The organism is Nitrincola lacisaponensis, assembly GCF_000691225.1.
Lineage (GTDB): Bacteria > Pseudomonadota > Gammaproteobacteria > Pseudomonadales > Balneatricaceae > Nitrincola > Nitrincola lacisaponensis.
On sequence record NZ_JMSZ01000010.1, the window covers coordinates 1 to 57,456 of the forward strand.

General features: G+C 53.1%; 51 protein-coding genes (1 of these 51 only partly in view). 28 read left to right on the forward strand and 23 right to left on the reverse strand.

The genetic code is table 11. From position 1 onward, the window contains the following. Positions 1 to 142 precede the first annotated feature (142 nt). On the reverse strand, positions 143 to 784 hold the full coding sequence (gene pyrE, locus ADINL_RS01760; protein WP_036543415.1) for an orotate phosphoribosyltransferase: 642 nt from the start codon (positions 782 to 784) through the stop codon (positions 143 to 145). A 165-nt stretch (positions 785 to 949) separates the two neighbouring features. Here pyrE and ADINL_RS01765 point away from each other — a divergent pair, with 165 nt between their 5' ends. Beyond that, complete coding sequence (locus tag ADINL_RS01765) at positions 950 to 1,723, forward strand: exodeoxyribonuclease III (protein WP_036543260.1); 774 nt, start codon at positions 950 to 952, stop codon at positions 1,721 to 1,723. Positions 1,724 to 1,781: 58 nt separating this feature from the next. Here ADINL_RS01765 and rph read toward each other — a convergent pair whose 3' ends face one another. Continuing rightward, a complete protein-coding gene (gene rph, locus ADINL_RS01770; RefSeq protein ID WP_051632474.1) occupies positions 1,782 to 2,555 on the reverse strand; it encodes a ribonuclease PH in 774 nt (257 codons plus the stop codon). A gap of 92 nt (positions 2,556 to 2,647) precedes the next feature. On the opposite strand from rph, the gene ADINL_RS01775 reads away from it, so the two are divergent. The 4 genes from ADINL_RS01775 to yfiB all read left to right on the forward strand — a co-directional run bounded on the left by ADINL_RS01775 (position 2,648) and on the right by yfiB (position 5,935). Beyond that, a complete protein-coding gene (locus tag ADINL_RS01775; RefSeq protein WP_036543262.1) occupies positions 2,648 to 3,508 on the forward strand; it encodes a YicC/YloC family endoribonuclease in 861 nt (286 codons plus the stop codon). A gap of 98 nt (positions 3,509 to 3,606) precedes the next feature. Further along, a complete protein-coding gene (yfiR, locus tag ADINL_RS01780) occupies positions 3,607 to 4,188 on the forward strand; it encodes a regulatory sequestration protein YfiR (RefSeq protein WP_051632475.1) in 582 nt (193 codons plus the stop codon). Beyond that, positions 4,185 to 5,423, forward strand: coding sequence for a diguanylate cyclase DgcN/YfiN (gene dgcN, locus ADINL_RS01785; protein WP_051632476.1), 1,239 nt, complete (start codon positions 4,185 to 4,187; stop codon positions 5,421 to 5,423). Before yfiR ends, dgcN begins: the two co-directional genes overlap by 4 nt. 32 nt (positions 5,424 to 5,455) lie before the next feature. Continuing rightward, positions 5,456 to 5,935 carry an outer membrane lipoprotein YfiB gene (gene yfiB, locus ADINL_RS01790; RefSeq protein ID WP_036543266.1) on the forward strand — a complete coding sequence of 160 codons (480 nt, stop codon included), beginning with the start codon at positions 5,456 to 5,458 and terminating at the stop codon, positions 5,933 to 5,935. Here yfiB and ADINL_RS01795 read toward each other — a convergent pair. From ADINL_RS01795 to ADINL_RS01815, 5 genes are all read right to left on the reverse strand, one after another. After that, complete coding sequence (locus tag ADINL_RS01795; RefSeq protein ID WP_204368183.1) at positions 5,913 to 6,962, reverse strand: ABC transporter ATP-binding protein; 1,050 nt, start codon at positions 6,960 to 6,962, stop codon at positions 5,913 to 5,915. The two genes, yfiB and ADINL_RS01795, sit on opposite strands and share 23 nt — an antisense overlap. Continuing rightward, on the reverse strand, positions 6,959 to 7,933 hold the full coding sequence (locus ADINL_RS01800; RefSeq protein WP_036543270.1) for an ABC transporter ATP-binding protein: 975 nt from the start codon (positions 7,931 to 7,933) through the stop codon (positions 6,959 to 6,961). The genes ADINL_RS01795 and ADINL_RS01800 overlap by 4 nt, the downstream gene beginning before the upstream one ends. A 1-nt stretch (position 7,934) precedes the next feature. After that, positions 7,935 to 8,888, reverse strand: coding sequence for an ABC transporter permease (locus ADINL_RS01805; protein WP_036543273.1), 954 nt, complete (start codon positions 8,886 to 8,888; stop codon positions 7,935 to 7,937). Between the two features lie 27 nt (positions 8,889 to 8,915). Then, positions 8,916 to 9,902, reverse strand: a complete 987-nt coding sequence (locus ADINL_RS01810) for an ABC transporter permease (RefSeq protein ID WP_036543277.1) — start codon at positions 9,900 to 9,902, stop codon at positions 8,916 to 8,918. A gap of 67 nt (positions 9,903 to 9,969) precedes the next feature. Next, entirely contained in the window at positions 9,970 to 11,553 is a 1,584-nt protein-coding gene (locus ADINL_RS01815; RefSeq protein ID WP_036543280.1) for an ABC transporter substrate-binding protein, read from the reverse strand. Positions 11,554 to 11,746: 193 nt separating this feature from the next. Between ADINL_RS01815 and gmk the strand changes: the two genes are divergently transcribed. The 4 genes from gmk (at position 11,747) to ADINL_RS01835 (ending at position 16,315) form a co-directional block, all read left to right on the forward strand. After that, on the forward strand, positions 11,747 to 12,364 hold the full coding sequence (gene gmk / locus ADINL_RS01820) for a guanylate kinase (protein WP_036543283.1): 618 nt from the start codon (positions 11,747 to 11,749) through the stop codon (positions 12,362 to 12,364). A 55-nt stretch (positions 12,365 to 12,419) separates the two neighbouring features. Then, a complete protein-coding gene (gene rpoZ, locus ADINL_RS01825) occupies positions 12,420 to 12,632 on the forward strand; it encodes a DNA-directed RNA polymerase subunit omega (protein ID WP_036543285.1) in 213 nt (70 codons plus the stop codon). Between the two features lie 84 nt (positions 12,633 to 12,716). Then, the gene (locus tag ADINL_RS01830) at positions 12,717 to 14,831 is read left to right on the forward strand and encodes a RelA/SpoT family protein (protein WP_036543290.1); all 2,115 of its coding nucleotides are present in this window, start codon (positions 12,717 to 12,719) and stop codon (positions 14,829 to 14,831) included. Positions 14,832 to 15,055: 224 nt separating this feature from the next. Further along, positions 15,056 to 16,315, forward strand: a complete 1,260-nt coding sequence (locus ADINL_RS01835) for an HDOD domain-containing protein (RefSeq protein ID WP_239644313.1) — start codon at positions 15,056 to 15,058, stop codon at positions 16,313 to 16,315. 25 nt (positions 16,316 to 16,340) lie between these two features. On the opposite strand, the gene ADINL_RS01840 is transcribed toward ADINL_RS01835, so the two are convergent. Beyond that, the gene (locus ADINL_RS01840) at positions 16,341 to 18,269 is read right to left on the reverse strand and encodes an ATP-binding cassette domain-containing protein (RefSeq protein WP_036543297.1); all 1,929 of its coding nucleotides are present in this window, start codon (positions 18,267 to 18,269) and stop codon (positions 16,341 to 16,343) included. A 19-nt stretch (positions 18,270 to 18,288) separates the two neighbouring features. Here ADINL_RS01840 and ADINL_RS01845 point away from each other — a divergent pair, with 19 nt between their 5' ends. After that, a complete protein-coding gene (locus tag ADINL_RS01845; protein ID WP_036543300.1) occupies positions 18,289 to 18,789 on the forward strand; it encodes a TIGR02444 family protein in 501 nt (166 codons plus the stop codon). Between the two features lie 92 nt (positions 18,790 to 18,881). Next, the gene (locus ADINL_RS01850; protein ID WP_036543302.1) at positions 18,882 to 19,586 is read left to right on the forward strand and encodes a BamJ family beta-barrel-assembly machinery protein; all 705 of its coding nucleotides are present in this window, start codon (positions 18,882 to 18,884) and stop codon (positions 19,584 to 19,586) included. A gap of 53 nt (positions 19,587 to 19,639) precedes the next feature. Here ADINL_RS01850 and ADINL_RS01855 read toward each other — a convergent pair whose 3' ends face one another. Beyond that, the gene (locus tag ADINL_RS01855) at positions 19,640 to 20,611 is read right to left on the reverse strand and encodes a WD40 repeat domain-containing protein (protein ID WP_036543306.1); all 972 of its coding nucleotides are present in this window, start codon (positions 20,609 to 20,611) and stop codon (positions 19,640 to 19,642) included. Next, positions 20,608 to 21,084 carry an Rsd/AlgQ family anti-sigma factor gene (locus ADINL_RS01860; protein WP_036543310.1) on the reverse strand — a complete coding sequence of 159 codons (477 nt, stop codon included), beginning with the start codon at positions 21,082 to 21,084 and terminating at the stop codon, positions 20,608 to 20,610. Before ADINL_RS01860 ends, ADINL_RS01855 begins: the two co-directional genes overlap by 4 nt. A 183-nt stretch (positions 21,085 to 21,267) precedes the next feature. Here ADINL_RS01860 and ADINL_RS01865 point away from each other — a divergent pair, with 183 nt between their 5' ends. Continuing rightward, positions 21,268 to 21,666 (forward strand): flagellar basal body-associated FliL family protein, encoded by a 399-nt coding sequence (locus ADINL_RS01865; protein WP_036543312.1) that lies wholly within the window; start codon positions 21,268 to 21,270, stop codon positions 21,664 to 21,666. Between the two features lie 8 nt (positions 21,667 to 21,674). Here the strand turns inward: ADINL_RS01865 and gshA are convergent, their stop codons facing one another. The 3 genes from gshA to pyk form a co-directional block, all read right to left on the reverse strand. Further along, complete coding sequence (gshA, locus tag ADINL_RS01870) at positions 21,675 to 23,240, reverse strand: glutamate--cysteine ligase (protein ID WP_036543314.1); 1,566 nt, start codon at positions 23,238 to 23,240, stop codon at positions 21,675 to 21,677. Between the two features lie 116 nt (positions 23,241 to 23,356). Beyond that, on the reverse strand, positions 23,357 to 25,516 hold the full coding sequence (locus tag ADINL_RS01875; RefSeq protein WP_051632478.1) for a Tex family protein: 2,160 nt from the start codon (positions 25,514 to 25,516) through the stop codon (positions 23,357 to 23,359). Positions 25,517 to 25,537: 21 nt separating this feature from the next. Beyond that, complete coding sequence (gene pyk, locus ADINL_RS01880) at positions 25,538 to 26,974, reverse strand: pyruvate kinase (protein ID WP_036543316.1); 1,437 nt, start codon at positions 26,972 to 26,974, stop codon at positions 25,538 to 25,540. 104 nt (positions 26,975 to 27,078) lie between these two features. Here pyk and ADINL_RS01885 point away from each other — a divergent pair, with 104 nt between their 5' ends. Continuing rightward, a complete protein-coding gene (locus ADINL_RS01885) occupies positions 27,079 to 29,352 on the forward strand; it encodes a PAS domain S-box protein (RefSeq protein ID WP_051632479.1) in 2,274 nt (757 codons plus the stop codon). A 26-nt stretch (positions 29,353 to 29,378) separates the two neighbouring features. Next, complete coding sequence (locus ADINL_RS01890; protein ID WP_036543318.1) at positions 29,379 to 30,746, forward strand: sigma-54-dependent transcriptional regulator; 1,368 nt, start codon at positions 29,379 to 29,381, stop codon at positions 30,744 to 30,746. Between the two features lie 66 nt (positions 30,747 to 30,812). On the opposite strand, the gene ADINL_RS01895 is transcribed toward ADINL_RS01890, so the two are convergent. Further along, complete coding sequence (locus tag ADINL_RS01895; RefSeq protein ID WP_036543320.1) at positions 30,813 to 32,408, reverse strand: methyl-accepting chemotaxis protein; 1,596 nt, start codon at positions 32,406 to 32,408, stop codon at positions 30,813 to 30,815. A gap of 375 nt (positions 32,409 to 32,783) precedes the next feature. Between ADINL_RS01895 and ADINL_RS01900 the strand changes: the two genes are divergently transcribed. The 3 genes from ADINL_RS01900 (at position 32,784) to ADINL_RS01910 (ending at position 36,536) form a co-directional block, all read left to right on the forward strand. Then, positions 32,784 to 33,236, forward strand: a complete 453-nt coding sequence (locus tag ADINL_RS01900) for a universal stress protein (RefSeq protein ID WP_036543322.1) — start codon at positions 32,784 to 32,786, stop codon at positions 33,234 to 33,236. A gap of 68 nt (positions 33,237 to 33,304) precedes the next feature. Continuing rightward, positions 33,305 to 34,291 carry a TAXI family TRAP transporter solute-binding subunit gene (locus tag ADINL_RS01905; RefSeq protein ID WP_036543324.1) on the forward strand — a complete coding sequence of 329 codons (987 nt, stop codon included), beginning with the start codon at positions 33,305 to 33,307 and terminating at the stop codon, positions 34,289 to 34,291. 85 nt (positions 34,292 to 34,376) lie between these two features. Then, entirely contained in the window at positions 34,377 to 36,536 is a 2,160-nt protein-coding gene (locus ADINL_RS01910) for a TRAP transporter permease (protein ID WP_036543325.1), read from the forward strand. Between the two features lie 103 nt (positions 36,537 to 36,639). On the opposite strand, the gene ilvA is transcribed toward ADINL_RS01910, so the two are convergent. Then, positions 36,640 to 38,157: a threonine ammonia-lyase, biosynthetic gene (ilvA, locus tag ADINL_RS01915; protein ID WP_036543328.1), complete on the reverse strand. Its 1,518-nt coding sequence runs from the start codon at positions 38,155 to 38,157 to the stop codon at positions 36,640 to 36,642. Between the two features lie 133 nt (positions 38,158 to 38,290). Between ilvA and rpiA the strand changes: the two genes are divergently transcribed. Further along, on the forward strand, positions 38,291 to 38,968 hold the full coding sequence (gene rpiA / locus ADINL_RS01920) for a ribose-5-phosphate isomerase RpiA (RefSeq protein ID WP_036543331.1): 678 nt from the start codon (positions 38,291 to 38,293) through the stop codon (positions 38,966 to 38,968). Here rpiA and ADINL_RS01925 read toward each other — a convergent pair whose 3' ends face one another. Both ADINL_RS01925 and ADINL_RS01930 read right to left on the reverse strand, forming a co-directional pair. Further along, positions 38,969 to 41,437, reverse strand: coding sequence for an ABC transporter permease (locus ADINL_RS01925; RefSeq protein ID WP_036543333.1), 2,469 nt, complete (start codon positions 41,435 to 41,437; stop codon positions 38,969 to 38,971). Continuing rightward, on the reverse strand, positions 41,434 to 42,129 hold the full coding sequence (locus ADINL_RS01930; RefSeq protein ID WP_036543335.1) for an ABC transporter ATP-binding protein: 696 nt from the start codon (positions 42,127 to 42,129) through the stop codon (positions 41,434 to 41,436). Before ADINL_RS01930 ends, ADINL_RS01925 begins: the two co-directional genes overlap by 4 nt. Here ADINL_RS01930 and ADINL_RS01935 point away from each other — a divergent pair. Further along, positions 42,128 to 42,727, forward strand: a complete 600-nt coding sequence (locus tag ADINL_RS01935) for an arylesterase (protein WP_036543336.1) — start codon at positions 42,128 to 42,130, stop codon at positions 42,725 to 42,727. The genes ADINL_RS01930 and ADINL_RS01935 overlap by 2 nt on opposite strands. Before the next feature lie 78 nt (positions 42,728 to 42,805). Beyond that, positions 42,806 to 43,282 carry a hypothetical protein gene (locus ADINL_RS01940; protein ID WP_036543338.1) on the forward strand — a complete coding sequence of 159 codons (477 nt, stop codon included), beginning with the start codon at positions 42,806 to 42,808 and terminating at the stop codon, positions 43,280 to 43,282. Here the strand turns inward: ADINL_RS01940 and trmB are convergent. The 3 genes from trmB to cysQ all read right to left on the reverse strand — a co-directional run bounded on the left by trmB (position 43,215) and on the right by cysQ (position 45,571). Next, complete coding sequence (trmB, locus tag ADINL_RS01945; RefSeq protein WP_051632480.1) at positions 43,215 to 43,925, reverse strand: tRNA (guanine(46)-N(7))-methyltransferase TrmB; 711 nt, start codon at positions 43,923 to 43,925, stop codon at positions 43,215 to 43,217. The genes ADINL_RS01940 and trmB overlap by 68 nt on opposite strands. Before the next feature lie 49 nt (positions 43,926 to 43,974). Continuing rightward, positions 43,975 to 44,559 (reverse strand): superoxide dismutase, encoded by a 585-nt coding sequence (locus tag ADINL_RS01950; protein ID WP_036543340.1) that lies wholly within the window; start codon positions 44,557 to 44,559, stop codon positions 43,975 to 43,977. A 193-nt stretch (positions 44,560 to 44,752) separates the two neighbouring features. Beyond that, positions 44,753 to 45,571, reverse strand: a complete 819-nt coding sequence (gene cysQ / locus ADINL_RS01955) for a 3'(2'),5'-bisphosphate nucleotidase CysQ (protein WP_036543342.1) — start codon at positions 45,569 to 45,571, stop codon at positions 44,753 to 44,755. Between the two features lie 91 nt (positions 45,572 to 45,662). On the opposite strand from cysQ, the gene yrfG reads away from it, so the two are divergent. Both yrfG and hslR read left to right on the forward strand, forming a co-directional pair. Then, positions 45,663 to 46,319, forward strand: a complete 657-nt coding sequence (gene yrfG, locus ADINL_RS01960) for a GMP/IMP nucleotidase (protein WP_036543443.1) — start codon at positions 45,663 to 45,665, stop codon at positions 46,317 to 46,319. After that, on the forward strand, positions 46,316 to 46,714 hold the full coding sequence (hslR, locus tag ADINL_RS01965) for a ribosome-associated heat shock protein Hsp15 (RefSeq protein WP_036543344.1): 399 nt from the start codon (positions 46,316 to 46,318) through the stop codon (positions 46,712 to 46,714). The genes yrfG and hslR overlap by 4 nt, the downstream gene beginning before the upstream one ends. Here hslR and ADINL_RS01970 read toward each other — a convergent pair. Beyond that, positions 46,711 to 47,505 (reverse strand): phosphatase PAP2 family protein, encoded by a 795-nt coding sequence (locus tag ADINL_RS01970; RefSeq protein ID WP_036543447.1) that lies wholly within the window; start codon positions 47,503 to 47,505, stop codon positions 46,711 to 46,713. The two genes, hslR and ADINL_RS01970, sit on opposite strands and share 4 nt — an antisense overlap. 100 nt (positions 47,506 to 47,605) lie before the next feature. Between ADINL_RS01970 and hslO the strand changes: the two genes are divergently transcribed. Further along, positions 47,606 to 48,475, forward strand: coding sequence for an Hsp33 family molecular chaperone HslO (hslO, locus tag ADINL_RS01975; protein ID WP_036543346.1), 870 nt, complete (start codon positions 47,606 to 47,608; stop codon positions 48,473 to 48,475). Positions 48,476 to 48,705: 230 nt separating this feature from the next. Next, a complete protein-coding gene (locus tag ADINL_RS01980) occupies positions 48,706 to 50,253 on the forward strand; it encodes a phosphoenolpyruvate carboxykinase (protein ID WP_036543348.1) in 1,548 nt (515 codons plus the stop codon). 46 nt (positions 50,254 to 50,299) lie between these two features. On the opposite strand, the gene ppx is transcribed toward ADINL_RS01980, so the two are convergent. Beyond that, entirely contained in the window at positions 50,300 to 51,826 is a 1,527-nt protein-coding gene (gene ppx, locus ADINL_RS01985; RefSeq protein ID WP_051632482.1) for an exopolyphosphatase, read from the reverse strand. 189 nt (positions 51,827 to 52,015) lie between these two features. Here ppx and trxA point away from each other — a divergent pair, with 189 nt between their 5' ends. The 4 genes from trxA (at position 52,016) to ADINL_RS02005 (ending at position 56,178) form a co-directional block, all read left to right on the forward strand. Further along, positions 52,016 to 52,342 carry a thioredoxin TrxA gene (gene trxA, locus ADINL_RS01990; protein WP_036543350.1) on the forward strand — a complete coding sequence of 109 codons (327 nt, stop codon included), beginning with the start codon at positions 52,016 to 52,018 and terminating at the stop codon, positions 52,340 to 52,342. Positions 52,343 to 52,595: 253 nt separating this feature from the next. Continuing rightward, a complete protein-coding gene (rho, locus tag ADINL_RS01995) occupies positions 52,596 to 53,855 on the forward strand; it encodes a transcription termination factor Rho (RefSeq protein ID WP_036543352.1) in 1,260 nt (419 codons plus the stop codon). A gap of 96 nt (positions 53,856 to 53,951) precedes the next feature. Beyond that, positions 53,952 to 55,445 (forward strand): 4-hydroxy-3-polyprenylbenzoate decarboxylase, encoded by a 1,494-nt coding sequence (gene ubiD / locus ADINL_RS02000; protein WP_036543353.1) that lies wholly within the window; start codon positions 53,952 to 53,954, stop codon positions 55,443 to 55,445. Then, entirely contained in the window at positions 55,438 to 56,178 is a 741-nt protein-coding gene (locus ADINL_RS02005) for a ferredoxin reductase domain-containing protein (protein ID WP_036543354.1), read from the forward strand. Before ubiD ends, ADINL_RS02005 begins: the two co-directional genes overlap by 8 nt. A gap of 69 nt (positions 56,179 to 56,247) precedes the next feature. Here the strand turns inward: ADINL_RS02005 and ADINL_RS02010 are convergent, their stop codons facing one another. Further along, positions 56,248 to 57,456, reverse strand: the 3' portion of a protein-coding gene (locus ADINL_RS02010) for a heme biosynthesis HemY N-terminal domain-containing protein (RefSeq protein WP_036543357.1). Its footprint extends 51 nt past the window's final position; 1,209 of the gene's 1,260 nt are visible here — the last part of the coding sequence; the start codon falls outside the window, past its right edge; it ends in the stop codon at positions 56,248 to 56,250.

The window sequence follows — 57,456 nt, forward strand, 5'->3', positions numbered from 1 at the left end:
GGTAACCCCTTTTTTTATGCTCATGGATGAGCGGTATGCCGCGAGCGCATGGATGCACGGGAAGGGTGTATGTTCATGGATGAACGGGCAGAAAACCGCTCCTGCGTTTTCTGCATGCGGCCATCCTTGGCCTGGTAGCGTATTAGATCCCGTAGGCTTCGCGGTATTCCCGAATAGCTTGAAGCGCCTCAGGCATATCACCTTGCTGCTCAAGGTATTCAATCAGTTGGCTCAGGGTGATAATACTGATCACCGGGATGTTATAGTCTCTTTCCACTTCCTGTATCGCAGAGAGTTCTGCGCGCCCTTTTTCCTGACGATCCAGTGCAATCAGGACCCCAGCAGGTTGTGCGCCGGCCTGATCGAGTATCGACATCACTTCACGAATGGCCGTACCTGCGGTGATCACATCATCAATAATCAATGCGCGACCCTTCAGCTCGGCACCAACCAGCGAACCGCCTTCACCATGATCTTTGACTTCTTTACGATTAAAGACATAGGGCACGTCCTGTTGATAGTCGTTTGCCAGTGCAACTGCGGTTGTGGCCGCTAGTGGAATACCTTTATATGCTGGCCCAAAGAGCAGATCGTACTCTACGCCCGACTGCTGTAACGCAGCCGCATAGAACTGACCCAGTTTGCGCAGTGCCTCGCCAGAGCAAAACAGGCCGGCATTGAAAAAATAGGGGCTGACACGGCCGGATTTAAGTGTGAACTGGCCAAATCGTAGCACCTGGGTGTCGATGGCAAACTGGATAAACTCGCGTTGGTAATCGTGCATAGTCAATTCGCTGATAGGGGTTGTGGATAAGTGTGTAATGATAGCGTTCATGGGCGTTCTGATCCATGAAGTTTGACGGTATAAATTTCTTTTTGCCCTTGTAACCGATACAATCTACGACTTAATACTTATAACACCGAACCTGCTCAACGGAGCCGCCCACCTATGCGTGTGATCTCTTTCAATACTCAGGGTATTGAGCAAGCCACCGATAAAGGATTCTTTGACTGGATGATCAGGCAGGATGCAGATGTCGTGTGTCTGCAAAGCCTGCGAGCCAAAGAGTATCAACTGGATGCTGCGCGTTATCATCCAGAGGGTTACCATGCCTATTACTTTGACGCCTTTGAAGATGGCTTCAGTGGCGTGGCGATCTATACGCGTCATGTGCCTAAAGCGGTGATGACCGGGTTAGGTTTTGAGCAATGTGATTTTAATGGTCGGTTTATTCAGGCCGACTTTGATAAATTCAGTATCTCCTCACTGACGATCCCGTCAGGCCTGAAAAGTGATCAGGACCAGGCTGCCAAAATGGAGTATCTGGATCTGTTCATGGCGCATTTGAAGAAAACGTTGCGCAAGCGTCGTGACTTCATTTTTACCGGTACCTTCAACATTGCGCATAAGCCTGTCGATCTCAGTAACTGGTATGTGAATCAGCGGGTATCAGGCTTTCTGGCAGAGGAACGCATCTGGATTGAAGAAGTGTTCGGTGATCTGGGATATGTAGATGCCTTCCGTCAGGTGAATAAGGCTGACCGGCAGTATACCTGGTGGCCGGATTACAACCGGGCATGGAAACTGAACGAAGGGGCACGTCTGGATTACCAGATCACCACGCCTAATCTGCGTAAATCGATCAAAGCGGTATCGATATACAAGGAGCAGCGCTTCTCTGAGCATGCGCCGCTGATTATTGATTACGACCTGGATATTTGAGGTGGTGCTGGCTGAAGCCATCCTTCCGGGGCTTCAGCCAGTGGCTTTTAGCAAAGTATTAGCTGTTCTTTAGTGCTTCACGCTGTATCTGGTGAATCTCCGCAATACCTTTACGTGCCAGATCGAGCATGGCATTGAGTTCATCCTGCGTATAGGGTGCGGCTTCAGCGGTTCCCTGAACCTCAATAAAGCCACCTGCTTCAGTCATCACCACATTCATGTCGGTTTCGGCCACTGAGTCCTCTTCATAGTTCAGGTCCAGCACTGGCTCACCTTTGCAGATACCAACTGAAACAGCTGCAATCAGCTGTTTAAACGGATTGCCCTTTACGGCACCGTTTTTATCCTTGCGCAGAAACTCAATCGCATCAGCCAGAGCTACACAGGCACCACTGATCGCAGCCGTGCGTGTGCCACCATCAGCCTGAATGACGTCACAATCGATGGTGATGGTATTTTCGCCAAGCTTCTTCAGATCAATTGCCGCTCTGAGAGAGCGTCCAATCAATCGCTGAATTTCAATCGTACGACCGGATTGCTTTCCGCGGCTGGCTTCGCGGTCATTACGGGTGTTAGTGGCTCGTGGAAGCATGCCATATTCCGCTGTGACCCAACCTGAACCGGAACCACGCAGGAAGCGGGGAACGCCACGTTCAACGCTGGCAGTACAAAGTACTTTGGTATCACCGAACTCGACCAGAACAGAGCCTTCAGCGTGACGCGTATACTGACGGGTCATTTTTATTTCACGCAATTGGTCCGGTTGGCGTCCCCCCGGACGTAATTTGTTTAATCCTAGGCCCTTTAACTGTTCTGACAGACTGGTGCTCATTGTATCCCCTTGCTTGTCCTGCCACGCGTGGAGTCACGCGCACAAGACTGTTAATATGATCAGTCTGTCAATTTTAATCGAGATTGCCGAAGATGACACGAAGCATGACCGCTTTTGCCGTTCAAAATACGTCAATAGAGACAGCGGAAATCAAATGGGAGTTACGCTCCGTCAATAGCCGCTTTCTGGAAATGCATTTTCGCCTGCCTGAGCACTGCCGTGAGATTGAGCCGCTGTTGCGTGAACGTCTGCGCAGCCGCCTGAGTCGCGGTAAGGTTGAAGTGTCATTGCGGACAGTTGAAGATCTGACGACAGCCGCCCTGCAAGTGGATGATCAGCTGGTGAGCGCGTTGCTGACAGCTATTGCTCAGGTGGAAACACAGCTCCCGGCTTCAACAACGCTGTCACCGATGGAGTTACTGCGTTGGCCGGGTGTGATTAAGCAGCAGGAGCCGCAAAATCTGTCACAGGCAGAATTGCTTGCAGGCTTTGATCAGGCGCTGGATGCCCTCTGTGCAGGTCGAGAGCGGGAAGGCGCGACGTTACGTACGCTATTGAATCAACGTCTTGATGCGATTGCAGAGATTTTGTCTGCCTTGCGCGATGAGCTGCCATCAATCCTGGAGCGGCAGAAAACATTGTTACAGGAACGTACTGCCCGGCTGGTACAGGATGTAGACCCGGCACGTCTGGAGCAGGAAGTGGCACTACTTCTCCAGAAAGCCGATGTGGATGAGGAGCTGGACAGATTAGCGGTTCATCTGGATGAAGTTCGGCGTATTCTGCTGACGCAGGAACCGATGGGGCGCAAGCTGGACTTTTTGATGCAAGAACTCAATCGTGAAGCCAATACCCTGTCATCCAAATCAGTTGCCCTGTTTTCCACCCAGGCGGCGATTGATATCAAGGTGTTAATTGAGCAGATGCGTGAGCAAATTCAGAATATCGAATAGTTTTGTGTCCAAATAATTCAAGCCATGAATCTTCTGGCCGATAGCCTAATCAGGCAAGGATAACGAACACTTGCCAGGTTGATTGAGAAGGACTGCCTTTGCCCCTGAATCCATTAGGTCGATATACACCGAAACTGCTGCTGGCAGGAATACTGCTGATAGCGTTGGTCAGCAGTGCATTGATGTATGCGCGTGAAATACCGGATGCTGTTGATCCGGCTGAGCCGGGTGCCTCTGAAGCGGTTGCCGAGCTGGTTGTGGGTATTATCCATTACAGCCGTTGGCCGGATGGCCTGAAGGACCTTGAACTCTGTGTGCTGGGTGACGCCCAGTATGCCTCTGCTTTACTGGCTGCTGAATATCAGGTCGGTGACTATTCCATTCGTAGTCGCCAGCTGTCTGATTTGATCACTGCGACCTTGCTGGGTTGTCAGATAGTGTACATTGCCCCGATGACGGCTGCGGATGATATCGACCATCTGTATACGAAGTTATATGGCAGCGCCATACTGACAATTGATGAACAGAATGAGGCCTGTCGCGTTGGGTCGATGTTCTGTTTCCAGATCCTTCCCGGCGAACGGCCCAGCTTTAAGGTGAACCTGGACGCAGTTGCCCGCAGTCAGTTGCGTGTGCACCCCGGCGTGCTCAGACTTGGACAGCGAAGGATCGACGAATGACTCAATCGCACCAGCACCGACATCGGTCTGCTGCCTTGCCCAGCCTTAAAACACTCTATAAACGCACCAGCCTGACAGTGGTACTGTGCAGTGTGGTCTTGGTGGGTGTTGTGATGGGCTTGATTGGCGTATTGAAGCTATTAAGCCTGGCACATATGAATTTACAGTTAGTGGCACGTTCTGCTGCGGTCACCATCGAAGCTTCCGTATATTTTGATGACCGTGAAGTGATGCAGGAACAGCTGCAACAGCTGCTCCCTCAGGCCGATGTAGTCAAAGCGCATTTATCTCTGGTATCAGGGGAGCGTTTTGATATCTGGGTTCTGCCCGATGATGAGCGCCTGAGGCCCTGGATGCATGCGCTGGTTGAGCAGATGTTTGACCCTGTCAGTGTTGCGGTGCAGATGCAGGGTGAGACGCTGGCAACACTGACGTTATGGCCAAAAGGTGAGCGAATTCTGCGCTTTATGCTGAGTGGCTTACTGGCGCTGGTGGTGTGTATGCTGCTGACGGGTGGCTTGATCTGGCGTGTCACGCAGCGGCTGCAACGGCAGCTCAGTGAGCCTTTGTTGGAACTGGCAGATATTACTGCCAGAGTGCGTAGCAGTCGTGATTTCAGTCTGAGGGTTTCACGCAGTCAAATTGCTGAAATTGATCACTTGCGTGTCGACTTTAATGCGCTGCTGGATGAACTGCATCAGTGGCAAGGCGCAATGGAGGCGATGAACCATGATCTCCATTATCACGCGCATCACGATACATTGACGGGGGTATCTAACCGTCACTACTTTGAAAAAGCGTTACAGCGTGCACTGGATTATGCTGCTGCTCATGCTACGCCTCTCAGTATTCTCTATATTGACGGAGATGGCTTTAAAACCATCAATGATACCTATGGGCATGCAGCCGGTGATCAGGTGTTACAGGCCCTGGCGGTGCGTATACAGTCAGCCTTGCGAGAGACTGACCTGGTGGCCCGCATGGGCGGTGACGAGTTTTGTGTGTTGCTGAACCATGTGGGTGATCTGGACGAAGTCGAACGCGTGTGCCTGAAAATGCTTCATGCTGTTAATCAGCCTCTAGAGTTGTCATCGGGTGATGAGGTGACTTTATCTATCAGTATCGGTGTTGCCCGGTATCCAGAGCAGGGCAGTAGTGTCGATGAGCTCATGCATGCCGCGGATGCGGCGATGTATGGTGTGAAGCGCGAAGGTAAAAATGGATGTGGATTTTAATGGAAAACTTAATGAGTCCGAGAAGGAGTGAGATGCAAAACTATACACGTTATCTATGCAGCCTGCTGTTGGTGCTGCTGTTGACTGCTTGCCAGAGTTTACCGCAGGGGTTCTCACCTCAGCAGGTCAGGGTTTTACAGCAAGAAGGCTTTGAGCCGCTGGGAGAAGACTGGGTATTGAATCTGTCGGTGCTTATCCTGTTCGGCTTTGATGAGGCCTCCCTGAATCAACAAAGTCAGCAGGAAGTACAGCGCTTGGGGCGTACTCTGCTGGATATCGGGATAGATAAAATTCGTATAGAAGGTCATGCCGATACGATCGGTGATCCTGGCTATAATCTGCAACTTTCTCAGCAGCGTGCCGATGCTGTCGGACGCGAGATCGAAGCGGCCGGTATGCAGCCCTCTGCCATTCAGGCACAGGGCATGGGTAGTGCGTTTCCGGTGGCAAGTAACGATACGCTGGAAGGGCGGGCCCAGAACAGACGGGTTACACTGATTGTAACCCCTTGACTGGAATGCGCGCCTGCTCCACCGCCCAGCAGGCAACCTGACTGTCGTTGTGCGTCACTACGGCAGGGCGCTGCTCTTTGCAGAGTGTATCTGCGTATTCACAGCGTGGATGGAAGGTGCAACCTGACGGCGGATTGATAGGGCTGGGTATTTCGCCTGTTACGGGTTTACGTCTGCGTCCACTCATCTCATGGTCGGGGATGGCGTCCAGTAGCATACGGGTATAGGGGTGTGCTGGTTGGCTGAAGAGTTGTTCGCTGGGAGCATCTTCAACCATTGAACCTAGGTAAAGCACCCCGATACGGTCGGCCATATGCTTGACAACTGAAAGGTCGTGGCTGATAAACAGATAGGTCAGGCCAAACTCATCCTGCAGGTCTCGCATCAGGTTGAGTATTTGTGCCTGTACTGAGACATCCAGGGCTGAGGTAGGTTCGTCACAGACCAGAAAGTCCGGTTGGGCGGACAGGGCGCGTGCAATGGCGATACGCTGTCGCTGCCCACCTGAAAACTCGTGTGGGTATTTATGTCGATCACGGCCTGCCAGACCCACTTTATCCAGCAGCTCTTCAACGGTTCGTGTGACCTGGGCCTGGCTGGTAGCCAAGCCAAACGCATGAATGGGTTCTGCAATGATATCGCCGACCCGCCAGCGAGGATTCAGGCTGGCGAAGGGGTCCTGGAAAATCATTTGAATCCGCCGTCTCAGCGTCTTGAATGCCTCCCCGCGGGTTTCGCGCAGTATCTTTCCATCAAAACGTATTTCCCCTGAAGAGGGGTGAATCAGATCGACAATCAATTTGGCGATAGTGGATTTACCTGAACCGGACTCGCCGACCAAAGCAAAGGTTTCTCCCTGATTTACGCTGAATGAAACCTGATCTACTGCGGTTAAAAAGCGTTGAGGCTCACTCTCTATCACACGGTTTAACCAGGGTTTTGAAACGTCGAAGTGGCATGACAGGTTTTGTACCTGTAGCAAGGGTTGTTTCATGTCGGGATATTCCTGTCGCACAGAAAGACTCATGGGGTCGCTCCTTCATACAGCCAGCAGGCGACGTGTCCTTGATCAGTCGTGATGAGGTCCGGGCGATCCTGGGTACAGCGTGGTAGGCGTTGGTTACAACGCGGGTTGAAGGCGCAGCCGCTAGGTATCGCATCCAGTCTTGGCATGCTGCCGGGTATTTGCACCAGTCGATCCACCTGTTGCGTGATCGAAGGGATGGAGCCCATCAGGCCCTGGGTATAAGGGTGTTGCGGGTGTTTGACTATCTGTCGCACATCACCGATCTCGGCGATACGGCCGGCATACATTACCGCCACCCGGTCGCAGGCCTCGGCAATGACGCCCATATCATGGGTGACCAGCATTACCGCAGTACCATGCTCATGGCACATGCGCTTAAGGACATCAATAATCTGCGCCTGCACGGACACATCCAGAGCGGTCGTCGGCTCATCGGCAATAATCAGTTCTGGCTCACCGGCCAGCGCAAGTGCGATCACCACGCGTTGCCGCATACCGCCTGAAAATTGATGGGGGTAGTCATCAATGCGCTTTTCTGCAGCAGGAATACCGACCTCATCCAGCAGTTGTATGGCGCGTGCCCGTGCCGCCTTGTCATTCAGCGGCAAGTGCGTCTGAATGGTTTCAACTAACTGGTCAGCAATCGTAAGTATCGGATTCAGTGAGGTTAGAGGGTCCTGGAAAATCATGGCGATACGCTTGCCGCGCAGACGGCGGAGCTGCTCATAGGGCAACTGATCAATACGCTGGTCACCCAGCCAGATCTCTCCTGAAGCGATGTGCCCGGGTGGCTCCAGAAGACCGATAATAGCCGCTCCTGTGAGCGATTTGCCGGCACCGGATTCACCCACCATGCCCAGAATTTCGCCAGGTCGTATATCGAAGGAAACCTGGTCAAGAGCCGTCAGGCGTGTTTTGCGTTTCGGAAATTCAACAACCAGGTCTCGGACTGAGAGTAGTGCATCTGTCATATCAGCGTAACCTTGGATTCAGAGCATCGCGCAACCAGTCGCCTAGCAGGTTGACTGACAACGCCAGGATCAAAAGCGTGATGCCGGGAAAGAGTGTAATCCACCACTCACCAGAAAACAGGAATTCGTTACCTACCCGAATCAGGGTGCCAAGACTGGGTTGGGTCGCCGGTACCCCGACGCCAAGAAATGACAGGGTGGATTCCAGAATAATGGCCAGTGCGAGGCCGATGGTGCCGATGACCAGTACGGGTCCCATCACATTTGGCAGGATATGCCGTGCCAGAATGCGGATGGAGGACACACCAAATAATCGGGCTGCCTGAACATACTCCTTGTTTTTCTCAGCCAGCGTGGAGCTTCTGACGGTGCGGGCATATTGCACCCAGTCACTCAATCCGATCGACAGAATGAGCACATAGATAGCCGCTTGCTCCTGCATTTCACTGGGGATCAGGCTTTTGGTGATACCAAAAATCAGCAGTGCGACCAGAATCGCCGGAAAGCTCAGCTGAACATCGGCAATACGCATAATCAGGGTGTCGACCCAGCCACCTTTATAGCCTGCGATCAGCCCCAGGGTGATCCCCAGAATCGCGGCAAAAGCGACGGCTGCGAAACCGACCAGTAGTGAAATGCGCGCACCATAGAGAATGGCCGAAAAAATGTCACGCCCCTGGCTGTCGGTGCCCATCCAGTAAAGGTTGCCGGTAAAGGCATTTGGTTGCATGGGCGGTGTGAAGCCATCCATCAGGTTCAGCGTTGAGGGATCAAAGGGGGTGTGGGGTGCGATCCAGGGTGCCAGCGCTGCGGCGAGAATGATGACAAGTGTCAGAATGGCCGACAAAATAATGATCGGACGACGGCTGAAGTCATAGAACAGATCACTGTCCAGAATACGGCGCACCAGGCCATCATTCGTTGGCGGTGTAGAAGGTGTGGTTTGATCAGTCATATCCACTTACTCATATAAACTACAGTATCAGCGTCCTGCGCTGCGTTTCACGACTCTGAGACGAGGGTCTACCGCAAAATAGAGCAGGTCCACGATCAGGTTGATCACCACAAATACCAGTGCAATCAACAGCAGGTATGCCGACATGAACGGAATATCGACAAAGCGGATAGCATTGATAAACAGCAGACCTACACCTGGCCACTGAAAGACAGTCTCAGTGATAATTGCAAAGGCAATAATCGAGCCGAGCTGCAGTCCGGCAATGGTGATGACCGGCAACAGGGTGTTTTTCAGTGCATGGCGAAAGTGAATGGAGCGCTGTTTGATGCCGCGTGCGCGTGCAAATTTGATGTAATCAGTACGCAGGACTTCCAGCATTTCTGCGCGCACAAGGCGCATCAGCAGTGTTAACTGAAACAGCCCGAGCGTGATTGCTGGCAGAATCAGGGATTTCCAGCCGGAAACTGTCAGCAGGCCGGTGCTCCAGTTTTCAGTAATCTGTACGGTTTCACCTCGCCCAAATGAAGGCAGCCATTGCAGCTCCACTGAAAAAACATAGATCAGCAGGATACCAATCAGGAACGTAGGTAATGAAACACCAATCAGGGAAGAGGACATAATGAAGTGGCTCAGCCATCCATCGCGGCGCAGTGCTGTATATACACCAAGTGCTATCCCCAGACTGATCGCCAGTACACCGGATACCAGTGCCAGCTCCAGCGTGGCAGGCAGGCGTTCAGCAATTACCTCGGACACCGGACGTGCCATACGATAGGAGATGCCAAATTCCCCTTTAACGGCATTACCGACAAAACGGAAAAACTGTATCGGTATTGGATCGTTTAATCCCAGGCGCTCACGCAGCTCGGCACGATCCTGTTGGCTGGCTTCCTGGCCTACCATGTTGTTGATGGGGTCGCCGACAAACTGGAACAGGCTGAAAGAGATGAAGGCAACCACCAACATCACGATAACCGCCTGGATCAGGCGGCGAATTAACATTGCGATCATAATGTAATGCTCTTCTGAAATAACAGAGCTTCCCCTTGGTCGCTATACCAAGGGGAAGGTGTCAGTATTATTTAAATTTCAGGTATTTGAGCATCGGTTGGTTCTGGGACTGTACCGCAAAATCGATATCCTGACGGACGGCCCAGTTGAGTACCTGATGATGGACCGGCAGGTAGACGATTTCATCCTGCACAATTTCCCAGGCACGGGCGATTTTGGCATTACGTTCGGTCAGGTCAGTTTCGGTTGGCAAGGCACGTGACAGGCTGTCAAACTCGGCATTGGACCAGCCGGTGAAGTTCCAGGCACCGGTATCCGGTGTTTTGGTTTCCAGCAGGAAGTCAAACACATAATGAGAGTCCAGTGGTGGTACTGCCCAGCCCAGGATGTAGAAGTCCAGTTCACCCTGCTGCAGTTCAGCGAAGTGAATACTGTTGGCGCGTGCATCCAGGCGTACATTGATACCGACCTGACCCAGCATGCCGGTTACAGCCTGACAGATCGCTTCATCATTTACATAGCGGTCATTGGTACAGGTCAGGGTGACATTAAAGCCATCCGGATAACCGGCTTCAGTCAGTAATGCCTTGGCGCGATTGACATCGGTTGCAGGTACCGTATCCAGCTCAGCGGTATAGCCGTTGACGAATGAGGGTGCAATCATGCCCGCTGGAACTGACTGCCCGCGCATCACCACCTGTTGAATCGCCTGGCGGTTGATGGCGATATTCATCGCTTCACGAACACGCTTGTCGGCAAAGGGGTTTTTACCCTTGATGTTGGAGGTGCGCAGCTCTTCCCGGCCCTGATCCATACCAAAGAAAATGGTACGGTTTTCTGGTCCGGACAGCATGGTGATATTGTTTGATCCACTCAGTCGGTTAATGTCCTGAACGGGCACATCCTGAAGGAAATCAATTTCACCTGACAGCATTGCCGCAGCGCGTGTGGCAGCTGACTGGATCGGTGTCAGCACAACACGGCTGATTTCCATGGGGAACTGCTCTTTACCCCAGTACTCATCATTACGAACCATCTCGGTGCGCACATCAGGGTCGCGGCTGACCAGGCGGAAAGGTCCTGTACCATTGGCGTTACGTACGGCGAAATTCTCTTCACCGGCAGAGTAGTCCTGTGGCGTAGTTACATTATTCGCTTCGGCCCATGCCTTGCTCATGATAAACAGGTTGGTGAGATTGTTGGGCAGCAGCGGAGTCGGTCCATTGGTTTCAATATGTACGGTCAGCGGATCTACTGCCCGGACCTCGACGACTGAACTGATCAGGGTGCGCATATCCGAGTTTGGATGCTGTGCACGCTGGAATGAAAAGACCACGTCCTCAGCCGTGAAAGGGCTGCCGTCATGGAAGGTCACGCCTTCACGCAGTTTGAACTCCCAGACATTTGGATTGTCGGTTACTTCCCAGGAAGTGGCCAGTCCCGGCTGCATTTCTGAATCCAGATCCAGGTAAATAAGCGGGTTATAAATCTGATGCGCGACAGCATGTGTCTGACCATGGTTCTGAGAGTGTGGATCAAACGTCAGAGAGTCTCCGGCACTGGCCCAGCGAAGCGTTTGGGCGCTGGCGCCTGTGATCATAAGCATGGATAACGCTGTTCCGAGTGTGACAGCACGAAGCATTTTATTCATGTGGGTTCCTCATGAAATGATAATATCCTGAGTGCGCGGTTGGGTTCCCGGGCAGTTTTTTGTTTTTGTTCAAACAGCTTATAAGCGTAGCTTCAGATCAGATGTTTATCTAGTATGATGTCTGAACTGATAAATCAATAAAATACACGTCTGCTTGACGATGTATAATGACAATTTCATTCAGGATAGGGTCATGAAAACGCCAGGAACACTTTATATCATTTCGGCACCATCGGGTGCGGGTAAAACCAGCCTGGTCAAAGCGCTGCTGAAGCGTGATGCCGGCGTGCGGGTATCTGTCTCTCATACCACCCGAGCTCCTCGTCCAGGGGAAGAGGATGGCAAGGACTATAATTTTGTCTCCCAGGCGCTGTTTGACCAGATGATTAATGATGCCGTGTTTCTGGAATACGCCGAAGTCTTTGGTAACAAGTACGGTACCTCCCAGACTTGGGTCGCTGAACAGTTGGCTGAAGGTGTTGATGTTATTCTGGAAATCGACTGGCAAGGTGCTCAGCAGGTCCGTCATCTGATGAAGCATGCGCTGTCGATTTTTATACTGCCTCCGAGTAAGGCCGTGCTGGCGCAGCGTCTGCAAGGGCGTGGACAGGATGATGAAGCGGTGATTGCGCATCGAATGTCCAAGGCGGTGGATGAGATGAGTCATTATCCTGAGTTCGATTATGTTATCATTAATGACGACTTTGACCAGGCGCTTGCCGAGTTGCACAGTGTGTTTGTAGCCAGACGCCTGCGGCAGGAAGTTCAGCAGTGCCGTCATGCGGGTTTGCTGGCAGAACTCTTGTCGTAAAACTGATCATTTCGTAAACTATTGCATCTTTTTTGCCCCGAATTCTGAGGTTGGTATGGCCCGAGTAACTGTAGAAGACTGTCTTGATAATCTGGAAAATCGTTTTGAGCTGGTAATGGTGGCTTCAAAGCGTGCGCGTCAGCTGGCTGTAGGTGGCAAAGATGCCAAGGTTGAGTGGGAAAATGACAAGCCGACAGTGGTTGCGTTGCGTGAAATCAGTGCGGGTCTGATTGACCGTTCTGTGCTTGAAGATGCCGAAGAGTTCTGATTCTTCCAATTCTCCCTCTGATGCGGCATCATCACTGACAGGGCGGTGGTTTTATTGAAAGACACCGTCCATACAGGAGGGGTGATGCCGACCATTGATGATCTTTCTCAGCGTTTAACAGAGTATCTTGATCCGGAGCAGATTAATCTGGTCCGGCGAGCCTACTTTTACGCTGAGCAAGCCCATGACGGCCAGCGACGCAAAAGCGGTGAACCCTATGTGACGCACCCGCTGGCGGTAGCCTCAATTCTGGCCAATATGCACATGGATCATCCCAGCCTGATCTCGGCCATGTTGCATGATGTTATTGAAGATACGGATATTTGCTATCAAGGGATAGCCGAACAGTTTGGTCAATCTGTTGCCGATATAGTCGATGGTGTTTCCAAGCTGACCCATCTGGAGTTTGAGACCCGCGCGGAAGCACAGGCGGAAAATTTTCAGAAAATGGTGCTGGCAATGGCGGAGGATATCCGCGTCATCATCGTCAAATTGTCTGACCGGTTGCATAACATGCGCACACTGGGTGCCATGCCACCGGAAAAACAGCGCCGTATCGCACGTGAAACTCTGGATATCTATTCGCCTGTGGCGGCCCGTCTGGGTATGCGAGATCTGCAGGTCGAGCTTGAAGATCTGGCCTTTCAGGCCTATCACCCGATGCGGGCGAAATATATCCGCCGAGCCGTGGTCAAGGCCCGGGGGCAGCGCAAGGACGTCATCAGCAGTATCGAGAAAGCGATTGATGGCCGCTTGAAGATGGAAGGTCTGAAGGGCTCCGTCACCGGGCGTGAAAAGCATCTGTACAGCATCTATAAAAAGATGAAAACCCAGCGTAAGGCCTTTGTCGACATCATGGATGTGTTTGCCTTCCGCATTGTCACGGAAACAGTCGATGACTGCTACCGTATCCTGGGTGCGGTACACAATCTCTACAAGCCGGTTCCAGGGCGTTTCAAGGATTATATCGCGATACCTAAAGCCAATGGTTATCAGTCACTCCATACCGATCTGTTTGGAGCCAAGGACATCACCATTGAAGTGCAGATTCGTACGCATGAAATGGATGCTGTCGCCAGTCAGGGGATCGCCGAGCACAGTCATTACAAGATGTATGGTGATTCCGACAGCGCCGTCGGTTCCTATAACCGCGCCCGCAAGTGGGTGAAAGGCCTGCTGGAAATGCAGGAGCGGGCCGGTGACTCCATGGAGTTTATCGAGCATGTCAAAAAAGACCTGTTCCCGGATGAAGTCTATGTGTTCACGCCCAAAGGGCGTATCCTGGAATTGCCGAAAGGCGCAACCCCTGTCGACTTTGCCTATGCTGTTCACACAGATGTGGGTAACTCTTGTGTTTCCTGTCGTATAGACCGACGTCTGGCACCGCTGTCGCAACCTCTGGAAAGTGGGCAGACGGTCGAAATTATTACCACACCAAGAGCTCAGCCAAATATGGCCTGGCTTAACTTTGTTGTCACCGGAAAAGCGCGTTCCAGTATTCGGCATTTCCTGAAAAACCAGCAGCGTCACGAATCCATCGAGCTGGGGCGGCGCTTGCTGAACCAGTTCCTGAGCAATTATGGTACTTCGCTTGAGCATGTCGATGCGGACAAGCTGATGGGTGTGTTGCGTGAAGCGGAATTGAGTTCACTGCAGGACCTGCTGGAAGATATCGGCATGGGTAATCGCATGGCCTACGTGGTAGCTCGACGCCTGAAGCCGGATACTGTGGAAGAGGACACGCCGCAGCGTACCAAGGGTAAGCCGATCGCCATTAAGGGTGTAGAAGGTGTGGTATTGCAATATGCCCGTTGTTGTCACCCGATACCGGGAGATGCGATTGTAGGCTATCTCAGTGCAGGCAAAGGCATGGTGGTACATCGTACAGATTGCGGCAATCTGGGTACGTTGAAAGATGATCCTGAGCGCTGTATCTACCTGGAGTGGTCAGGTAGCGAAACCGAGGAGTACCCGGTGACGCTGATGCTGGAGGTAGAGTCTCAGCGTGGCATTATCGCCAACCTGGCATCTGCTGTGACCGAAGCTGGCGCGAATCTGTTGAAGATCGACAGCGGTGAGCATGAAGGACAGATATACAAGGTCCAGATGGATTTGGCCGTCAATAATCGTGTCCACCTGGCAGCAGTAATCAAGAAGCTCAGACGTCTGCGCGCGGTGCTGAAAATTATCCGTCCTTAGTGTTACAGGTCAGGATTGTGGTCTCAATATCCTGATATTGTTGCCATGGACAGGGCCTCTTCTGAGTGCTGAATCGACTCGGGATTGAATGGTTTGGTTTTGTCCAGCTTCTGTTACACTAACTTTAAGAATAAACAGGTTATTACAACACGAGGGGTAGTAAATTGTCTGTCGGTGCGAGACCTTTGGGTCATGTGGAACAACATGTGGTCAGGATAGCTCTGGTGCACGATAAGCAGGGAAAGGCTTTGGTTCTCTTGCCTGCACACGCACTGCTCAACCTGGCTTCCTTGTGGCGTTTAACCGGGCGTCAGTTGCAGCCGGTCAGCTGCCAAGATGCACGTCGCTTCTTCACTCAGGATGGGCTGAAAACCCCCTGGGGGCAGCAGCAACTGCTGGAAATGCCGCTGGTGATCGACAGTGCCGTTGACCTGAAGCATAAAAATGAACTCTGGGAACCCTTCACCGGTTTGCGTTTTCGTGTGCGTGACGAATGGCTGAAAAAAGCCGAGTACCACGGACCTTTGGGGCTCACTTCTGAGCTGATTCGTGAACACACGCCGCAGCAATCAGATGTCGAAGCCATTACCCGGGCGCTGGAGCATTTTTCAGCCTTGCGGGTACGTCAGCGTCTGGAAGATACGCTCAGTCTACCGGGTTTCAGCCAGACAACGCGTAAACTGATCATGTTGCGCAGTGATCCTGATGGAAATATCGATGACCTGCTCAAAGTGATCAAACTGGATGCGCCCGTCTGTGCGCAAGTGATGAGTTGGGCGGCCTCTCCCTACTATGCTGCGCCTGGTAAGGTGGAGTCGATCGAAGATGCCGTGATTCGTGTACTCGGGTTTGATCTGGTGATTAATCTGGCGCTGGGTGTTGCAATGGGGCGTATCATGAGCCTGCCTGAAAATATGGTACGCGGCGGAACACCTTTCTGGTTGCAGTCAGTTGCGTTGGCGGTGTTTGCAGATCACCTTGCCCGCCTGGTGCAGAGTGAGCAACGACCCAAGCCTGGCCTGGTCTATTTGTCCGGCCTGTTACATAACTTTGGTTATCTGCTGCTCGCCCATCTGTTCCCGGCACAGTTTTCGACCCTGTCACGTTACATAGAGGCCAACCCTCATCTGCCCTGTACTCTGGTTGAACAACAGGTGCTGAGGTTGACACGTGAACAGGTCGGCGCCTGGTTGCTGGAAAACTGGGATTTACCTGCTGAGGTTTGTGTCGCGGTTCGGCGTCAGCATGAACCTGGTTACACCGGCATGCATGCCGAGTATGCACAGCTGATTCACATTGCCAGCCGGATTCTGCGTGAACTGGGTTACAGTGATGGTCCGGTTGAGCCTGTTTCTGCCAGTGAATTACTGCGTATCGGTTTAACCCCTGAACTGAAGGAGCTGGCCGTGGAGTCTTTCCTGAATAATCAGGAGCAGCTGCGTGAGTTGGCACATCTTTTTGCTCAGGGGCATGAGGAGAGCTGAAGCGCCTTTGGGTTTTCAGCTTTGATTAGGCGGGATCGCCGAGTTCGGCTTCCCGTGCTTCCAGGGTTTCCAGTTGCTCCATCCAGTCCAGCTCATGCTGCTCCAGTGACTGTTTCAGCTGGACCTGCTGCTGCAAGAGCTGCTTGAGCTGATCTTTTTGTTCAGGCAAGTAGAGGTCAGCATCGGCCAGTTGTTGTTCCAGTGCTGCGAGTTGCTGGCTGATGGCGGCCACTTGCTGTTCCAGCTTTTCGACGCGCTGGCGCAAGGGGCGTAATGCCGCACGCTGCTCAGCCTGAAGGCGTTTAAGTTCCTTGCGCTCGCTGGCATTCAGTGAACGCTCACTAGCCGGGCGTTCATCAGTTTGAAGGGAGCCAGCTTGCTGACGGCGGTACTGTCCCAGCCACAGTTGGTAATCATCCAGGTCTCCATCAAAGGGACGCACTTCACCGTCTGCGACCAGTAAAAAACTGTCGACCGTATTGCGTAGCAGGTGTCGGTCATGCGAGACCAGAATCAGTGTCCCCTCAAAGCCCTGTAATGCCAGCGTAAGCGCATGGCAGACTTCAAGGTCCAGGTGGTTGGTAGGCTCATCCATCAATAACAGGTTGGGGCGTTGCCAGGCAATCAGTGCGAGTGCGACCCGGGCCTTCTCGCCACCGGAGAAACGCTCTACCGGCGTCAGTGCCTTGTCACCTACAAAATCGAAACTGCCGAGGAAGTCCCGGATGGACTGGTCAGTTGCCTTGGGACTCAGTCGCTGCAGGTGCAGAAATGGAGAGGCTGCAGGATCCAGCGCTTCCAGCTGATGCTGTGCAAAGTAACCGATACGCAAATGCTCGCCACAGACGCGTTCTCCCGACAACGGCTGTAAATCACCGGTCAGGGTTTTGATCAGTGTTGATTTTCCTGCACCATTCGGGCCCAGGAGACCAATACGCTCGCCAGGAGTGAGTGTCAGGGACAGGGTGTTCAGGATTGAGGTGTTGGCATAGCCCAGCGCCGTATGTTGCAGTGACAGAAGGGGTGTTGATGTCTTGTCACTGTTCGGAAATATAAAACTGAACGGGCTGTCGATATGGGCGGGAGAGAGCTGTTCCATGCGCTCCAGCTCTTTCAGTCGACTTTGTGCCTGTTTGGCCTTGCTGGCTTTGGCGCGAAAACGGCGAACAAAATTCTCGATCTGATGAATGCGTTCCTGCTGTTTTTCATACGCCGCTTGCTGTTGTGACAGGCGCTCGGATTTGGCGCGCTCAAAGGCGGTGTAGTTGCCTTTGTAAAGGGTCAGCTGTTGTGCTGACATATGCACGACATGACCCACAACATTATCGAGAAAATCACGGTCATGGGAGATGAGTAACAGGGTGCCCTGATAGCTCTTTAACCACTGCTCCAGCCAGAGTGTCGCGTCCAGATCCAGGTGGTTGGTAGGTTCGTCCAGTAACAGAATGTCGGACCGGCACATCAGTGCCCGTGCAAGATTCAAACGAATACGCCAACCACCGGAAAAAGCAGCCACCGGTTTTTCTGCATCGCCGGGCTTGAACCCCAGCCCGTTCAGCAATTGATGAGCACGTGCTTCAGCACGGTAGCCATCAATACGTTCCAGTTCGGCATGCAGCTCGCCTGCGCGTGCCGGGTTGTGACTGGCTTCAGCCTCGGTCAGTTGTGCCTGGATTTCCCGCAGTTCCTGATCACCATCCAGCAGGAACGCCAATGCCACCTGTGAAGTAGCGGCCACTTCCTGTGCCATGTGCGACAGAATGGCAGATTCGGATAGCCGAAGCTCGCCGGTATCCGGTTGCAGCTGGCGCAGTAACAGCTGGAACAGGCTGGATTTGCCCACGCCATTGCTACCGATAATACCAACCTTCCAGCCAGGGTGCAGGGTCAGGTTGGCATGATCTAGTAGTCGGGTGGTGCCGCGTTGTATGCTAAGGTCAGTGATCTGAATCATGGCGGGATTTTAGCACAGAATGCAGTTGGACAATCCACTTTGGCACTATGCATCAGCGGTTTATATCAGCGCTGAGGTCGAGAGGCTCTGTTTACAGGCGCAGTCCTACGGCTTGCAGGTGAACAGCCTGTTATTATGTGGCTGGCTTACGCAGCAGCGACAGTGCTATCAGGCCGCAGCCTACCGCGATAATGATGCCGGTTGGCGTGCCTCGTTTCTGCTGCCGTTGCGCCAGTTGCGTTACCAGTTGCGCGAACAGGTGGCTTCCCGGCCGTTATTCTCGGCGTGTTATGCTGAACTTAAAAACGCCGAGCTGGAGATGGAGCGTGTGGACATCGCACTACTCTGGGAGGGGGCACAATCTGCCCCTGCTGCCGATCCGGCCAGCACTCCGCAAGTGTTGATGGAGCAAAATCTGCGTGCCTATGTGGATTCTCAGGGATTGCTGCATAAAAATGGTTGCTGGCTCTGTTGTCAGCAGTTGGGCAGAGTATTTTTGCAGTTGCCTGTCAGTTCATGATCGGTATCATGGTGCGGGGACTGAACTTTAGCGTTAAATGGTCGCCTAAGAATGACGCGTGACAGCCATATATTAATTGATAGGAAGCCTATATGAAGAAAATTGCACTGGCAGCGATGCTGGCCGGCAGTGTCGGTCTGGCTCAGGGTGTGCAGGCGCAAGCGCTGACCACAGATGAAGCCAAATTGAGCTATAGTCTGGGGGTTATGATTGGTGAAAATATCCTGATCCATGATTTCCAGACATTGGACACTGAAGCCTTTCGCCTTGGCATAGATACCGTCTATGGTAATCAGGATGCCTTGATGACGCCTGAAGAGATCATGGCAACCATGCAGGCGTTTCAGCAAAATCAGATGGAAGCACAGCGCGCTGCTTTTGCTGAACAGGCAGCTGAAAACCTGAGTAAAGGCGAAGCCTACCTGGCTGAAAATGCAGCCCGTTCCGGTGTGACGACTACGGATTCCGGTCTGCAGTACGAAGAGCTGGAAGCAGGCTCCGGTGCATCACCCAGTGCCGCAGATGTGGTCAAGGTACATTACCGGGGCCAGTTGATTGATGGCACTGAGTTCGATAGTTCCTATGCGCGCGGTGAGCCGGTTTCTTTCCCCCTAAGCGGTGTAATCCGTGGCTGGACCGAGGGGTTGCAGCTGATGAAAACCGGTGAGAAAGCGCGGCTGGTGATTCCTTCTGATCTGGCTTACGGCCCGAACGGAATGGGCAATGCCATAGGTCCAAATGAAACACTGGTGTTTGAGGTTGAGCTGATCGAGATCAACCCGGATATGAGCAACTGATTCAGAGTTGCTCGGTAGGTCAGCCCGATACTCTGGTGTCGGGCTGTTCCGCTTTAATTCAGCTCGTTCAGCAGGCCGTTTGAGCCGATGGCGAGTTTTCCACGGCTGGAAAAGCCAACCGCATAGACACCGGTTTGTACCGGCCCCATTCGACCGCGCTGCTCAACACGCCAGCTCTGCAGGTATTTACCTGTTTCAGTGTCCCACAACATGACCCGTCCAGAGGCTGTTCCTGTCAGGAGTTGACGTCCATCTGCTGAGAAGCGTGCTGCCAAATGGCTGAGCCTGCGGGTAATAAAGGATTCATCACCACTGAGAGAGTGGAGCAGCTCACCGCTGCGGGTATCCCAGAGTCGGGCGCTGCTCAGCGTAGCTGCGCTGAATGCCAACTGCCCATCCGGGCTTAAAGCAACTCGATTGACGATATTGTCAAAATGCTGCTCACTGATCAGGGTTTCAGTTTCCAGATCCCAAAAGCGGGCAATGTAGTCATCGGCACCCGTCAGCGCGAAACGGCCATCCTGGCTCAAGGCGACGCTACGTACCCGTGCAGGGTGGCGCAGTGTTCGGCGAATACCGCCGTTTTTAACGTCAAAGTAGACGGCTGTGTGGTTTGCCAGTCCCAGCAAGGCGAAGTCTCCCTGTGCAGACAGCGCCATGTCCAAAATTTCACCTGGGCTGCTCCAGAACCAGACAGGCTGGCCATTGTGGGTCTGCCAGAGTACCAGGTCGGTCGTGGTTGCTGTTACTGCAAAGTCACTGTCGGGTGAAAAAGCACTGGCCACCAGGTCGGAAAAGCCACCCTGTACATGGTTCCAATCATACAAACGCTCTCGGTCTTGCAGATCCCAGAGGTGACCGCCGAATTCAAAAGAGCCAATCATCGCAAAACGGCCATCCAGTGAAAGCGATGCACTATAGGCACCACCCGCCGTCAGCGGGTAGCTGTTTTCGGGATGTGTTGCAGAGTCACAGCCGCTGAGTAACAGCAGAGCCAGACTCAGCAGGATGACCTGACGTTTCATGCGATAGAATTCGCCTGTTCAGTGTGTGCTGTATGCAGTATTTCGATTAATTGATCTTCGATCGAAAAACGTTCTTCCAGCATTTCTCCCAGACGTGACAGTTGGTTGGAGAAGTCTCTCAGCTCCTGCAAAGTAGGCTGGCTGAAGCCCTGGCAGGTATCATTAAAGTCCAGTGCAAAGTCTGTTGTTGGCTGGATGCGAGGCAGCAGCTTTTGTGCCTGCTCGACACTGCCGTCCTGGAATTCATTGCCTTCGTTCAGCAACTGCTCGTAAACCTCAAAATGACCCGAGGAGATATAGTCAATCAGTAAGGAGCAGAAGGTATCCAGCCGGCTATTGAGTGGCTCGCCGACTTCTGTTTCTGGCAGACTGATAAAGCAGCTGATGAGTTGCTGACGCTGTTCCAGCCAGAGGTCGATGATTTGACTGACACCACCCCAGCGTTCCCGGGCGTTGCGACATTTTTCCAACATGGCTAAAGTTCTCCTTATCAGGCGGAATAGATGGCCGTACTTGTCAGGTCATGGGCTACCATGATAAACAGGTGCTGCATAAGCACCATAGTAATGCGAGACATGGCGTGCGGCAACCAAACCTATCTACTTAGTCCTAATAAATCCGGGGCTAATACGAAAGAGTTATTATTCTCACAGGAGATGAATGTGTTAACTAAACGAGTTCTGCTAATGCTGGTTCTGGTCGTGTTCCCACCCAGCTGGGTTCAGGCAGAAGAATACCTGAACTATATTGAACTGCAGTCGTTTGTGACCAATTTTGGTGAAGTGCAGACTGGACCGCTGCGTTTTATGAAAGCTGATGTCACTCTGCATTTAGCTCCGGGAGGCAGTCGAATCGATGTTGAAAAGCATAAGGCACATATTCGCAATGATCTGATTTTTTTGTTCAAGGCACAAAAAGAGGCAGACCTGGCGACTGTAGAGGCTCAGATGCTACTGGCACAGCGAGCGCTGCGTGTTGTACAGCAGGTGCTTGTCGATGAAACAGGTCATCCTCAGGTGGATGACCTGTTTTTCACCAGCCTGGTGATTCAGTAAGTATTCACTCAGGCCTGATTGTAGCGGGCCAGAAACGCATCGAAACTGAGCGTGTCAGCCGTCTCGATGCTGGCTTGTTCCAGAAGGGAGGTGTGTGCTTCGGTTAACAGGCGTGCTTTGAGTCCCGGTTCCAGGGGCTCCTGCATGAGTGTTTGACGGTGTTGCTGACTCAGATCCCTGATCCAGTGATGATAGCTGCCGCCGTGCTGGCGTAGCGCTTCCAGGACTTGAGCGGAAGGTGTCAGTTCAGGCGTGCGCAGCTTTTCCCGTTGCAAAGTGACGGCATGACTGTAGCGTTGGGTCTGATTGGCTTCATCCAGTACACTGGCTGTTCTGGCTATCTGCTCCAGGATATCCTGCCCCAGTTGTTCGCGTGATACTTCGCCTTGTGCGCTGAGCAGCGTCAGGTCTGGTTGCCGGCCCCGGTTGACAATACGCTGGTGGTTCTCAGCAATCAGATTACATTCGCGATCACTGAGCTCGGCATCATTGCAGAGCAGGCAAGTAACCAAGAAGGCATCCATGAATGATGCCTGTTCTGCACTGATGCCAATAGGCAGCAGCGGATTGATATCGGTATTACGGACTTCAATATACTGAACGCCACGGCTTAATAATGCCTGTACCGGCTTTTCACCTGACTCGGTCACCCGTTTGGGGCGGATGTCGCTGTAGTACTCGTTTTCTATCTGCAGAATGTTGCTGTTCAGCTGGCGGTATTCTCCCTGCACTTTGACGCCCAATCGCTCGTAGGCCGGGTGTGATGTGCGAATTGCACGTTGCAGTGAGTCGGTATAGCTGTCCAGGCGGTTATAGCAGATATTCAAAGAGGACTGAATGCGGTTGGAGTAACCCAGATCACTCATCCTTAAAGAGGTCGCCCAGGGCTGATAGAGGGTGTCTCTTGCCAGGGTTTCCAGGTTATGCGGTTGCTCGCCCATAAAGCTCTTGCAGAGCGCGGGTGATGCACCAAACAGATACAATAACAGCCAGCTGAAGCGACGGAAGTTACGAATCAGACGGAAATAACTCGCAGAGCGGAAATCCTGCATGCTGCCATGGTCGTTGCAAATCGCTTGATAGGCGGGCCAGAGTTGTTCCGGAAGAGAGAAGTTGTAGTGTATCCCGGCAATAGTTTGCATCATTTTGCCATAACGATGCTGTAAGCCTACACGGTAAATGTGTTTCAGGCGGCCGATATTGGAATCGCCATAATAGGCGATCGGAATTTCAGCTTCGCTTTGAATGTCACAGGGCATGCTGGCACACCAGATGAGCTCGTCCTGAAGGACCTCATAACTGAAGCGATGCAGGTCGCTCAGATGATTGAGCATATCTTCGGTGTTCTGAAATACTGGCGTAATAAACTCCAGCAAGGCTTCAGAATAATCTGTGGTGATTTCACTGTGCGTCAGTGCAGAACCCAGTCCTTTGGGGTGCGCACTTTGTGCCAGATGGCCGCTGGGTGTAACACGCAGCCCCTCTTTTTCCAGTCCGTGTTGCAGTTGAGTGAGTAGCTGAATGCTGCCATTACGCAGCAACTGGTTCAAATTGTGATCGAGGGAGGCTGGCAAGATTCAATTTCCTGTTGCTGCGATCATGTGTGCTGACCGGATATTATCGTTTTAAGACATTCATTATAAATCAACCCTGTCATCATGGGGGCGCCATACGCCTGTGACAAGGCTGGTCAGCTGCTTTTTTTCATCGTCAAGGCAATGCGTCGACGCTTGATGTCGACGTCCAGAACCCTGGTACTGACAATTTGTCCTGTGTGTACCAGTGTGTGCGGATCCTTGACAAAGTTGTCTGCCATTTGGGAAATGTGTACCAGTCCATCCTGATGTACGCCAAGGTCAATGAATGCACCAAAGTGGGTGATATTGGTCACGACCCCTTCCAGCTGCATGCCGGGTTTCAGATCCTCTATGGATTCAACGCGATCATCATAGGCGACGGAACGGAAAGCCGGGCGTGGGTCGCGTCCCGGTTTTTCCAGTTCCTGTAAAATATCTTTGAGTGTAAAACTGCCATGCTGACTGAGCCATTCGGGGCGAGTGGCTTTCAGTTTATCCGGCGATTGTAAAAGCTGAGCAATACTGAGTCCCCAGTAACCGGCAATTTCTCGTACCAGTGGGTAAGACTCAGGGTGGACTGCAGAGTTATCCAGAGGCTCCTTACCGTCACGAATGCGCAGAAAGCCTGCGCACTGCTCAAAAGCTTTGGGTCCCAGGCGAGGTACTTTCAGCAATTGGCGGCGATCCGTAAAGCGTCCCAGTTGCTCGCGAGTCTCTACAAGATTGGTTGCCAGGGTTGGGTTCAGGCCCGCCACTCGGGTAAGGAGTGCCTGAGATGCGGTATTCAGGTCGACACCGACGTGATTGACACAGTCCTCCACAACCGCGTCCAGTTTTGTGGACAAGGCCTTCTGATCCAGATCGTGTTGATATTGACCGACACCGATTGCACGCGGGTCGATTTTGACCAGTTCTGCCAGCGGGTCCTGCAGGCGTCGGGCAATGGATACTGCACCACGTAGTGTGACATCCAGTTGCGGAAACTCTTCAGCGGCCAGTGCTGATGCCGAGTAAACCGAAGCACCGGCTTCGCTGACCAGCATACAGGCAATCGCACTGAACTCAGGTTGACGCAGCAATGTCTGCACCCAGCGCAGCGTTTCACGCGAGGCTGTGCCATTGCCGATGGCGATCAGTGTCACCTGATGACGTTGCAGCAGTTTTGCCAGGCCTGCTGAGGCTGCTTCCTGCTGGCGCTGTGGTGGATGAGGGTACAGGGTTGCGGTATCCAGCAGCTTTCCGGTGGCGTCCACAACAGCTGCCTTGACCCCGGTACGCAGACCCGGATCCAGGCCCAGGGTAACATGCGCCCCTGCGGGAGCAGACAGCAGCAGATCACGCAGATTACGTGCAAACACATCAATAGCTGCCAGTTCAGCTTGCTGGCGCAACTGTCGCAGCAGCTCATTTTCCAGCATCGGCGCCAGTTTGTTTTTCCAGCACAATGCCAGCGTTTGCTGCAGCCAGCTGTGGCAGTGAGACAGGCGCAGCTTGTTGGCGGCTGCAATTGCGTCGACAGGCTGTAGTGGTGCCTGTTCTGCTAGGTTCAGTTTAAATGTCAGCTCTCCCGCTTCTTTGCCACGAAAAATGGCCAGTGCACGGTGAGAGGGTATGCGGGCCAGGGCTTCCGTATAATTGAAGTAATCGCGATACTTGCTGTCTGATGCGTCCTGGTCTTCCGTGGACTGCCTGCTTTTTGCCGCACAGACTTCCAGCAGGCCATGCTGCCAAAGCAGCTGTCTGAGCTGACCGATCAGATCCGGATGCTCGCTGAGCTGCTCCAGCAGAATATGCCGAGCGCCTTCCAGCGCTGTATCTGCCGAATCGATGCTTTGTTTCGGATTCACATAGGACTTGGCGAGCTGTTCTGCGGCCTTGCCGGGTTGCTGCACAATGGCGTCAGCCAGCCCAGAAAGCCCTGCTTCACGTGCCTCCTGCGCCTTGTTGCGGCGTTTGGGTTTGTAGGGTAAATACAGGTCTTCCAGACGCGCCTTGCTGTCCGCTTCACGTAGTGCCTTTTCCAGCTCCGGTGTCAGACGTTGCTGGCTTCGGATCTGCTCCAGAATGCTGTGACGCCGTTCTTCCAGCGCTGTGCAATACGCCAGCTGGTCAGCCAGATCACGCAGTTGGGTGTCATCCAGTCCACCGGTTGCCTCTTTGCGATAACGCGCAATAAAAGGAATGGTGGCCCCCTCGTCCAGCAGTTTCAGTGTGGCACTGACCTGAGACAGGGGGAGTTGCAGTCGGGCTGCCAGTTGAGGCGCAAGATTCATCGGTATCCTTAATAACGCGGTTTAGTTCACTTGCAGTATCTGCATTTGGTTGGTTTGTCCGTGAGAGCCAATCATGTTGCCACGGGTCAGTAGCACCAGATCTCCTTTGCGAATACGCTCATCTGCCAGCAAACCCGCCAGGATGGCTTCGTTGATGCGCTTTTCATCTACTGCGGTGACATCAAAAAATATCGGCTCTACACCTCGGTACAGTGCCATGCGGCGCAGCGTACGGCTGTTGCGTGTCAGAGCATAGATCGGCAGACCTGAGCGTATACGGGACATCCACAGCGGAGTTGATCCGGATTCAGTCAGACAGATAATTGCAGATACGCCACTGAGACTGTTGGCGGTATACATGGCTGAGCGCGCGATCGCCTGGTCAATACGTTCACAGGGGGTGTCGGGCGAAGTGGGTACCGGTGCCGAGAGCAGGTGCTTCTCTGCGCCCTGACAGATGCGGGTCATGGCTTGAACCACTTCAACCGGGTATTGACCGGCAGCGGTCTCGGCCGAGAGCATCACTGCATCGGTACCATCCAGAATAGCATTGGCAACATCAAAGACTTCTGCACGGGTTGGCATGGGGTTGGTGATCATGGTTTCCATCATCTGGGTTGCGGTAATCACCACCCGGTTCAGCTCGCGGGCTCTGCGGATCAGATGCTTTTGCACCCCGATCAGCTCAGCATCACCAATTTCGACACCCAGGTCGCCGCGGGCTACCATGACGCCATCAGAGGCCAGAATGATGGCATCCAGTGCTTCGGGTGTTGCAACCGTTTCGGCTCGTTCCACCTTGGCGATAATTTCTGCCCGACTGCCGCTGGCATCCAGCAGCTGGCGTGCTTCCAGCAGGTCTTCAGCTGAGCGGGGAAAAGAGACGGCGACATAGTCGAAGTCCAGTTCAGCCGCGACCTGAATGTCGAAGCGATCCTTGTCGGTCAGTGCCGCAGCGGAAAGCCCGCCTCCCATGCGGTTAATGCCCTTGTTGTTAGACAGGACTCCCGCAATAGTGACGCGGGTGTGTATCTGACTACCTTCAATCCGCTCGACCTGCAGCTGGATACGGCCATCATCCAGCAACAGAATATCGCCTTCGCTGCAATCCTGGGGTAGTTCCTTGTAATCAATGCCGACGCAGGATTGATTGCCTGCAGCCGGGTCCATTGCGGCGTCCAGAATAAACTGATCGCCTGTTGCCAGGGTAATCTGTTTGTCTGCAAAACGGGCAATGCGAATTTTTGGCCCCTGCAGGTCACCCAGTAACGCCACCGGAACACCGGTTTTGCGAGATGCTTCGCGTACCTGCTGAACGCGCTGGCGATGGTCAGCTGTGGTACCATGGGAAAAATTCAGCCTGAACATATTGACGCCTGCCTTGAGTAGCTGCTCTGGCAGTCCGGCGGGGTCTGTTGCAGGGCCGAGTGTTGCGACAATCTTGGTACGTTTAAGCATGTGCACTCCGGTTCTGTTCAGGTTTACTGGTATACTTTAGGCTGACATTATAGCGGTTCAATGTGACTGAACCTATGCAGTAGACGTGTAAAACCGGAATATCCATGAATCCATCCCCTCAAGTCTCCAAAACAGGCAAAGCCGCACGCATACTGATTTTTCTCAGTGTGTTGGCATTATTTGCGGTGCTGATGTTGCAGACAGCGGCCATCAGCCGCCATCAGGCCATCAGTGATCTGCAGCAGAAAACCGAGGCCGATCTTAATCGTTATATTATCACCGTGCAGCAAAAGCTGGATCGTTTCAAGGACCTGCCCAAACTCTTATCTACTCATCCCGATCTGTTAAGCATCCTGCCGCATCCGGATACCGAAGCCAACAAGCTGCGCCTGAATCAATTCCTGGAAGAGGTCAACGATATTATCGGTGCGTCGGATACTTATCTGATGAACCGTGAAGGCCTGACGGTGGCGGCCAGCAACTGGTCGATGGAACGCTCCTTCATTGGTGGAAATTTCAGCTTTCGACCCTACTTTATTGACGCGGTGGCGGGAGGTGCTGGCAGTTATTTTGCGTTGGGCACAACCTCGCATCAACGTGGTTATTTCTTCAGTTACCCGGTTTATAACCGTGATGAAGTGGCGGGCGTGATTGTGGTCAAAATCGACCTGAACGACGTTGAAGACCATTGGAATGATCCATTGCAGGATATCCTGGTGACCGATAATGACGATGTGATTTTTATCTCGACGCGCCCTGACTGGAAATTTCGTACGCTGACACCCCTGTCACCACAGGATCAGCGTCGGGTGAGAGACAGTTTGCGGTATGGTGATAATCCTCTGATTCCTCTGGATGTCAGTGCAAGGCAACCGCTGACAGAGAACACGGAACGAATTACCTTGCAGAAAGATCCGTCATTGGCACCGGCCGGTGATGGTCGACAGGTTCAGGACTATTTGTTGATGACCCAGTCACTGAAGGACACAGGGTTGAATGTGTCCATGCTGTCCAGCATGAAAGTCGTGGATCAGAAAGTGATTACGGCGATGGTGCAGGTGGCGTTCATCTATATCGCACTCTTGCTGCTGATACTGGTGCTGCGTGTGCGTTACCGTTTGAAATTGCAGCAACAAGAGTTCCAGCAGCGCGAACATAAGGCGCTGGAAGAGAGTGAAGCACGTATTCGGGCAATTATTGACCATACCCATGCGGGTCTGATTACACTCGATGAGTCCGGTACGGTACGGTACATGAATCCGACGGCTGAAAAACTGTTTGGCATGACTGCCGAGTCAATGCGCGGACAGTATCTCAGTCCGTTGTTTTCTGAAGCTGCCCGGGTGGTTTGCTGGCGCTATATCATGGAAGAGACCACGGATACAGCCGAGCTGACAACTGAAGCCGGTGCGTTGGGACATAACAACCAGGAGTTTCCTGTCGAACTGACGATTGGGCGTATGTCGGTTGCTGGTGAAAAGCTCTTTATGCTTACGATTCATGATATTACTGAGCGTAAGCTGTATGAGCAAAAGTTGCGGGATGCAACTGAAGCACTGGAGTTCCGGGTACAGGAGCGCACCAAGGATCTGGTACAAACCAATGCCCGCCTGGTAGAAGAGATGACACAGCATCGTAATACCCAGAATGAATTGATACAAACGGCCAAGCTGGCGGTGTTGGGGCAGTTGTCGGCGGGGATCAATCATGAGCTGAACCAGCCCCTCACTGCCATACGCAACTATGCAGATAATGCACTGGCGTTTTTGCGACGTGATCAGTTGGAGACGGTGAGTCAGAACCTTCAGGAAATCGGTGGCCTGACTGATCGCATGGCAAAAATTATCCATCCGCTGAAGGAGTTTTCGCGCAAGAGTACCAATTGTATCGAACCCGTTTCTCTGCGACAGATACGTGATGGTGTGATGTCGGTGATGTATGGGCGTTTTGAAAAAGAGCAGGTAACCGTACGCTGGCCAGATGCCGTCGAGACGATCTGGGTGATGGCAGACCGCCTGCGACTGGAGCAGGTATTCGTCAACCTGCTGACCAACGCCATGCAGGCGGTTGCCGGGCAGGCCGGTAAGCAAATCTGTGTTGAAGCTGAGGATGTTGCCGGTTATACCGAGATCCGTGTCAGAGATAACGGCCCCGGTGTGCGTGACCCTGAACGTGTGTTTGAGCCTTTTTACACGACTAAAAGTTCAGGGCAGGGGATTGGTCTGGGCTTGCCGATTTCTCAGCGTATTATTGAATCATTTTATGGTGAGCTTCGGGTCCGTAATCATGCGGAGGGCGGTGCCGAGTTTTTAGTGCGCTTGCCGACGGCGTTACAACAGTCATCTGGTGCGATAGCAACACTGGACGTTAAAAGCTGAATTTCTGAGTGGATGAGAGAGTGGCTATGAAGGGTGATCAGGACGGCTGTCCGGTACTGTTGATTGATGATGAGAAACACATCCGTCTGGCTGCCGGACAAACGCTGGAGCTGGCGGGTTATGATGTCCGCCTGATGGACAGTGCTGAGGGTGTGTTGCCGGTCATGGATGATGTCTGGCCAGGTGTTGTTATTACAGACATCAATATGCCCGGTATGGATGGATTGGAGCTGATGCGAGCCATTCACGCCAAAGACCCGGATCTGCCAGTGATTCTGATCACTGGTCATGGGGACATCTCCATGGCCGTGAATGCCATCCGTCAAGGCGCTTATGACTTCATTGAGAAGCCTTTCGCCTCTGAGTTGTTACTGGATGTGGTGCGGCGTGCATTGGATAAGCGCCGCTTGACCCTGGAAAACCGGCAACTGCGTATTGAGCTTGAAGCCCAGTCAGCGCCTGGCCCCAAAATTATCGGCAAATCTCCCCAGATACAGCAGTTGCGCCGGTTAATGGCGGCCATTGCAGATACGGCTGCAGATATCCTGGTGATGGCTGAAACGGGTTGTGGCAAAGATCTGCTGGCGCGTTTTATTCATGAGCACAGCCGGCGTCGTGACAAGAACTTTGTTGCTATCAATTGTGGCGCTGTACCCGAAACACTGATCGAAAGTGAATTGTTTGGTCATGAGGCTGGTGCTTTTACTGATGCACGTAACAAGCGTATCGGAAAGTTTGAATATGCCAATGGTGGTACGCTGTTTCTGGATGAAATTGAAAGCATGCCCATGTCGTTGCAGATCCGCCTGCTGCGTGTGCTGGAAGAACGCAGTATTGAGCGTTTGGGCTCCAATCAGACGATTGATCTGGATATGCGAGTGATTGCAGCCACCAAGGTTGATCTGCTGGCTCTGTGTGAGCAGGGGCGTTTCCGTGAGGATCTGTACTACCGTCTCAATGTGCTACGGGTGGATATCCCCCCTTTGCGTGAGCGGCGTGAAGACATACCCTTGTTGTTCCAGCATTTTGCACTGGTGGCTTCCAATCAATATGGTCGTGAAGTCCTGCAGTTGCCAGCAGAGCGTATGCACAGCCTGATGCTGCATGACTGGCCGGGTAATGTGCGTGAGTTACGCAATCTGGCAGAGCGTTATGTCCTGTTGGGTGAAAGTTGCACCTTTGATTTTGATAACCGCCCCATCACGTTGGATGTGCCCGGTCAAGGGATGACGCTGCCAGAGCAGGTGGAGCGCTTCGAAAAGATGCTGATTCACACCGAGCTGGGTCGGCATGGTGGCTCAATCAAGGATACGCTGGAGTCGCTGGGCTTGCCGCGTAAAACGCTGTACGACAAGATGCGTAAATACGGACTCGACAAGAGTCATTACAAGTAATTTGTATTGCCGTAAAACAGACAGGCCAGCAATGCTGGCCTGTCTGTTTGGTTGCATAGGCTGGCGTTAAAGTTTGAAGCGCGTCAGCATGCTCTCCAGTTCTTGTGCCAGGCTGGTCAGCTCGCTGGATACCTGGCTAAGATGACGTGCATGTTCCGAGCTGTCTTCCGAGCTGTCATTGATTGCCAGGATGTTGCGCTCAATACTGCTCGCCATATCGCTCTGCTCACGTATGGCGCCTGCCACTTCATGATTCATATCGTTAATACGACGGATTTCTGCGGCAATAGTGTTCAGGGCATTAGAGGTATTTTGTACCTGCTCGACGCCTTCTCCGGCACTGTTGAGAGAGCTTTGCATCACCTGCACGGCATTTTTCGCATCCAGCTGCAGGCCGTCGATGATTTTGTTGATCTCTTCCGTTGAGGCCTGGGTCCGGCTTGCCAGCGTGCGAACTTCATCGGCCACTACCGCAAATCCACGACCCTGTTCGCCAGCCCTTGCCGCCTCAATCGCTGCATTCAACGCCAGCAGGTTGGTCTGCTCAGCAATGTTCTTGATGACCTCCAGAACAGTACCAACATTTTGCGCCTGATCATCCAGCTTCTGGATGACGCCGGTTGCCTCATCAATGTCTTTACGCAGGGTCTGGATTGCCTGAATGGCCTGAGCGGTAATGCGTGTGCCCTGGTCGCTTTCTTTAAGTGCCAGATCAGACGCTTCGACAGTTTGAGTAGAACTGCTGGATACGCTGCGGGTTGAGGCTTCCATCTGCTCAATTGCGGAGGCAACCGAACGGGTCTGATCCTGCTGATGCAAAACGGCTTCTGTGGTTTTGTTGGCAATGTCGTTGATGCGTGTGCTGGAGCCTGACAGCTTCAGCACCGTGCTGCTGACCTGTTTCAGGCTGCGATGCATGTTTTCCAGCAGCGAGTTCATTGCGATCGACATTTTGCCGATTTCATCATCGGAGGTAACGGGTACACGCAGATTGAAATTATGATCTTTTTCAATTTCGTGCAGGGTGTTGGCAAACTGATTGACCGGGCGGATAACTACGCGATTGAGAATGAAGCCAATCGCCAGAATGCCCACGATGAACAATGCCAGTTCCACCAGTGCGACATTAATCATGTTGGCACGAATGGTCTGGTTCATCTTGTCCAGCGAGTAGGTAACACGAACGGCACCAATGACCGTGCCCTCCGGATGCTGATGACACAGCATACAGTTAGTGCCTTTGTAGTCCGGAATCGCTTTCATCGGCAAGAGTACGGTCAGGCGGTGTCCATTGTTGTCACGGATCTCTTCCACAACGCGTTCACCACGCATTGCACGACGGTCCAGATCATCCCGCACCACCGAGTCTTCAGCACCAGGGCCGTAGACAGCATTGAGCTCGGGGCTTCGCAGAATCCGTGCTTCAACAATCGATTCATTGCTCAGGACGCGTTGTTGCAACTCTTTGCGATTTCCCATGGCGCCACTCAGCATCAGGATATTGATACTGTCGAAATAGGAATCCGCGGCGTCAATCGTCGTCGTTCTGGCGACATCTGCGACCAGTGAGGTTTCACTGCGATAAATGACCGTAAGGGAGCTGATCAATACCACCATGAATACGATCAGCAGTGAGGCATTAACTTTGGTTTTTATTGACATGTAGACCGGGTCCGTAGCAAGCGTGTGTCATTGTATTTGTAGTGTGTTTTGTAATTGACTTCAAGAATACCCTAAAGCAGCGCAGCTGTAACCTTTCTTTGTATGTGGGATACATTAGTTTGTTTGAATTTTGGATTGGCGGATTTCCACCCCTTGTCTTGATGCTGATGGGCGGAAGTTCGCTGAAAATGTGCTGTCGATCCTCGCTGATAATAATTAAGCATATGTTTAATATACAATTCTATTGGTTGGCATAAGGTTTGCTTATTGAGATCCAGCTGTCCGTACTGGTAACTCTGTCAAATAGAGCTAGAGTTAAGCTGTATATGAGTTGTGATCTCTACGGACCGGAATTGAATGGAACAGGTGAAATGAATGGCCAACTATAAAACGCTCCTCTTTGCGACAGACTTTTCAGAAGGTGCTGAAAAGGCTGTGGACCATGCCCGTACTTTAGCCAAGATGACTGGCGCACGATTACATCTGTTGCATGTGATCACTGAGCTGTCAGACAAACGCCGCAAGCGTGTGCCTGCAGATGTCATCGATACGTTTATTCGCGAAGTGACACGTCAGGCGCGTGAAGACATGGATCATTTTTGCCAGCAGCATTTTTCGGATGCTGTAGAGCAGGGGGTTGAAGTGACCCAGAAAGTTGAAGTCGGTGCAGGCTATGAGGATATTCTGGCGGAAGCGTCACGGATACAGGCTGATCTGATCATTATGGGTACGCATGGCCGTACCGGTATCGAAAAGGTGCTGGTGGGATCGACGGCTGAGCGTGTCGTGCGTAACTCAATTATTCCAGTGCTGACGGTCAGATCCTGATCCGTCCGCTGAAATACCGTGCAAACTAACAATGACAACAAAGCAATAAAATCAGGAGAACTACAATAATGCGTATTCTATCTAAACAAGCCCTCGTTGCTGGTTGCCTTGGTCTTGCCATGGCCGCTGGAGCTGTTCATGCAGCTGAAGATCGCAGTGACTGGCCTCGCAGCATTACCGTGGGTACGGCGAGTCAGGGTGGTGTGTACTATGTGTATGGCGCGGGCTGGGCAAACCTGGTTGGTGAAGCTCTGGGTATCTCTGCCGGTGCTGAAGTGACCGGTGGTCCGGTACAGAACGCGACGCTGGTACAGATGGGTGAGCATGCGTTTGGTATGGTGACGACAGGTCCATTGGTTGCTGCTTTGCAAGGCAAGAGTGAGCTGGCACCTGGCATGGCGCATGACGATGTCCGCGCAGTGTTCCCGATGTATCAGACAACGTTGCAGATTATTGCCCTGAAAAGTTCTGGTATTAACTCTGTTGAAGATCTGGCAGGAAAAACTATCGGTGTAGGCCCTGCGGGCGGTACAGCTGATATGTATCACCCTCAGTTGCTGGAAAAGCTGGGTATCAATGTACGTACCCGTAATGGTGGTGCTGCAGATCAGGCAGGTCAGTTGCAGGACGGTCTGATTGATGCTTTCGCGTTTGCAGCCGGTATGCCGATCTCGGCATTCAGCCAGCTGGAAGCCCAGGCAGATGTCAATATTTTCTCTTATGAGCCGCATCACTTTGAGAAAATCTCCGAGAGCTTCCCTGAGCTGAGTCAGGCAACCATTCCGACAACTGTTTACTCATCCATGTCTGAAGATCGTTCTGCGATCTCTCTGTGGAACCTGGCGATCACGCACAAAGATATGCCTGAGTCCCTGGTATATGGTGTGACCAAGACGGTAATGGAAAACAACGACCGTATGATGCAGATCCACTCTGCTTCATCTGAAACCATTCCTGAGAACTACAAGTACAACACCATCGTGCCTTGGCATGCAGGTGCAGCACGCTGGTTCGAAGAGAACGGCTATGAAATTCCTGAGAACATGAAAGACTGATTGTCGTTCCGGAATTTCTTGACTGAGATACCGGCCTGAGGGTCGGTATCCTTGCCTTAAATGCCTTAAGTTGGGTATACCTACCATGACAGAGAAAACGCCAGCATCGGCTGATGCCGCCGCTGAAAAAATCGGCGCCGAAGGAGTGTCCGATGTCCCGCTTGGTCATAACGAGCGTGATCTGACAGGTGCTGTTGGAAAAATTATCTTTTTTGCCTGTGTGTTTTATACCGGGCTTCATCTTTATGCCCTGAATATTTCACCGATTGAAACCTGGGCGTTTCGTATTATTCACGTAGCGGGGGGGCTGGTAGTCGGCTTTGCCCTGATCGCTGCATATACTCTGGATCGGCACAAAGCACCGGTGCCTCTGTCGCCTCTGCAGTGGGCGGCCATGTTGCCTGTTTCGTTGGCAGTATTCTTCGCCGCTGCCGGTATTGCTTATGCCTGGATCAGCCGTGAATGGCTGGGTCAGATGCCGCCTGCCTGGTTGTTGCCTCAGGTCGCCAAGGCGCTGGTGCTGGGTACAGTGGCAGCTGTGGTCAGCAGCTGGATCTGGAAGTCAGCCAATAATGAGCGTATTCACTGGGCTGACAATGTCTTGATGGTATCGGCGATTGTCGTTGCGGCCTATTTGCTGTTCGTACTGCCGCGCTGGCGTATGGCTGCAGGAACACCGATGGTGGGTCAGACCGAGTTTCTGGTGGCGCTCACCGGGGTGATATTGATCATGGAGCTGACACGCCGAGTCGCGGGTCTGGCGTTGATCGTGATTACGGCTGTATTCCTGGCCTATGCTTTTGCAGGCCCCTATCTGCCTGGCATCCTTGAGCATCGCGGTTACTCCATGGAGCGCTTCTTTACCTATATCTACACAGATAACGGTATCCTTGGGCCAACCACCGCTGTTTCGTCAACCTATATCATTCTGTTTATTACCTTTGCTGCGTTCCTGCAGGCATCGCGTGTCGGTGACTACTTTGTCAATTTTGCCTTTGCAGCTGCCGGTCGTGCACGTGGCGGTCCTGCCAAGGTGGCGGTCTTTGCATCGGGCCTGATGGGGATGATCAACGGAACTTCCGCAGGTAACGTGGTTGCTACAGGTAGTTTGACAATTCCGCTGATGAAAAAAGTCGGCTATCACCCGCGCAGTGCCGGTGGTATTGAAGCGGCTGCGTCTACCGGTGGTCAGATCGTACCACCGATTATGGGTGCGGGTGCGTTTATCATGGCCGAGATTACCGGTATTCCATATACCGAAATCGCCATTGCTGCCCTGATTCCGTCCGCGCTTTACTTCCTGTCCATCTATCTGATGGTTGATCTGGAAGCGCGTCGTGAAGGCATGTCAGGTCTGGCGCGTGATCAATTGCCGGTGTTTGCCAAGATGGTCAAGCAGGTGTATCTGTTCCTGCCGATCATCATTCTGATTACTACCCTGTTTATGGGGTATTCAGTCATTCGTGCAGGTACTCTGGCGATGGTCAGTGCGGCAGTCGTATCCTGGTTTACGCCCTACCGTATGGGTATTCGTGAACTGCTGGATGCCCTGTCTCTGGGTACCCGTATGGCGATCCCGCTGATAGCTGTCTGTGCTTGTGCCGGTATCATTGTTGGGGTCATCAGTCTGACAGGTGTGGGTGCGCGCTTTGCGTCCATGTTGCTGAACATTGCGGATACCAGTCAGATACTGGCTCTCTTCTTCGCCATGTGTATCAGCATCCTGCTGGGTATGGGCATGCCGACAACCGCTGCCTATGCTGTCGCAGCATCCGTTGTGGCCCCAGGCCTGCAACAGATCGGTATTCCGCCACTGGTGGCGCACTTCTTCGTGTTCTACTATGCGGTGTTGTCAGCCATTACACCGCCAGTCGCCTTGGCGGGGTATGCCGCAGCGGCCATTGCCGGTACTGATCCGCTGAAAACAGCAGTGACATCCTTCAAGTTCGGTCTGGCAGCCTTTATCGTGCCGTTCATGTTCTTCTACAGTCCTGCTCTGTTGATGGATGGTACCTGGAGCGCAATTCTGGGTGTGTTTGTCACCGCATCGATCGGTATCTACCTGCTGGCGGCCTCTATTCAGGGCTGGTTCCTGAAGGGCGGTGTCAATATGGTTCAGCGTGCTATCCTGCTGGTTGCTGCACTGTCGATGATCGCTGGTGGCTTGCTGACCGATGTCATCGGTCTGGGCTTGAGTGCTCTGGTGCTGGTATGGCAGTTGGCGGTTCGCAACAAAGCCGCTTAATTACCTGAAGTCTTCAGGGTCATAAAAAAGCGCGCTCCCTGGAGCGCGCTTTTTATTTGTGCAGGCTTGATGTCTGTTGTTACACAGGCAAGTGCACGGCTTATCAGCCCAGGAACAGCTGATAGGCCGGGTTGTCGGTTTCTTCCGAGTAGCTGTAGCCTATGTCATCCAGGAACCCCGGAACCTGGTCGCGCTCATCTACGGGTACCTGCATGCCGAGTAAAACCCGGCCATAGGCTGCACCATGGTTACGGTAGTGGAACATGGATATGTTCCAGCGACCACCCAGTTTGCTCAGGAACAGCATCAGTGCGCCGGGGCGTTCCGGAAACTCAAAACGATAGATTACTTCATTGTCCACGGATGCCGGTGCATGGCCGCCGACCATGTAACGAATGTGAATTTTGGCCATCTCGTTATCAGTCAGATCCACCACATCGACCTGATGTTTTTTCAGTGTGTCCAGCAGGTCTTTGCGGCCATCATTATCCGGTTTGATCTGGATGCCGGCGAATACAATGGCTTCCTGATCATTGCCGTAGCGGTAGTTAAACTCGGTAATGTTGCGTCGCCCCAGAGCAGTACAGAATTTTTTGAAGCTGCCGGGGTGTTCCGGAATCCGTGCGGCGATGATGGCTTCGCGCTTTTCACCCAGCTCTGAGCGTTCGGCAATATGGCGCAGTCGATCAAAGTTGACGTTGGCACCTGAGTCGATGGCGACCAGTGTCTGTTTACTGGCTCCCGTCTGTTGAACATATTTCTTGATACCGGCGACACCCAGTGCACCGGCAGGCTCACAGACAGAACGGGTATCGTCGAAAATATCCTTGATCGCAGCACAGATTTCATCGGTGTTGACCGTAATGACTTCATCCACAAACTGTTGTGCCAGCTCAAAGGTGTGTTGACCGATTTGCGCGACAGCAACACCGTCAGCAAACAGGCCAACCTGAGGTAGTGTGACACGCTCTCCAGCTTCAAGTGCGGCTTTGAGGCAGGCGGCATCTTCCGGTTCTACACCAATAATGCGGGTTTCAGGGCGCAGGTACTTGATATAGACGGCAATGCCGGCAATGAGACCACCGCCACCAACCGGGACAAATACGGCATCGATATGGCCACTGTGCTGACGCAGAAGCTCCATGGCAACGGTGCCTTGTCCGGCAATCACATCCGGATCATCAAAGGGCGGAATGTAGGTCAGGCCCTTCTCGGCCATCAGTTTGCGGGCATGTGCCTGGGCTTCATCAAAGGTATCGCCATGCAGGACAACATGGCCACCACGTGCACGAACGCTGCTGACTTTAATGTCAGGAGTGGTTTTCGGCATGACAATTGTGGCTTTGACGCCCATCGCTTTGGCAGACATGGCGAGTCCCTGGGCATGGTTACCTGCGGAGGCGGTAATCACACCGGCAGCCTTTTCCTCGTCACTGAGTTGTGCCATGCGGTTGTATGCGCCGCGAAGCTTGAATGAGAACACTGGCTGCAGGTCTTCACGCTTGAGTAACACGCGGTTACCCAGTCGGGCGGAAAGCGAGCTGGCTTCATCCAGTGGCGTTTCGATGGCCACGTCATAAACGCGGGCTTCCAGAATTTTTTTGATATATCTGTGTGCCATAACGGGAGCTGTTAAACCCTGCTTGCAAGTTAAACGGGTATTGATGGTATCGGCTCTGTGTCTGAACGTCTATAAGACAGAGGCCGTCCAGCGTATAATTAGGGAAATGTTGTAAATTTAAGCAGGTGAACTGATGAACCAGGATGAAATGAAGCGTGCGGTGGGGCAGGCGGCTGCGGAGATGATTCGCCCGAAACTTGATCGTCAGAGCATTATTGGTGTGGGCACTGGTTCAACGGCGAACTGTTTTATCGATGCCCTGGCAAAATATCGTGATGAGTTTGCCGGTGCGGTTGCCAGCTCCGAGGCTACCGCAGCACGTTTGCGTCAGCATGATATTGAGGTATTTGATTTAAATTCCGTGTCGCAACTGGAGTTTTATGTCGACGGAGCAGACGAGTTTGATCCGCGCTTTAACCTTGTGAAAGGAGGGGGCGGGGCGCTGACCCGGGAAAAAATCGTGGCGGCGGTGGCCAAGACATTTATCTGCATTGTGGATGAAAGCAAGCGTGTGGATGTGCTGGGGCGTTTTCCCTTGCCGGTTGAGGTGATTCCCATGGCGCGCTCATACGTGGGACGTCAGCTGGCGGCTCTGGATGGACAGCCAATCTATCGTGACGGCTTTGTCACGGATAATGGCAATATTATTCTGGATTTACATGATGTAGAGATTGTGGACCCGAAAGTGTTTGAGCGTCATCTGAACAATATCGTTGGTGTCGTGACCAATGGCCTGTTTGCCAATCGTGGTGCGGATATTATTTTGATGGGCACGCCTCAGGGTGTGGAAACCCTGAAGCGTGATGGCTGATCAGGCGCTACGTAACAAACGATAGCACTGAGGCAGGGTAAGCTGGCGGCGTAGCACTGCGCCGCTGAGCGTAAAGAACAGTGTGGAAGCCAGGGGGAGCAGCCCCCACATCAGCGGATGCAGCTTGGGTGGCAGCTGTAGCAGGTAAAGATACAGCAGTGCCAGTGTACCTTCTGCTGTCATAACCGCCAGAAAGCCGCACACCGCTCCCAGTAACAGCAGTTCCAGCAAATCCAGGCGTTGTGTCTGTGCGGCACTGGCACCCAGGGTTTGCAGCAGCGCACTTTCGTAACGGCGTTGCTCCAGTGCCTGACGCAGTGTCAGCAGCATCAGCAGAGCGCCGCACAGCAGGGTCAACGCAAGGATTAATGCCGAGCTGTCGCCCAGTCGTTCCATCCAGGTGGCTATTTGCTGCAGTAATTGACCTATGTCGATCAGCGTCAGTGATGGAAATTCTCGCAACAGTTGTGTGGCGATACTTTCCTGCTCCGGTGTCAGCCGAAAGCTGGTGATGAAGGTTGCGGGCATCTGTTCCAGTGCTGCGGCATTGAAAATGACATAGAAGTTTGGCTGAAACGAGGTCCATTCAACCTGTCGCAGGTTGCTGATGCGAGCCTCCAGTGTCAGTCCACCCAGGTCAAAGCCAAGTCGGTCTCCGGGGACCAGGCCAAGCTCTTCCGCCATCTCCTGTTCAACCGAAATTTCGGCGTCATCTGAATCACTGTCCCACCAGCGGCCTGCAGTGACAGGGTTATGCGCGGGTGGTTGATCACTCCAGCTCAGGTTGAGCTCACGGTTCAGAGTGTTGTGCTCCAGCTGTTGCGGGTTAAGCTGCTCATGAATGGGCGCCCCATTCAGGGTGGTGATACGGCCACGCACCATGGGGTAGAGCTGGCTGCTGATCTGCTGTTCGCTCAGAAAATGTTGCAGGGGCTCGGTTTGCCAGGGTTGAATATTGACTACAAAGTAGTTGGGTGTGTCTTCCGGTATCTGGGTTTGCCAGTCGGCCAGCAAGTCGGTGCGACTGATCCATACCAGGCTTAGCAGCGTCATTAGCAGAATGACCACACCGGCCTGCAGCCGGTGCCAGCGTTTCTGCTGACGCAGGCGCAGGGTGAGCAGACGTCCCAGCAAGAGCTTGCGACCCAGAGGTGCGGCAAGCAGGCGCAGGAGTTGTTGTGCGATCCAGCCGAACAGGGCTCCGCCGACAAGAATTAATACCAATAACGTTAATGCTGCCAGTGGGGCTTCCAGAAAGGTCAGTAATGCGGCTGCCAGCAGGATAAAGCAGCTGAATTGAATCAGTTGTGCCCGGGTGTCGCTGCCCAAAATTTCATCACGAAACAGTGAGGATACTGAAATTCTGGACAGTTGTAGAATGGGGGGTAGGCCGAGCAGTATCAGAAGTGCAAAGCCCATGGCGGTGCCACTGAAGTAGCGCCACAGCACAGGTGTCGGAAGTGCCTGGGGCAGCAGTTCATTCAGCCAGGTCAGAATCAGCTGTTCCAGCAGGACACCCGTCAGGGTCCCGAGCAGTGACAGCGTACCCCAGGCCAGCAGTAGCTGACAGAGGTAGAGTTTAATCAGATCGCTGCCATTCAGGCCGAGACTGAGCAGCAGCGCGCAGCGTTTATGCTGCCCCTGGCTGAAGCGTCGGAGGCTCAGGAAGATGGTCAGCGCTGCCAGCAGCAAAGCAATCAGTGCTGTGAGCTTGAGGTAGCCCAGCGCGCTGCCCAGTGCTGCACCGGTCATTGGCTGATCGGTGTGCAGACTGAACAGGCGTTCATCACCCTGCAGGCTGTCGCGCCATGCCTGCTCCAGCAGCTCAAGGCTGGACTGATCGCCAGCGACCAGAAGTCTGAACTCGGCCCGGCTGCCGGGAGCCAGTATACCGGTTGCTTCCAGATCATCCTGATGCATCACCAGTTGAGGACTGAAACTGCGAAAGCCGGAACCTCTGTCAGGCGAGCTGAGCATCTCTGCACCGATACGCAATTCGGCATATCCCAATGTGATCTGATCACCCGGTGAGAGTTCCAGCTGTGACAGAATGCGCGATTCTACCCAGACCTCACCGGCGGGTGGCTGGGCATGAGGCTGTTCCGGTCGGGTACGAATTTCACCCCGCAGCGGATAGGGGGACTCGGCTGCCCGGACGGATACCAGCATCATTTCATCGCCAACGTGGATCATGCTGGGAAACTGAATGACCTGGGTGTGCTCCAGGCCAGCCTGTTGGGCGTGCTCCAGGCGTTCGTTGCGGATCGGGCGTTGGCTGCTCAGCGTCAGGTCGGCGCCGAGCATCGCGGCACTTTCGCGTAACAGCCCGCGTTCCAGTCGATCGCCCAGCAGCGCCAGAAGTGTGGCCAGTGCAATGGCAATCCAGGTTGCAAACAGCAGGGCGCGCCATTCGGTTGTACGTAGCTGGCTGCTGATTTGATGCAGCAGAAGCAATCTGAAACCCTTCATGCTGTCGCCTCATGCAGCTGGCCCGCATGAAGCGTGACGCAGCGTTGGCAGCGGGCAGCCAGTTCAGGGTCATGGGTGATCAGGATCAGCGTGGTGTTCTCGCGGGTATTCAGATCAAACAGCTGCTCGATAATCTGATGGCCAGTCTCTTCATCCAGGTTACCGGTCGGTTCGTCGGCAAACAGAAGAGCTGGCTGGGTGGCAAAGGCGCGGGCAATGGCGACACGCTGTTGTTCGCCGCCTGAGAGCTGGGCCGGATAATGCTGCATGCGATTGCCCAGGCCGACTTCGCTCAGCCAGTGTCTGGCTTGTTCGTCTGCATGCCGGTCGCCACGAATTTCCAGTGCCAGGCGAACATTGTCCAGTGCAGTCAGCTCGGGTAGCAGATGAAAAGACTGGAAAATAAAACTGATCTGCCGTGCGCGCAAGTCGGCACGAGTACGGTCATCCAGTGTGGCCAGTTGATGTCCGGCCAGGTAGATCTGGCCTTCGCTGGGTTGATCGAGCCCTGCCAGCAGACTGAGTAACGTTGATTTTCCGGCACCGGAGCGCCCTACAATTGCCAGGGTCTGGCCAGTATGAACGCGCAGGTTAAGGTCGCTGAACAGGTTCAGGCGCTGGTCTTGTGTCGGGAACCATTTTGCGACATGCTGAGCCTCAAGAATGATTTCATCTGTCGTTGGGAGCGTCATGCGTTATCTCTTATCCTTACTGTTCATCTTCTCGACATCACTCAGCGCCAATACTCTGTTGGTCTTGGGTGACAGTTTGTCTGCGGCCTACGGTATTCCGCCTGAGCAGGGTTGGGTCGCTTTACTGGAACAGCGACTTCCCGCTGAGGATTTTCAGGTCATTAATGCCAGCGTCAGTGGTGAAACCACCAGTGGCGGGCTGACCCGCTTGCCAGCGTTACTGTCCCGTCATGAGCCAGACCTGCTGTTACTTCAGCTCGGTGCAAATGATGCCTTGCGTGGGCTGCCGTTACAGGTGATTCGCAGCAACCTTGACGCGCTGGTTGAGCAGGCCCGCCAGGCGGGTACAGAAGTGCTGCTTATCGGCATACGCATTCCGCCGAACTATGGACCTCAGTATACCGAATCCTTTTTCAATCTCTATGCAGAAATAGCAGACCAGTATGCACTGCCAAGGGTTCCCTTTTTGCTGGAAAATGTTGCACTGGACTGGAATCTGATGCAGTCTGATGGCCTTCACCCGAATGCCGATGCCCAACCGCTGATTCTGGACAATGTCTGGTTGCATCTGGAGCCTTTGCTGTTCGGGAGTGAATGAATTCAGGCTGTTGAGTAATGGATGAAAAAGGGTATGAATAACACTGCTGTTTTGAGGCTTTTCCGAGGTGCATGGGTGATGTTGTTAGTCTCGTTGCTGACCGCCTGTAGCCAGGTACAGATACCCGGTATGGGGAGTCGCAATGCTGCGCCTGAGCCGGTGAAGCCGCAAGCGGTTGAACCACCGTTGATTACCACTCTGGAGTGGTCGCCTAATTATTCACAGCCCATCAGTTATCTGGAAGCCAGTCTGCGCGCAGAAACTGACAGTCGTGAAATGAACCGGATCATTACCAATATTGCCTATCTCTATGATGCGCAGTTGTATGTGTTGTTCCATGAATTTCTGGATTACTTGCCAGATACGGCCCGGGTACGTGAAATCAGCGATCAGAATGATTGGCTGGACAGTCGTCAGGATGCGGTGAGTGAGGCCTTTACCCGTAACGGTGGTGGTGATGTCGGTGCTTATCATGCAGCCGATATGTTTATTGCGCAGACGCGTCAGCGTGCAGCGTTGATTGAACAGCGTCTGGCGCGTGTCCGCATAGACTGACCAGTTGCCAGAGTGTCTGGCCGCTGGCGCGATATTTTTGTTCAAATGCTGAGACGGCCGGTTGTTCAGGGTCGATCTCAGTGATCCGGCTGTCAATACCATAGTGGCGCAGGCTTGCCTGCAACTCATCAAGATAAATGCACCAGTTGCTTCGGGCTTCAAACTGACCTCCCAGGGATATCAGCGCCGGGAAAACCGGGTGAGCATGAAAGCGACGGCTGAGTTGTGCTGCTTTGGGATAGGGGTTGGGATAAAACAGAAAATGGTGTGTGGGTCGCCAGTCAGCGGCTGCAGCCAGTCTCCAGAAATCCACCAGATCGGTACGCAGTAACCGGGCGTTATCCGGCAGCGCCGGACGCTGTCTGTGCAGCCGGTCTTCTGAGCGATCCAGTCCCAGTACGGCATGATTTGGAAAACGCTCGGCCAGCCAGCGTGTGCTGTCACCTACACCGCAGCCTGAATCCAGAATCAAGGGTTTGGCCTGAGTGTTCAACCACTCCGTTGCCGTATCGAATGCGGCCTGATTGAAGGGCGCGACGGGCTTACGGAAGGGGTGCTGTCTGTGACGTTCAACGCGCAGCAGCAAGTCAGGGTGACAGCCTTGCTGGGTTGACGTGACGGGCTTGGAGTTGCCTGTTTGCATCAGTCAGTAAAAAGCCGCGCAGTGCGCGGCTTGTGCAGACTCAGCCGGATCAGGCTGCAAAATTCTGGTTGGCAAAGTCCCAGTTGACCAGTGCCCAGAAACCTTTCAGGTAGTCTGGACGCAGGTTGCGGTAGTCAATGTAGTAGGCGTGTTCCCACAGATCGACTGTCAGCACAGCTGTCTGACCGCTGGTCATCGGCGTGGCTGCATTGCTGGTGTTGACGATATCCAGGGAACCATCAGCATTCTTGACCAGCCAGGTCCAGCTTGAACCAAAGTTGTTGACTGCACGGTCATTGAACTCTTCCTGGAACTTCTCAAACGAGCCCCATTTGGCGTTGATGGCATCGGCCAACGCGCCAGTAGGTGCGCCACCGCCATTCGGAGACAGGCAGTGCCAGTAGAAAGTGTGGTTCCAGACCTGCGCTGCGTTGTTGAATACAGGGCCAGCCGGTGCTGTTTTGATGATCTCTTCGAGTGTTTTGCCTTCGTACTCAGTGCCAGGAACCAGGCCGTTCAGCTTGACCACATAGGTGTTGTGGTGTTTGCCGTGATGGTAATCCAGTGTTTCGGCAGAGATGTGGGGTTCCAGAGCATCTTTGGCGTAAGGCAGTGCGGGCAATTCGAAACTCATAGTGTGCTCACCTTAATTATTTGACAGGTTTAAATTCATCGTCAGCCAATCATAGCACCGAAATTTGCATCTATCATGATACAAAAAGTGTGCGTTTAGTCGCTATGATCGCGTACTGCCTGCAGCTAAACGGCGGAGCAGGCCTGTTCAAATCTATAGATGGGGACAGGGTGGTGCAAAAACAACCCAAGGCTCAGATCTTCTGCAGCCATTTTGCCCAATCGGGTCCTGCTTGCCCTGTGGCCAGAAAGCCGGGATTCTCCACCGAGGCCTTGTCATTATAGGTCAGTGGTGTGAATTCAGGGACGCGTACCAGTTGCCCGCCAGCGGCTTCAAGTACTGCCTGAGCAGCGGCTGTATCCCACTCACTGGTAGGTGCGAGTCGCAGATACAGATCAGCTTCACCCTCGGCAATACGGCAGAGTTTCAGTGAGCTGCCCATGCATTGACTATGCAGACTGGAGCAGACACCTGCGGTGATCAGAACCTGCAGGGCTTCCGTTTCCCGCTGACTATGGCGGCGGCTGGTCAGCAGTTGCAGAGTGTCACCTGGTGGACGTACGTGGATGGCTTCCGCTTCGCCAAGCCGTTGGCTGCGCCAAGCACCGAGTTCAGGGCTTCCCCAGTAGAGGGTTTCCAGAGCGGGGGCGTAAACCAGTCCTAACTGAGGCTTGCCGGCTGCTATCAGCGCGACATTGACGGTGAACTCGCCATTGCGCTGTAAAAACTCGCGTGTGCCATCAAGTGGATCAAGCAGCCAGTATTTCTGCCACTGCTGCCGTGTTGCCCAGTCGGCGAGCAGGTCTTCCTCGCTGAGGATCGGCAGCTCAGGCGTCAGTGACTGCAAGCCTTGTACCAGACAGCTTTGTGCAGCCAGGTCTGCTGCAGTCACGGGCGTGTCGTTGCTTTTTTGCTGTGTATTCCATCTGGCGGGATCGTCATAGCAGTGCATGATGGCATCACCCGCTTCACAGACGATGCGTTTGAGTTGGGGTAACAGCTGGGAATACATGAGGCTCCAGGTTTTTCATCGGGAGTTGACTTTTAAAGCGCCCATCAAGCGTTCATACTGGAATCAGTATAAAGGAGAACCTGACGGGATGATGCCTGACTGGAAAAATATTGATACGGTGCTGCTGGATATGGATGGCACACTGTTGGATCTGCATTTCGACAGCTATTTCTGGCTGGAATTTTTACCGCTGCGCTATGCGCAGATACATCAGTTACAACCGGGCGAGGCACGTGCCTGGCTGCATGAGCGGATACTTCAGGAGCAAGGCACATTGAACTGGTATTGTCTGGACTACTGGACCGAACAGCTGAATGTGCCGATCACCTCACTTAAACGTGAGATTGCTGAACGTATCTGTTTTCGGCCACATGTGCAGGATTTTTTGCAGGCGCTGGAAACGGCCGGTATGCGTCGGGTGATAGTGACCAATGCACACCGTGACAGTCTGGCGCTGAAAATCGAGAAAACCGGTATAGACCGTCTGGTGGATCGGGTGATCAGTTCACATGACTTCCGTTTTCCGAAAGAATCTCAGGACTTTTGGGTGAATTTACAGCAGATAGAACCTTTTGATCCGCAGCGAACGTTGCTGGTCGATGACAGCCTGGCTGTGCTGGCGTCAGCGCAGCAATATGGCATCCGCTATTTGCTGTCGATTTTGCAGCCAGACAGTCAGGCCGACCCGCGTGCAATAACCGAGTTTCCTTCGATTGATCATTTTACAGAGGTGATGCCCAATACATGACTCAGCATTACTACCATAGCGATAAAAAAATCAGACTGGACAAGTGGTTGTGGGCCGCACGTTTTTATAAAACGCGAGCACTGGCAAAGCAGATGATTGATGGTGGCAAGGTACAATATGATGGTCAGCGCACCAAAAGCGGCAAGGTTGTAGAGGTGGGTGCAGAAATTACGCTGCGGTTGGGTTATGACGAGAAAACCGTCACCGTGCTGGCGCTGTCGGATCAGCGTCGAGGCGCGGTTGAGGCGCAGCAGCTGTATCAGGAAACGCCCAAGAGTATTGCGGCTCGGGAAGAGCGTGCGGCGCAGAGAAAGCTGCTGGGTAGTGCCCCTGAACAGCGACCCGACAAGAAGAGTCGTCGGGAGCTGTTGCGCATCAAGGGGAGCTGGGATTAGCGGCTATCGCCTTTGAAAAAAGGCAGCTGACCGATCAGGGGAAGACGTCCTGTCAGGCGAAACAGTGGCAGAAAGGGTTTTTCCAGCCAGCGTGTCAACTGATATACCAGGGGTGAGTAAAAGGCCCAGGCCAGGACGGGTAGCGCCACAGCAAAACCGCCAACGGCTACATCACTGAACCAGTGCGCGCCACCGACCAGGCGCGGCAGTATCATCAGCGCAGCCAGTGCCGCGGCCAGATAGCTGCCAACGCAGCGTTTGTTCATCAGCAGGTAGGCAGCCCAAAGTAACAGTACGGTGGCATGATCACCTGGAAAGCTGCGGCTTGAAGCATCTTTGGCAGAGATGTCTGGAAACAGTTCAGTCAGCAGATAGGCTGGAGCCAGCGTAATGGAAGGGCTGGGGCCACTGAGATCCAGTTCCTTGGAAAACTCGTAAAAGAAATAGCGTATCGGCAGCATAATCAGCATCAGTGCAAGAAAGCCTACCAGGGCTTGCTGCAGTTGGCTGCGCTGAAAGCCCATGCCCGGGAAGATCAGAAAAGCCAGCATCACCAGTGCCAGCAGCATGTCTTTATAACGGGTGTTGGCCCAGGCCCAGATCCATGCCCACTGGCCGCCATCAGCCAGAGAGCCGTTCAGGGAGAAAAAAATTGCGCTGTCCAGCTGTCGCCAGAGTTCAAATCCAGTAGGTGAAATAAAGCTGAGTACTAGCAGCAGTGCGATGCCATGCATTGCCAACAAGGGGAGAGGACGCCAGGTGGTGCCAAAAACAGGGGGAGTTGAAGTCATGCCGTTATCTTTTTGGGTTGTGGTAAAATCTACTCCATAGTAACAGTCATCCATGGCCGACATAAAGTCCGGCTTTTCAAAGAAAGTGGAATTAAATTCGATGAGTTCAGCCGACCAAATCCAGAGAATCCTGTTCGAAGAAGCTGATGTGAGAGGGGTCGTGACCGGGCTGGATGCCAGTTTTGCCGAAGTGCTGGCACGCAATGACTATCCTGTGCGTATCCGTCAATTACTGGGAGAGATGTTGGCTGCAGTGACTTTGCTGAGCGCTACCCTCAAGTTTGAGGGGCGTCTGCTTTTGCAGGCTCAGGGTGAGGGTGCCTTGAATCTGTTGATGGCTGAATGCAGTCATCATCAGCAGATCAGAGGCATTGCCCGCTTTGAAGGAGAGCTTCCAGAAACTGATAAGTTTGCGGATATGTTTCAGTCAGGGCGTCTGGCACTGACAATTGAGCCGGCCAAAGGGCAGCGTTATCAGGGGGTGGTGCCGATGGAAGGCGCTTCACTGGCAGCCTGTCTGGAGGATTATTTTAGCCGTTCCGAGCAACTGCCAACCCGGATTTTTCTGGCCAGTGACGGTAATACGGCTGCAGGCATGCTGCTTCAGGTATTGCCAGCAGCAGAAGGGCAGGCAGAAGACTGGAATCGCATAGGGCTGCTGGCGGATACCCTGACAGCGGAGGAGCTGTTAAATCTGGATAATGAGTCGATGCTCTATCGCTTGTTCCATCAGGAAAAATGCCGTCTTTATGAGCCCCAGTCACTGGAATTTCATTGTGACTGCTCCCGTGAGCGGTGCGCGCGTGCATTACAGCTGGTCGGGCGCGAAGAGTTGCTTGAGGCAGCCGGGCAGCAGGGCGGTTCGATTCGTGTTGATTGTCAGTTCTGTAATGCTGAGTATGCATTTGATCGTGAAGATATTCTGGCGTTGACCGAAGGTGAGCGTCCCGCTGATGAAACCTTGCATTGAGTTAAACGGGTGTACAACTTTAGTGAGGAGTGTAAATCGGAAGCCTTTCGGGTTGTCCACATGGGCTTTTTTTTATGTAATAATAGTCGATCCTATTAGCAATAATGATTATTTGTTCTGCAAGCCGGTACATTAACACTGCGAAGCGCCTTAGATACCTGTGACGTATCCGCTCAGGGCTCGCGTATGCTATTCAGTAATTTGTTGGCGCCAAGCCAAGGGAAAGCGTAATGACTACAGAAACTGCCAAAATTGCACATCAGAATCTGAGCCCAGCTGAACTGGTGGAGCGTGCGCTGCAGCGCCAGGAAGGTGTGCTGGCTGACTCGGGAGCCCTGGTGGTCACCACCGGTAAGCGTACCGGTCGTTCACCTATGGATCGCTTCATCGTTCATGAGCCGTCTACGTCAGCCCAGATCGACTGGGGTAATGTCAATCGTCCATTTGATGCGGACAAGTTTGATGCCCTCTGGAGTCGTGTGGAGAGCTGGCTTGAAGGCGAAGAGCGTTTCGTTTCCCATGTGCATGTTGGCTCCGATCCGACACATTACCTGCCAGTGAAAATGACAACCCAGACTGCTTGGCAGAATCTGTTTGGTCTGAATCTGTTTATTCGCCCGCATACCTACAATCCAAAAGGCAAGGATGAGTGGCAAATCATCAATGCGGCCGGTTTTGTTTGTGATCCTGAGCGTGATGGCACCAACAGCGATGGCTGTGTCATCCTCAACTTTGCAGCCCGTAAAGTACTGATTGCCGGCATGCGCTATGCGGGTGAGATGAAAAAAGCCATGTTCTCTGTGCAGAATTTCCTGCTGCCTGAGTATGACGTACTGCCAATGCATTGCTCTGCCAACATCGGTGAAGATGGTTCCACGACGCTGTTCTTCGGCTTGTCCGGCACGGGTAAGACTACACTGTCAGCAGATCCTGAGCGCTATCTGATCGGTGATGATGAGCACGGCTGGGGTAAAGGCGTCGTATTCAATATTGAAGGTGGTTGCTACGCTAAAACCATTAATTTGAGCAAAAAGAACGAGCCAATCATCTGGGATGCCATACGTTTTGGTGCAATTGTTGAAAACGTGACTCTCGATGGTCATCGCAAAGCGGATTACAACGATACAAGTCTGACCGAGAATGGTCGTTGTGCTTACCCGCTGGAGCATGTTGACAAGCGTTCTGCTACCAACATGGGCGAAGAACCTGACTCCATCGTGTTTCTGACCTGTGATCTGACCGGTGTGTTGCCACCTGTATCTGTGCTCACTAAAGAAGCGGCTGCTTACCACTTCCTGTCCGGTTACACTGCGCTGGTGGGTTCAACTGAAATGGGTTCAGGTGGTGGCATCAAGTCAACCTTCTCTACCTGCTTCGGTGCGCCTTTCTTCCCGCGTCCTGCTCATGTGTATGCTGACTTGCTGATGAAGCGTATCAGTGAATATGGCTCACGCGTTTATCTGGTCAACACGGGCTGGACGGGTGGCTCCTATGGTACGGGTGAGCGTTTCAGTATTCCGACTACGCGCGCCATTATCAGTGCTATTCAAAGTGGTGCATTGAAGGATTGTGAAACCCAGATGTTGCCCGGTATCAATCTGGCCGTTCCGCTGGCCGTACCTGGTGTTGACACTGGTCTGTTGAATCCGCGTGAAACCTGGGCTGACAAGTCGGCTTATGATGCGGCGGCGAAGAATCTGATCGGCCAGTTCGTCAGTAACTTCGAGAAGTTCAGTGGTGTATCTGAATCCATTATTCAGGCTGGCCCACAGCTCTGATGTTCTCTGAACGACTGGCGCTCATGGAGTGCCAGTCGTCTTCCTCTCAGCTAAACTTCAGCTTGTAATCCATACTCTTGAGGAATTCTGCCTCAGATTCCAGATCAGCCAGTGTCAGTGGGTGGTGATTGAGCCAGCCGCGAGGGAAACTGATTGATAGCCGTTGAGCGTCTGCTTGCACTGAAATGGCCGGAAGGCGAGCTTTGCTGCGGCTGCGATGCAAAATGACTGCCAGGCGCAGGAGCAGACTCAAGCGCAGATAGGGCTGCTGCTTGTCACCAGGTAGCAGTTTCCACTCATCCTTGGGCAGTTTGCGCCGATGGGCGCGTGCCAGAAAGGCCAGCAATAGCTGCTCAGTATTGCTGAATCCGGGCATGTCGCAGTGCTGCAGCAGGTAGGCGCTGTGGCGGTGATAGCGGTTGTGTGAAATGGTCAAGCCGATTTCCAGTGTGCGTGCGGACCAGCACAGCATGTCATGGTATTCATCCTCTGTCAGTTGCCAGCTGTTGCGTACCTGAGCCAGCAGTATCAGCGCAGTGGCCTCAACATTGGCCGCGTGGCGTGCATCAATATGGTGCCGCTTCATCAGTGCCCGGATGGTGCGTTCGCGAACATCCTCATGCCGCAGTCGTCCTGCCATGTCATAGAGGACACCTTCACGCAGGGCGCCATCGGAGTAGGTCATGCACTGAATGTCCAGCGACTCAAAAATCGCACACATAATGGCGGTGCCGGCGGTCAGCACCGCTTTGCGTTCGGGTTTGATGCTGGTCAGCGCGATGTCATCGGCCTGGTTGAATTTCAGCAGGTAGTGTTTCAGCTGGTTGAGCCCTTCGGCGGTAATATCACCGCTGGTGACTCCCAGCTCAATACAGCATTGGCTAATCGCCTTGGCGGTGCCGGAAGAGCCGACGCAGCTGTCCCATCCCATGCGGCGGTAGTTGCGGCGGATTGACAGTAACTCCTGCATGGCGGCCATTTTTGCCTGCTGGAAGCCCTTGTCGCTGATGGTGCCGCCCGGGAAAAACTCTTCATTGAAGCTGACGCAGCCCAGTTGAAGGCTTTCCAGCAATCGAGATTCAAAGCGCTCACCTATAATGCACTCGGTACTACCGCCACCGATATCGATGACCAGTCGTCGTCCAGTGTCATCGGACAGGGTATGCGCAACTCCCAGATAAATCAGTCGCGCTTCTTCGTGTCCGGAAATAACCTGTAATGGCAACCCCAGAACGCCGGCAGCACGGTCAGTAAACTCGCTGCGGTTGGTGGCTTCACGCAGGGCGTTGGTTGCAACGGCACGAATAGCCGATCGTGGAAGCTCTTTGATGCGTTCGGCAAAACGGCGCAGGCAATCGATACCTCGTTGTTGGGCTTCTTCAGACAGGATGCCGGACTCATCCAGTCCAGCTGCCAACTGGACTTTTTCCGACATGATGTCCAGCGTCTTGAGCTCGCCTGCAACCAGCCGTGCCACGACCATATGAAAACTGTTGGAGCCTATGTCAATCGCCGCCAGTAAAGAGCCTTCAACGGGCTGATCGAATCGATCCGGCTGTGCGTATAGTTCCATGCGTGCTCCAGGTCAGCTACAGTTGATTGATGGCTATTTTGCCAGAGCGATTGGAATAGAAGAACCCATTAAAGGGATTTGTTCAGGTATCTAAGCCTACCGGATAAGTTCACAAGTCCGGGTGGCTGGTGTTATGATCCCTTTATTAAAACGATTACAACGCACCCGGTGCAATGGAGAAAGAGAGACATGAGTGAAAATATAATCAATGTCACCGACGCTACTTTCGAAGATGAAGTGGTCAAAGCGGACGGTCCTGTACTGGTGGACTACTGGGCTGAGTGGTGTGGCCCCTGCAAAATGATCGCGCCTGTGCTGGAAGAGATTGCCAAGGAATATGAAGGCCAGCTGAAAGTTTGCAAGTTGAATATTGATGAAAACAACGAAACGCCGCCCAAGTTTGGTATTCGTGGTATTCCGACTCTGATGCTGTTTAAAGGCGGAAGTGTTGAGGCCACCAAAGTGGGTGCGTTGTCCAAATCGCAGCTGTCTGCATTTATTGACGCAAATCTGTAAATGCCACATCGGGATAGGGCTGTGCATCAACGGCCCTGTCTTGGTGTAATAGTGGTTTAATATTGACGGCAGAAACTGGACAGTTGTCTATAAACCCTTTATATTCGTATTGCGCTTGACCGATGTTCCTGTCGGGTTCAAGCAGGGAGTGACAGTCTGGTCCTCGGATCTGCTGAAACAATCATCTTTCCAATTCAATCCTCCGGCTTACCATTCAATTTTCAGCCAGCGCTTGGCTGCATCCTAAAAAACTATGAATCTATCAGAATTAAAACTTAAAAGTGTTCCAGACCTGCTGGAAATCGCCAACAGCATGGGCATTCAGAATATGGCCCGCTCACGCAAGCAGGATGTTATTTTTGCAATCCTGAAAAAACATGCTGTCAGCGGCGAAGATATATACGGCGATGGCGTCCTTGAAATTCTGCAGGATGGTTTCGGTTTTTTGCGTTCCGCCGATTCTTCTTATCTGGCAGGACCGGATGATATTTACGTTTCACCCAGTCAGATACGCCGCTTTAACTTGCGTACAGGTGACACGATTGCCGGCAAGATTCGTCCCCCGAAAGATGGTGAACGCTATTTCGCCCTGCTGAAAGTCAGCGAAATCAATTTTGACCGTCCTGAAAATGCCAAAAACAAGATTCTGTTCGAAAACCTGACGCCGCTGTTTGCGCAGTCACGTATGCGGATGGAAGTGGGTAACGGCAGCACCGAGGATATCACCGCACGCGTCATTGATCTGGTTTCCCCGATGGGTAAAGGCCAGCGTGCATTGATTGTCTCCCCGCCTAAAGCGGGTAAGACGCTGATGCTGCAGAATATTGCCAATAGCATTACGCGTAACAGTCCTGAGTGCTACCTGATCGTGCTGCTGATCGATGAGCGTCCAGAGGAAGTGACCGACATGCAGCGTACTGTACGCGGTGAAGTGGTTGCATCAACCTTTGATGAGCCGCCTTCGCGTCACGTGCAGGTTGCCGAAATGGTACTGGAAAAGGCCAAACGCCTGACAGAGCATAAAAAAGATGTCGTGATTCTGCTGGACTCCATTACCCGTCTGGCACGTGCCTACAATACGGTGATTCCATCGTCAGGCAAGGTGTTGACCGGTGGTGTGGATGCTCATGCACTGGAGCGCCCCAAGCGTTTCTTTGGTGCGGCACGTAACATTGAGGAAGGCGGCAGCTTGACGATTATTGCCACTGCATTGGTGGATACCGGCTCGAAAATGGATGAAGTCATCTATGAAGAGTTTAAGGGTACCGGTAATGCTGAAGTGCATCTGGATCGTCGTATTGCTGAAAAACGCGTGTTCCCGGCAATCAATATTCGCCGTTCCGGTACGCGTCGTGAAGACCTGCTTACCACTGAAGATGAGTTACAGCGAATCTGGATTTTGCGTAAATTGCTGGATCCGATGGACGATTCAGCGGCGACTGAGTTTGTCATTGATAAGTTAAAAGACTTTAAAACCAATGATGAGTTTTTCCAGTCGATGAAACGTAAGTAAGCGATCCATTCAAGGGCTTGAGGCGTAAAATCTGCCTCAAGCCCTTTCATGATGAGCCTGCTATCATTGCAGTGCCTCAATGCCCGGTACCGAGTTATGTCCACACCCAAGTATCAGGATTTACGCGACTTCATGCAGATGTTGGAGCGTCGCGGCCAACTCAAACGCATTACCCAGCCGGTCAGTCCGGTTCTGGAAATGACCGAAATCGCCGACCGTACCCTGCGTGCAGGTGGTCCGGCACTGTTATTTGAAAATCCGATTGGCTTTGATATCCCGGTTCTTGCGAACCTGTTTGGTACGCCAGAGCGTGTAGCGCTGGGAATGGGAGAAGAGTCTGTCAGTGCGTTGCGTGATGTCGGCAAGCTGCTGGCGCAATTAAAAGAGCCAGAGCCTCCCAAGGGCTTCAAGGATGCCTGGGAAAAACTTCCGGTATTCAAGCAAGTGCTCAATATGGGGCCGAAGCTGGTGAAATCAGCGCCTTGTCAGGCGGTGGTGCTGGAAGGTGATGCAGTGGATCTGTACCGCTTGCCCATCCAGACCTGCTGGCCAGGCGATGCGGGTCCACTGGTGACCTGGCCTCTGGTGATTACCCGGGGACCCAACAAGCCGCGCCAGAATTTGGGTATTTATCGTCAGCAGCTTATTGGTCGTAACAAATTGATTATGCGCTGGCTGGCGCATCGGGGTGGCGCACTGGACTTCCGTGAGTGGAAACAGCAGTATCCCGGTCAGCCTTTCCCTGTTGCCGTGGCACTGGGTGCTGATCCTGCTACCATCCTCGGTGCGGTGACTCCGGTTCCGGATACTCTGTCAGAGTATGCTTTTGCCGGTTTGCTGCGCGGTGGAAAGACCGAGCTGGTCAAGTGTCTTGGCAGTGATTTGCAGGTGCCTGCCAGTGCGGAGTTTATTCTGGAGGGTTACATTGACCCTGATGAAACAGCAGCGGAAGGCCCGTTTGGTGATCATACCGGCTATTACAACGAGGTCGATCACTTCCCGGTATTTACCGTGGAGCGCATTACGCACCGTAAAGATCCGATTTATCACAGCACCTACACGGGTCGACCACCGGATGAACCCGCCGTTTTGGGTGTGGCTCTGAACGAGGTGTTTGTGCCGATTCTGCAAAAGCAGTTTCCGGAAATTGTCGATTTTTATCTGCCGCCTGAAGGCTGTTCCTACCGGTTAGCGGTAGTGACGATGAAGAAGCAATACCCCGGTCATGCCAAGCGGGTGATGCTGGGTGTCTGGTCCTTCCTGCGTCAGTTTATGTATACCAAGTTCGTGATTGTCTGTGACGAAGATGTGAATGCCCGTGACTGGCAGGATGTGATCTGGGCCATGACAACCCGGATGGACCCGGCTCGTGACACGGTAATGATTGAAAATACACCGATAGACTATCTCGATTTTGCGTCACCCGTCTCAGGGCTTGGATCGAAAATGGGTCTGGATGCTACTAATAAGTGGCCGGGAGAGACGCAGCGCGAATGGGGTGAGCCGATCAGTATGTCGGATGAGGTCAAGGCTCGCGTGGATGAATTATGGGAAAGCTTGGATATTTTCCCGGGAGGGAAGTGTGAATAGATACAGGCTGCGTTTGATCAGCAGCGAACGATTGAACCGTGATGTATATCGGGTGCGTCTGGACTATGCTGCGCTTGCAGCCGAGGGCGTCAGCTTTAAAGCCGGACAGTATCTGGAGCTGTTCCTGCCAGACGGGCGCAGTGCTTATTTCTCGATAGCTTCAGCGCCTGAGGCAAGCGCATTTCTGGAGTTGCATATCCGCGAAATGCCGGAAAGCGATTTGAATCGTGCGCTGATGTTGCATCTGCAACAGGCCGATTCCATAGAGCTTTGTATGGCGATGGGCCAGTGTCATCTGGTTGCTGAAGAGCTGGCGACGGGACAGGTATTATGTTTTGTCGCGGGCAGTACCGGATTTGCACAGATTAAAAGTATGGTTGAGCACTTGCTGCATTGTGGTGCTACTCAGCCGATGCGCTTTTACTGGGGGGCGCGGGAAGCGGATGATCTGTATCTGGATGCACTGGCGCGCCAATGGGCGGCAGATTATCCGAACTTTGAATACATTCCGATTATATCCGGCGATGATGTCGACGCAGTGGATGAGCAGAACTCCTTGCCTGCCAGGGTTGCACGGGATCTGACCCAGCCTGCGGAGGTCCGCGTCTATGCCTGTGGGTCACCGGGTATGGTGTATGCGTTAGTGGATGCACTGGAAGCGTGTGGTGTCAGTGAGAGGCAAATACATGCGGATGTATTTGCCTATGCACCAAGACCTGTTCGTCAGGCTTGAATCATCGATCTGCCTGTGTCAGCCCTCAGATGACACAGGCTTTCCCGCAAAGGCTTAATCTTTCCCGTCTTACTCTGCCGCGTTAAGCGCAGGCTGAGGTGTTGGCAGATTTGGCAGCCCTTCTGTCATTTGCCGGAAGGTTTGATCCCTTACCTGCGTTGCCCGCTCTGGCTGCTCCAGCTGCTCCAGCAATCGTGCTAGTTCTCCGCAGACCTGCAAATTGGCTTCAATTTCCAGGCTGCGTTCATAAAAGCCAACCGCTTCACTCCACAGGCTGCACTGCGCTGCCAGGCGAGCCAGGGTCAGATAAAGACCTGGACTTTGCTCATGCTGGCTAAGCCAGTGCTGTGCTTGCTGATACAGCTTGCGTGGCTTGTCGCTTTTCAGCAGGCCATAGAGAGGTGCCAGTGTCTCGCTCCAGCGCTGCTCAAGACGTTGTCTGAGTAAGGTTTCTGCGGGCTTATAGCCCTGGACCGCCATCAGTTGGTCCACATACTCGGCAACCACTTCATCATAGCGCGACGCTGTTTCGGGGAAAGTGACCCACAGGCTTTGCAGGTGACGCACCTGCTGCTCGGGCTCCAGGGGAGCGCCTGCTGCAGGTATGCGCTGTTTTTTTAACAGATGCAACAGGGTTTCCTGTTCCAGTCGTGCCAGTCGGTCTGCGGTCATGACCTTATTGCGGCGTAGCTGTGGCAGAATATCGGCTATGCCTTGCCAGTCATGCAGTTGACTGCAGACCTCTACCAGCAGGTTCAGGATCTGCTTGTTGTTGGGTTGCTTGCGTCTCAGTTTCAACAGATTAGCCAGGGCGGCTTCAAGCTGGCCCCGGGAGACCTGAATCTGAGCCTGGGTCAGGCTGATCGCCAGGCTGGCTTCAGGCATCGCCTGTTGCGCTTTTTTCAGCAGATCATCAGCACCTGTGGCATCACCGTTTTCCTGAGCGGCCTTGGCTGCTGCGATCAGGTTAATGATGGGCATATCGGCATCTGCGGCTGAGCGGGTTAACGTACGTTGTGCTTTTTGCCAGTCGCCTTCAGATAGTGCGAGCAGTCCCTGCAGTGTTTTCTTGCGTGCACTGCGTTGCCGGCTGGCTGAGCGCCAAAGCCGGAAGCGACCGCCAGGCAGGCGCAGATTGAATAACAGGTTTAGCATCAGGTGTAGCAGAATAAAGGCCAGTAATACACCGACAATAAACACCCACAGCGTGGTTTCGACAGTGGTGTAATTGTAGGCCAGCAGTACATAGCCAGCGTCAGTGACCATCATCTGGCCAGC

Excerpts from the sequence above, each read along its gene's own strand:
- ADINL_RS01925 (WP_036543333.1), bottom strand. The coding sequence starts at position 41,437 with ATGAAGGGTTTCAGATTGCTTCTGCTGCATCAAATCAGCAGCCAGCTA.
- ADINL_RS01850 (WP_036543302.1), top strand. The coding sequence starts at position 18,882 with ATGAAGAAAATTGCACTGGCAGCGATGCTGGCCGGCAGTGTCGGTCTG.
- ADINL_RS01940 (WP_036543338.1), top strand. The coding sequence starts at position 42,806 with ATGTTGTTAGTCTCGTTGCTGACCGCCTGTAGCCAGGTACAGATACCC.
- rph (WP_051632474.1), bottom strand. The coding sequence starts at position 2,555 with ATGAGCACCAGTCTGTCAGAACAGTTAAAGGGCCTAGGATTAAACAAA.
- pyrE (WP_036543415.1), bottom strand. The coding sequence starts at position 784 with ATGCACGATTACCAACGCGAGTTTATCCAGTTTGCCATCGACACCCAG.
- yrfG (WP_036543443.1), top strand. The coding sequence starts at position 45,663 with ATGCCTGACTGGAAAAATATTGATACGGTGCTGCTGGATATGGATGGC.
- ADINL_RS01855 (WP_036543306.1), bottom strand. The coding sequence starts at position 20,611 with ATGAAACGTCAGGTCATCCTGCTGAGTCTGGCTCTGCTGTTACTCAGC.
- ADINL_RS01895 (WP_036543320.1), bottom strand. The coding sequence starts at position 32,408 with ATGTCAATAAAAACCAAAGTTAATGCCTCACTGCTGATCGTATTCATG.
- ADINL_RS01805 (WP_036543273.1), bottom strand. The coding sequence starts at position 8,888 with ATGACTGATCAAACCACACCTTCTACACCGCCAACGAATGATGGCCTG.
- ADINL_RS01935 (WP_036543336.1), top strand. The coding sequence starts at position 42,128 with ATGCGTTATCTCTTATCCTTACTGTTCATCTTCTCGACATCACTCAGC.
- hslR (WP_036543344.1), top strand. The coding sequence starts at position 46,316 with ATGACTCAGCATTACTACCATAGCGATAAAAAAATCAGACTGGACAAG.
- ADINL_RS01950 (WP_036543340.1), bottom strand. The coding sequence starts at position 44,559 with ATGAGTTTCGAATTGCCCGCACTGCCTTACGCCAAAGATGCTCTGGAA.
- ADINL_RS01865 (WP_036543312.1), top strand. The coding sequence starts at position 21,268 with ATGAATGTGTTAACTAAACGAGTTCTGCTAATGCTGGTTCTGGTCGTG.
- ppx (WP_051632482.1), bottom strand. The coding sequence starts at position 51,826 with ATGGAACTATACGCACAGCCGGATCGATTCGATCAGCCCGTTGAAGGC.
- ADINL_RS01775 (WP_036543262.1), top strand. The coding sequence starts at position 2,648 with ATGACACGAAGCATGACCGCTTTTGCCGTTCAAAATACGTCAATAGAG.
- ADINL_RS01815 (WP_036543280.1), bottom strand. The coding sequence starts at position 11,553 with ATGAATAAAATGCTTCGTGCTGTCACACTCGGAACAGCGTTATCCATG.
- ADINL_RS01910 (WP_036543325.1), top strand. The coding sequence starts at position 34,377 with ATGACAGAGAAAACGCCAGCATCGGCTGATGCCGCCGCTGAAAAAATC.
- hslO (WP_036543346.1), top strand. The coding sequence starts at position 47,606 with ATGAGTTCAGCCGACCAAATCCAGAGAATCCTGTTCGAAGAAGCTGAT.
- ADINL_RS01830 (WP_036543290.1), top strand. The coding sequence starts at position 12,717 with ATGCCGACCATTGATGATCTTTCTCAGCGTTTAACAGAGTATCTTGAT.
- ADINL_RS01875 (WP_051632478.1), bottom strand. The coding sequence starts at position 25,516 with ATGAATCTTGCGCCTCAACTGGCAGCCCGACTGCAACTCCCCCTGTCT.
- rho (WP_036543352.1), top strand. The coding sequence starts at position 52,596 with ATGAATCTATCAGAATTAAAACTTAAAAGTGTTCCAGACCTGCTGGAA.
- ADINL_RS01970 (WP_036543447.1), bottom strand. The coding sequence starts at position 47,505 with ATGACTTCAACTCCCCCTGTTTTTGGCACCACCTGGCGTCCTCTCCCC.
- ADINL_RS01765 (WP_036543260.1), top strand. The coding sequence starts at position 950 with ATGCGTGTGATCTCTTTCAATACTCAGGGTATTGAGCAAGCCACCGAT.
- cysQ (WP_036543342.1), bottom strand. The coding sequence starts at position 45,571 with ATGTATTCCCAGCTGTTACCCCAACTCAAACGCATCGTCTGTGAAGCG.
- trmB (WP_051632480.1), bottom strand. The coding sequence starts at position 43,925 with ATGCAAACAGGCAACTCCAAGCCCGTCACGTCAACCCAGCAAGGCTGT.
- ADINL_RS01800 (WP_036543270.1), bottom strand. The coding sequence starts at position 7,933 with ATGACAGATGCACTACTCTCAGTCCGAGACCTGGTTGTTGAATTTCCG.
- rpoZ (WP_036543285.1), top strand. The coding sequence starts at position 12,420 with ATGGCCCGAGTAACTGTAGAAGACTGTCTTGATAATCTGGAAAATCGT.
- ilvA (WP_036543328.1), bottom strand. The coding sequence starts at position 38,157 with ATGGCACACAGATATATCAAAAAAATTCTGGAAGCCCGCGTTTATGAC.
- ADINL_RS01980 (WP_036543348.1), top strand. The coding sequence starts at position 48,706 with ATGACTACAGAAACTGCCAAAATTGCACATCAGAATCTGAGCCCAGCT.
- ADINL_RS01905 (WP_036543324.1), top strand. The coding sequence starts at position 33,305 with ATGCGTATTCTATCTAAACAAGCCCTCGTTGCTGGTTGCCTTGGTCTT.
- ADINL_RS01860 (WP_036543310.1), bottom strand. The coding sequence starts at position 21,084 with ATGTTGGAAAAATGTCGCAACGCCCGGGAACGCTGGGGTGGTGTCAGT.
- dgcN (WP_051632476.1), top strand. The coding sequence starts at position 4,185 with ATGACTCAATCGCACCAGCACCGACATCGGTCTGCTGCCTTGCCCAGC.
- ADINL_RS01890 (WP_036543318.1), top strand. The coding sequence starts at position 29,379 with ATGAAGGGTGATCAGGACGGCTGTCCGGTACTGTTGATTGATGATGAG.
- ADINL_RS01810 (WP_036543277.1), bottom strand. The coding sequence starts at position 9,902 with ATGATCGCAATGTTAATTCGCCGCCTGATCCAGGCGGTTATCGTGATG.
- rpiA (WP_036543331.1), top strand. The coding sequence starts at position 38,291 with ATGAACCAGGATGAAATGAAGCGTGCGGTGGGGCAGGCGGCTGCGGAG.
- ADINL_RS01845 (WP_036543300.1), top strand. The coding sequence starts at position 18,289 with ATGCAGTTGGACAATCCACTTTGGCACTATGCATCAGCGGTTTATATC.
- gmk (WP_036543283.1), top strand. The coding sequence starts at position 11,747 with ATGAAAACGCCAGGAACACTTTATATCATTTCGGCACCATCGGGTGCG.
- yfiB (WP_036543266.1), top strand. The coding sequence starts at position 5,456 with ATGCAAAACTATACACGTTATCTATGCAGCCTGCTGTTGGTGCTGCTG.
- pyk (WP_036543316.1), bottom strand. The coding sequence starts at position 26,974 with ATGCTTAAACGTACCAAGATTGTCGCAACACTCGGCCCTGCAACAGAC.
- ADINL_RS01795 (WP_204368183.1), bottom strand. The coding sequence starts at position 6,962 with ATGAGTCTTTCTGTGCGACAGGAATATCCCGACATGAAACAACCCTTG.
- ADINL_RS01885 (WP_051632479.1), top strand. The coding sequence starts at position 27,079 with ATGAATCCATCCCCTCAAGTCTCCAAAACAGGCAAAGCCGCACGCATA.
- ADINL_RS01930 (WP_036543335.1), bottom strand. The coding sequence starts at position 42,129 with ATGACGCTCCCAACGACAGATGAAATCATTCTTGAGGCTCAGCATGTC.
- ADINL_RS01840 (WP_036543297.1), bottom strand. The coding sequence starts at position 18,269 with ATGATTCAGATCACTGACCTTAGCATACAACGCGGCACCACCCGACTA.
- ADINL_RS01900 (WP_036543322.1), top strand. The coding sequence starts at position 32,784 with ATGGCCAACTATAAAACGCTCCTCTTTGCGACAGACTTTTCAGAAGGT.
- ubiD (WP_036543353.1), top strand. The coding sequence starts at position 53,952 with ATGTCCACACCCAAGTATCAGGATTTACGCGACTTCATGCAGATGTTG.
- trxA (WP_036543350.1), top strand. The coding sequence starts at position 52,016 with ATGAGTGAAAATATAATCAATGTCACCGACGCTACTTTCGAAGATGAA.